Annotated in this window: 53 protein-coding genes, 1 tRNA gene and 1 CRISPR repeat array (2 of these 55 cut by a window edge); of the genes, 37 read left to right on the top strand and 17 right to left on the bottom strand. The window is 66.2% G+C overall.

All coding sequences use genetic code 11. The features are described 5' to 3' along the window. From IAI54_RS20250 to IAI54_RS20220, 7 genes are all read left to right on the top strand, one after another. Nucleotides 1-1141: the 3' portion of an APC family permease gene (locus IAI54_RS20250; protein ID WP_187968906.1), read on the top strand. It extends 296 nt beyond the left edge of the window; the window shows 1141 of its 1437 coding nt (coding positions 297-1437); its start codon lies beyond the left edge, outside the window; its stop codon occupies nucleotides 1139-1141. Nucleotides 1142-1523: 382 nt separating this feature from the next. Beyond that, the gene (locus IAI54_RS29370; RefSeq protein WP_476726955.1) at nucleotides 1524-1748 is read left to right on the top strand and encodes an SDR family oxidoreductase; all 225 of its coding nucleotides are present in this window, start codon (nucleotides 1524-1526) and stop codon (nucleotides 1746-1748) included. Between the two features lie 161 nt (nucleotides 1749-1909). Then, entirely contained in the window at nucleotides 1910-2854 is a 945-nt protein-coding gene (locus tag IAI54_RS20240; protein WP_187968904.1) for an ABC transporter substrate-binding protein, read from the top strand. A 159-nt stretch (nucleotides 2855-3013) separates the two neighbouring features. Beyond that, nucleotides 3014-4489, top strand: coding sequence for an amidase (locus IAI54_RS20235; RefSeq protein WP_187968903.1), 1476 nt, complete (start codon nucleotides 3014-3016; stop codon nucleotides 4487-4489). 1 nt (nucleotide 4490) lies between these two features. Then, complete coding sequence (locus IAI54_RS20230) at nucleotides 4491-5264, top strand: ABC transporter ATP-binding protein (RefSeq protein ID WP_187968902.1); 774 nt, start codon at nucleotides 4491-4493, stop codon at nucleotides 5262-5264. Further along, nucleotides 5261-6016 (top strand): ABC transporter permease, encoded by a 756-nt coding sequence (locus IAI54_RS20225; RefSeq protein WP_187968901.1) that lies wholly within the window; start codon nucleotides 5261-5263, stop codon nucleotides 6014-6016. The genes IAI54_RS20230 and IAI54_RS20225 overlap by 4 nt, the downstream gene beginning before the upstream one ends. After that, a complete protein-coding gene (locus tag IAI54_RS20220; RefSeq protein WP_187968900.1) occupies nucleotides 6013-6783 on the top strand; it encodes an ABC transporter permease in 771 nt (256 codons plus the stop codon). Before IAI54_RS20225 ends, IAI54_RS20220 begins: the two co-directional genes overlap by 4 nt. Before the next feature lie 167 nt (nucleotides 6784-6950). Here the strand turns inward: IAI54_RS20220 and IAI54_RS20215 are convergent, their stop codons facing one another. Next, complete coding sequence (locus tag IAI54_RS20215) at nucleotides 6951-7733, bottom strand: alpha/beta hydrolase (RefSeq protein ID WP_235679426.1); 783 nt, start codon at nucleotides 7731-7733, stop codon at nucleotides 6951-6953. A 183-nt stretch (nucleotides 7734-7916) separates the two neighbouring features. Between IAI54_RS20215 and IAI54_RS20210 the strand changes: the two genes are divergently transcribed. The 12 genes from IAI54_RS20210 to IAI54_RS20155 all read left to right on the top strand — a co-directional run bounded on the left by IAI54_RS20210 (nucleotide 7917) and on the right by IAI54_RS20155 (nucleotide 20484). Next, nucleotides 7917-8546 (top strand): TetR/AcrR family transcriptional regulator, encoded by a 630-nt coding sequence (locus tag IAI54_RS20210; RefSeq protein WP_187968898.1) that lies wholly within the window; start codon nucleotides 7917-7919, stop codon nucleotides 8544-8546. Between the two features lie 141 nt (nucleotides 8547-8687). Further along, entirely contained in the window at nucleotides 8688-10316 is a 1629-nt protein-coding gene (locus IAI54_RS20205; protein ID WP_187968897.1) for a flavin-containing monooxygenase, read from the top strand. Further along, nucleotides 10309-11172: a 3-hydroxyacyl-CoA dehydrogenase family protein gene (locus tag IAI54_RS20200; RefSeq protein WP_187968896.1), complete on the top strand. Its 864-nt coding sequence runs from the start codon at nucleotides 10309-10311 to the stop codon at nucleotides 11170-11172. Before IAI54_RS20205 ends, IAI54_RS20200 begins: the two co-directional genes overlap by 8 nt. An 18-nt stretch (nucleotides 11173-11190) precedes the next feature. Next, nucleotides 11191-12366, top strand: coding sequence for an acyl-CoA dehydrogenase family protein (locus tag IAI54_RS20195; protein WP_210321155.1), 1176 nt, complete (start codon nucleotides 11191-11193; stop codon nucleotides 12364-12366). A gap of 29 nt (nucleotides 12367-12395) precedes the next feature. Further along, nucleotides 12396-13904, top strand: a complete 1509-nt coding sequence (locus tag IAI54_RS20190; protein ID WP_210321154.1) for a class I adenylate-forming enzyme family protein — start codon at nucleotides 12396-12398, stop codon at nucleotides 13902-13904. Then, the gene (locus IAI54_RS20185) at nucleotides 13901-14668 is read left to right on the top strand and encodes a nuclear transport factor 2 family protein (RefSeq protein WP_187968894.1); all 768 of its coding nucleotides are present in this window, start codon (nucleotides 13901-13903) and stop codon (nucleotides 14666-14668) included. The genes IAI54_RS20190 and IAI54_RS20185 overlap by 4 nt, the downstream gene beginning before the upstream one ends. Continuing rightward, nucleotides 14665-15438: a crotonase/enoyl-CoA hydratase family protein gene (locus tag IAI54_RS20180; RefSeq protein WP_187968893.1), complete on the top strand. Its 774-nt coding sequence runs from the start codon at nucleotides 14665-14667 to the stop codon at nucleotides 15436-15438. Before IAI54_RS20185 ends, IAI54_RS20180 begins: the two co-directional genes overlap by 4 nt. A gap of 43 nt (nucleotides 15439-15481) precedes the next feature. Continuing rightward, on the top strand, nucleotides 15482-16609 hold the full coding sequence (locus tag IAI54_RS20175) for a C4-dicarboxylate TRAP transporter substrate-binding protein (RefSeq protein WP_187968892.1): 1128 nt from the start codon (nucleotides 15482-15484) through the stop codon (nucleotides 16607-16609). An 8-nt stretch (nucleotides 16610-16617) separates the two neighbouring features. After that, nucleotides 16618-17178, top strand: a complete 561-nt coding sequence (locus IAI54_RS20170; protein WP_187968891.1) for a TRAP transporter small permease — start codon at nucleotides 16618-16620, stop codon at nucleotides 17176-17178. Further along, nucleotides 17171-18475 carry a TRAP transporter large permease gene (locus IAI54_RS20165; RefSeq protein WP_187968890.1) on the top strand — a complete coding sequence of 435 codons (1305 nt, stop codon included), beginning with the start codon at nucleotides 17171-17173 and terminating at the stop codon, nucleotides 18473-18475. Before IAI54_RS20170 ends, IAI54_RS20165 begins: the two co-directional genes overlap by 8 nt. Before the next feature lie 25 nt (nucleotides 18476-18500). Next, a complete protein-coding gene (locus IAI54_RS20160) occupies nucleotides 18501-19682 on the top strand; it encodes an acetyl-CoA C-acyltransferase (protein ID WP_187968889.1) in 1182 nt (393 codons plus the stop codon). Between the two features lie 70 nt (nucleotides 19683-19752). After that, nucleotides 19753-20484: an SDR family NAD(P)-dependent oxidoreductase gene (locus IAI54_RS20155; RefSeq protein ID WP_187968888.1), complete on the top strand. Its 732-nt coding sequence runs from the start codon at nucleotides 19753-19755 to the stop codon at nucleotides 20482-20484. 382 nt (nucleotides 20485-20866) lie between these two features. After that, a CRISPR array of direct repeats spans nucleotides 20867-24129; the repeat unit is 29 nt; unit sequence CGGATCATCCCCGCGTGTGCGGGGGACGC. Nucleotides 24130-24228: 99 nt separating this feature from the next. Here IAI54_RS20155 and cas2e read toward each other — a convergent pair. The 9 genes from cas2e to IAI54_RS20110 all read right to left on the bottom strand — a co-directional run bounded on the left by cas2e (nucleotide 24229) and on the right by IAI54_RS20110 (nucleotide 34008). Beyond that, a complete protein-coding gene (gene cas2e, locus IAI54_RS20150; RefSeq protein ID WP_187968887.1) occupies nucleotides 24229-24510 on the bottom strand; it encodes a type I-E CRISPR-associated endoribonuclease Cas2e in 282 nt (93 codons plus the stop codon). After that, entirely contained in the window at nucleotides 24507-25469 is a 963-nt protein-coding gene (cas1e, locus tag IAI54_RS20145) for a type I-E CRISPR-associated endonuclease Cas1e (RefSeq protein WP_187968886.1), read from the bottom strand. Before cas1e ends, cas2e begins: the two co-directional genes overlap by 4 nt. 3 nt (nucleotides 25470-25472) lie before the next feature. Beyond that, nucleotides 25473-26225 (bottom strand): type I-E CRISPR-associated protein Cas6/Cse3/CasE, encoded by a 753-nt coding sequence (cas6e, locus tag IAI54_RS20140; RefSeq protein ID WP_187968885.1) that lies wholly within the window; start codon nucleotides 26223-26225, stop codon nucleotides 25473-25475. Continuing rightward, entirely contained in the window at nucleotides 26222-26956 is a 735-nt protein-coding gene (cas5e, locus tag IAI54_RS20135; RefSeq protein ID WP_187968884.1) for a type I-E CRISPR-associated protein Cas5/CasD, read from the bottom strand. The genes cas6e and cas5e overlap by 4 nt, the downstream gene beginning before the upstream one ends. Continuing rightward, nucleotides 26956-28017: a type I-E CRISPR-associated protein Cas7/Cse4/CasC gene (cas7e, locus tag IAI54_RS20130; protein ID WP_187968883.1), complete on the bottom strand. Its 1062-nt coding sequence runs from the start codon at nucleotides 28015-28017 to the stop codon at nucleotides 26956-26958. Before cas7e ends, cas5e begins: the two co-directional genes overlap by 1 nt. Further along, nucleotides 28014-28616: a type I-E CRISPR-associated protein Cse2/CasB gene (gene casB, locus IAI54_RS20125; protein ID WP_187968882.1), complete on the bottom strand. Its 603-nt coding sequence runs from the start codon at nucleotides 28614-28616 to the stop codon at nucleotides 28014-28016. Before casB ends, cas7e begins: the two co-directional genes overlap by 4 nt. Nucleotides 28617-28619: 3 nt before the next feature. After that, nucleotides 28620-30293, bottom strand: coding sequence for a type I-E CRISPR-associated protein Cse1/CasA (gene casA / locus IAI54_RS20120; protein WP_187968881.1), 1674 nt, complete (start codon nucleotides 30291-30293; stop codon nucleotides 28620-28622). A gap of 146 nt (nucleotides 30294-30439) precedes the next feature. Beyond that, a complete protein-coding gene (cas3, locus tag IAI54_RS20115) occupies nucleotides 30440-33100 on the bottom strand; it encodes a CRISPR-associated helicase Cas3' (protein ID WP_187968880.1) in 2661 nt (886 codons plus the stop codon). A gap of 134 nt (nucleotides 33101-33234) precedes the next feature. Then, nucleotides 33235-34008: an IclR family transcriptional regulator gene (locus IAI54_RS20110; RefSeq protein WP_187968879.1), complete on the bottom strand. Its 774-nt coding sequence runs from the start codon at nucleotides 34006-34008 to the stop codon at nucleotides 33235-33237. A gap of 166 nt (nucleotides 34009-34174) precedes the next feature. Here IAI54_RS20110 and IAI54_RS20105 point away from each other — a divergent pair, with 166 nt between their 5' ends. From IAI54_RS20105 to IAI54_RS20065, 9 genes are all read left to right on the top strand, one after another. Beyond that, a complete protein-coding gene (locus IAI54_RS20105) occupies nucleotides 34175-35191 on the top strand; it encodes a pyridoxal-phosphate dependent enzyme (RefSeq protein WP_187968878.1) in 1017 nt (338 codons plus the stop codon). A gap of 59 nt (nucleotides 35192-35250) precedes the next feature. After that, nucleotides 35251-36855, top strand: coding sequence for an ABC transporter substrate-binding protein (locus IAI54_RS20100; protein WP_187968877.1), 1605 nt, complete (start codon nucleotides 35251-35253; stop codon nucleotides 36853-36855). Nucleotides 36856-36866: 11 nt separating this feature from the next. Then, a complete protein-coding gene (locus IAI54_RS20095; protein ID WP_187968876.1) occupies nucleotides 36867-37787 on the top strand; it encodes an ABC transporter permease in 921 nt (306 codons plus the stop codon). Beyond that, nucleotides 37780-38628: an ABC transporter permease gene (locus tag IAI54_RS20090; protein ID WP_187968875.1), complete on the top strand. Its 849-nt coding sequence runs from the start codon at nucleotides 37780-37782 to the stop codon at nucleotides 38626-38628. The genes IAI54_RS20095 and IAI54_RS20090 overlap by 8 nt, the downstream gene beginning before the upstream one ends. A 10-nt stretch (nucleotides 38629-38638) precedes the next feature. Further along, nucleotides 38639-39757, top strand: a complete 1119-nt coding sequence (locus tag IAI54_RS20085) for an amidohydrolase family protein (protein ID WP_187968874.1) — start codon at nucleotides 38639-38641, stop codon at nucleotides 39755-39757. Next, nucleotides 39754-40749, top strand: coding sequence for an ABC transporter ATP-binding protein (locus tag IAI54_RS20080; protein WP_187968873.1), 996 nt, complete (start codon nucleotides 39754-39756; stop codon nucleotides 40747-40749). The genes IAI54_RS20085 and IAI54_RS20080 overlap by 4 nt, the downstream gene beginning before the upstream one ends. Beyond that, on the top strand, nucleotides 40746-41711 hold the full coding sequence (locus IAI54_RS20075) for an ABC transporter ATP-binding protein (RefSeq protein WP_187968872.1): 966 nt from the start codon (nucleotides 40746-40748) through the stop codon (nucleotides 41709-41711). Before IAI54_RS20080 ends, IAI54_RS20075 begins: the two co-directional genes overlap by 4 nt. Nucleotides 41712-41763: 52 nt before the next feature. Then, nucleotides 41764-42258, top strand: a complete 495-nt coding sequence (locus tag IAI54_RS20070) for a RidA family protein (RefSeq protein WP_187968871.1) — start codon at nucleotides 41764-41766, stop codon at nucleotides 42256-42258. A gap of 231 nt (nucleotides 42259-42489) precedes the next feature. Then, nucleotides 42490-42945, top strand: a complete 456-nt coding sequence (locus IAI54_RS20065) for a hypothetical protein (RefSeq protein ID WP_210321153.1) — start codon at nucleotides 42490-42492, stop codon at nucleotides 42943-42945. 1102 nt (nucleotides 42946-44047) lie between these two features. Here the strand turns inward: IAI54_RS20065 and IAI54_RS20060 are convergent. Both IAI54_RS20060 and IAI54_RS20055 read right to left on the bottom strand, forming a co-directional pair. Beyond that, nucleotides 44048-44818, bottom strand: a complete 771-nt coding sequence (locus IAI54_RS20060) for a recombinase family protein (protein WP_187968869.1) — start codon at nucleotides 44816-44818, stop codon at nucleotides 44048-44050. A 790-nt stretch (nucleotides 44819-45608) separates the two neighbouring features. Further along, nucleotides 45609-45839 (bottom strand): hypothetical protein, encoded by a 231-nt coding sequence (locus IAI54_RS20055; RefSeq protein WP_187968868.1) that lies wholly within the window; start codon nucleotides 45837-45839, stop codon nucleotides 45609-45611. Nucleotides 45840-46011: 172 nt separating this feature from the next. Between IAI54_RS20055 and IAI54_RS20050 the strand changes: the two genes are divergently transcribed. Then, nucleotides 46012-46461 (top strand): phage regulatory CII family protein, encoded by a 450-nt coding sequence (locus IAI54_RS20050; protein WP_187968867.1) that lies wholly within the window; start codon nucleotides 46012-46014, stop codon nucleotides 46459-46461. Between the two features lie 24 nt (nucleotides 46462-46485). Here the strand turns inward: IAI54_RS20050 and IAI54_RS20045 are convergent, their stop codons facing one another. The 4 genes from IAI54_RS20045 to IAI54_RS20030 form a co-directional block, all read right to left on the bottom strand. Further along, nucleotides 46486-46656, bottom strand: a complete 171-nt coding sequence (locus IAI54_RS20045) for a hypothetical protein (RefSeq protein ID WP_187968866.1) — start codon at nucleotides 46654-46656, stop codon at nucleotides 46486-46488. 2 nt (nucleotides 46657-46658) lie between these two features. Continuing rightward, nucleotides 46659-47063 (bottom strand): XRE family transcriptional regulator, encoded by a 405-nt coding sequence (locus tag IAI54_RS20040; RefSeq protein WP_187968865.1) that lies wholly within the window; start codon nucleotides 47061-47063, stop codon nucleotides 46659-46661. 178 nt (nucleotides 47064-47241) lie between these two features. After that, nucleotides 47242-48861 (bottom strand): site-specific integrase, encoded by a 1620-nt coding sequence (locus IAI54_RS20035; RefSeq protein WP_187968864.1) that lies wholly within the window; start codon nucleotides 48859-48861, stop codon nucleotides 47242-47244. 102 nt (nucleotides 48862-48963) lie between these two features. Then, nucleotides 48964-49053 (bottom strand) — tRNA-Ser (locus tag IAI54_RS20030). Between the two features lie 370 nt (nucleotides 49054-49423). Between IAI54_RS20030 and rplU the strand changes: the two genes are divergently transcribed. From rplU to IAI54_RS20015, 3 genes are all read left to right on the top strand, one after another. Further along, a complete protein-coding gene (gene rplU, locus IAI54_RS20025; protein ID WP_187968863.1) occupies nucleotides 49424-49993 on the top strand; it encodes a 50S ribosomal protein L21 in 570 nt (189 codons plus the stop codon). Between the two features lie 78 nt (nucleotides 49994-50071). Next, nucleotides 50072-50341 (top strand): 50S ribosomal protein L27, encoded by a 270-nt coding sequence (gene rpmA, locus IAI54_RS20020; RefSeq protein WP_187968862.1) that lies wholly within the window; start codon nucleotides 50072-50074, stop codon nucleotides 50339-50341. A 121-nt stretch (nucleotides 50342-50462) separates the two neighbouring features. Then, the gene (locus IAI54_RS20015; protein ID WP_187968861.1) at nucleotides 50463-51053 is read left to right on the top strand and encodes a GNAT family N-acetyltransferase; all 591 of its coding nucleotides are present in this window, start codon (nucleotides 50463-50465) and stop codon (nucleotides 51051-51053) included. 14 nt (nucleotides 51054-51067) lie between these two features. Here IAI54_RS20015 and IAI54_RS20010 read toward each other — a convergent pair whose 3' ends face one another. Continuing rightward, on the bottom strand, nucleotides 51068-51937 hold the full coding sequence (locus tag IAI54_RS20010) for an endonuclease/exonuclease/phosphatase family protein (protein WP_187968860.1): 870 nt from the start codon (nucleotides 51935-51937) through the stop codon (nucleotides 51068-51070). Nucleotides 51938-52064: 127 nt separating this feature from the next. On the opposite strand from IAI54_RS20010, the gene obgE reads away from it, so the two are divergent. The 5 genes from obgE to IAI54_RS19985 all read left to right on the top strand — a co-directional run. Next, nucleotides 52065-53099 carry a GTPase ObgE gene (gene obgE / locus IAI54_RS20005; protein ID WP_187968859.1) on the top strand — a complete coding sequence of 345 codons (1035 nt, stop codon included), beginning with the start codon at nucleotides 52065-52067 and terminating at the stop codon, nucleotides 53097-53099. A gap of 4 nt (nucleotides 53100-53103) precedes the next feature. Then, nucleotides 53104-54267: a glutamate 5-kinase gene (gene proB, locus IAI54_RS20000; protein WP_187968858.1), complete on the top strand. Its 1164-nt coding sequence runs from the start codon at nucleotides 53104-53106 to the stop codon at nucleotides 54265-54267. Continuing rightward, nucleotides 54261-55544 carry a glutamate-5-semialdehyde dehydrogenase gene (locus IAI54_RS19995; protein ID WP_187968857.1) on the top strand — a complete coding sequence of 428 codons (1284 nt, stop codon included), beginning with the start codon at nucleotides 54261-54263 and terminating at the stop codon, nucleotides 55542-55544. Before proB ends, IAI54_RS19995 begins: the two co-directional genes overlap by 7 nt. Before the next feature lie 51 nt (nucleotides 55545-55595). Then, a complete protein-coding gene (locus IAI54_RS19990; RefSeq protein WP_187973257.1) occupies nucleotides 55596-56186 on the top strand; it encodes a nicotinate-nucleotide adenylyltransferase in 591 nt (196 codons plus the stop codon). A 144-nt stretch (nucleotides 56187-56330) separates the two neighbouring features. Beyond that, nucleotides 56331-56696, top strand: partial view of an MFS transporter gene (locus IAI54_RS19985; RefSeq protein WP_187973256.1) — the 5' end (the start) only. It continues 942 nt past the right edge of the window; the window shows 366 of its 1308 coding nt (coding positions 1-366); the start codon lies at nucleotides 56331-56333; its stop codon lies beyond the right edge, outside the window.

Raw genomic sequence — 56696 nt, 5'->3', positions numbered from 1 at the left:
CGCGCTGGTTGCCTACAACGCCATGCAGTTCGGTCTGATCGGCCTGCTCGGCGGCATCGCTTCCGGTGTCTTCTCCGAGTTCGGCCTCGTCCTCCCCTGGTGGGGATGGAGCCTGATCGCCATCGCCCTCTTCGGCATCCTCGGCTATCGTCAGGTCGACCTGTCTGCGAAGGTGATGGTCGTTCTCGTCGCGCTCGAATACCTCATCGTCCTGATCGTGGATCTCGCGATCATCGGCAAAGGCGGCGGCCCGAACGGCCTCGCGATCGACATCTTCGACATGAACGCGGTGTTCTCGGGCTCGCTCACCATCGCGATCCTGCTCTGCCTCGGCTCCTTCATCGGTTTCGAGGCGACGACGATCTACGCCGAGGAAGCCCGCGAGCCGGAAAAGACCATTCCGCGCGCCACCTATCTCTCCGTGCTCATGATCGGCGTCTTCTTCGTCTTCAGCACGTGGCTGATGATCGCGGCCGTCGGGGCCGGCAATCTCGTCCCGACGATCCAGGCGCTTCCCGATCCGTCCGCCTTCTTCTTCAACCTCGCGGGCGAATATGTCGGCGGGCCGGTCCCGGCGATCGCGGGCATCCTGCTCGTGACGAGCCTCTTCGCGGCGCTCTCGGCCTTCCACAACTACATCGCCCGCTACACCTATGTCGCGGGGCGCGAAGGTTTGCTGCCGGCCGTGTTCGGACGCACGCATGCCAGTCACCAGAGCCCTCACACGGGCTCCGTTCTCCAGACCGTGGGCGCGTTGATCGTCGTTGCGGTCTTCGCCGGCCTCGGCCTCGACCCGGTGCTCAATCTGTTCACCTGGATCAGCCAGATCGGCACGCTCGGCATCCTGGGAATGATGACCGTCACCTCGATCGCGGTCATCGTCTATTTCGGCAGGAAGCAATCCGGAGGATCGGCGCTGTCGACCAGGATACTGCCCGCGCTTTCGGCCGCGGTCATGAGTGTTCTGTTCGTCTACATCTTCATGAACTTCGGCGATCTGACCGGCACGACCGGCGGGGCGCTCGGCATCATCCTGCCCTGCCTCATTCCGGCCGCCGCCATCGTCGGCTACCTCCTGGCGATCCGTCTGGAGAAGGCCGATCCGGCTCGCTTCTCGGCCATGGGCGAGAATCCCGCCTGAGCGGATTCGCCCGGGCTGCAGTCTCCTTGCCCGCAGCCCGGGCGGTCTGGCCGGGCTGCCGAGAAATCGGTTTTCGGCGAGGGCGATCCCGGCCGATCGGCCCGCGGACGATCGCACCGCCGCCCTTCGTCGGAGAGACCGAACGTCCCGACGATGGTCGAGCCGGAGCCTGGGGGAACGGCGGGCTCGGGGCGTCGAACCCGTGGCTCTGCCAGATCTCGCGGCCGGATGCCTCGATGCGCAGGACATCCTGACCGCCCCGCAGATACGCCGTCTGCGACCCTCCTGCGTCGACCTCCTCCCAATGCTTTTCTTCGCCCGGCGGCGCGTCTCTGGATCGAGCCCCCCGCGAGACGCGCCGTCGATCCCGGAGCGGACACCGATGAGCGAGCGGGAGATGCGGGCGTCCGCGCGGGTAGACGGCACGACGGCGGCGGAGGCGTTCGCCGCGCGCGGCGGCCGCATCGCACTGCGGCGGGCGGCGGATCCGCCAGAGATCGCCGCCTGCTGCCACTTCCTCGCCTCCGACGACGCCTCCTACGTCACCGGCGCGGTGCGCGCGGCAGACGGCGGCGGGCGCGGTCCGATGCATGAGCGCGCGGTCTGACGGCCGCCAACGACGGGCTGAACCGCGGCGCAATCCACCCTTGACCGCGCCGGTGGCTCCGGTCCGCGCCGATATCTGCGGTCCGGCACGGGGTTCCCGCTCTTGACAGAGCGCAAATAAGAGACCCTTATATCAGCCTGCCTTACACTGGAGGATGAGTGATGCAGCGCATGTTACGGCTCGTTCTGGCGGCCATCGGCTTCGCAGGCGGACTTGTAGTCACCGCCGCGGCGGCCGATCCGATCCGGGTGAATTTCGTTCCGATCAGCGATGGCCTGCCCCTCTTCGTGGCCGAGGACCAGGGCTTCTTCGACAAGCGGGGGCTCGACGTGGAACTCACCGCCGCACCCAATCCTTCCGTGATGATCGGTGCGATCGCATCCGGTTCGGCCGAGGTCGGGCATACCGTCCTCATCCCCGTCCTGTCGGCCTGGCAGGCCGGAATCGAACTCTCGGTGATCGCCGGTGCGTCCGCCTTCCCGTCCGTCCAGCCGCCGGCCGTGGGCGTGCTCGCGCGCAACGGGACGGACATCAAGGCGCCGAAGGATCTCGAAGGCAAGACGGTCGGAGTGGTCGGACTGCAGTCCTATCACCAGGCGATGGTCCAGCGCTGGATGAGCGAGAACCAGAGCGACTATTCCAAGGTCCGCTTCGTCGAGGTGCCGTTCCCGCAGATGCAGGACCTGCTGGCCAGCGGCAACGTCGATGCGGTGGTCTCGGTCGATCCGTTCTATTCGAAGATGATCCGGGAAGGCGCAGGCTACGACTTCGGCGATTTCGTCGCGACCATGCCCGACGGCGCGCCCATCGTCATCTTCGTGGCATCGCGCGATTGGGCCGAGGCGAACCCCGACGCAGTCAAGGGGTTCCGCGACGCTCTCGCCGAAGCGGCCGAGTTCATCAAGGCGAACGATGCCGAGGCGCGCAAGAGCTTCGCGAAGTGGACCAAGCTGCCGGAAAAGGTGGTGGCGACGTCCCGGTGGGGCACCTTCCAGTCCGACGTGCCCGCTACCGGGATACAGTACTGGATCGACACGATGAAGGATCAGGGCATGCTGTCCTCCGACGTCAAGGGCGAGGACCTGGTCCCCTCCTATCTCCGCTGAAGCCTGGCGCGATCTTGCCCGATCGGCACCGGACGTTTCAGCGGCCTGGTTCCCCGCATGTCACGTCCCGTAACCGGAGCCGCTTTCGGGGACATGGTTCAGGATTGATCGCGGCGGTGCGGTGCCCGGGGCCGCCCGCCTTCTTTCGAAGGGTCGAGAGTGGCAGACGAACTTTTCAGCTCGGCGGCGACGCTGGCGCGCCGCATTCGCGACCGGAAGGTCGGCTCGGAAGAGCTTCTGGATGGATATCTCGGCCGCGTGGCCGCGCATAACCCGTCCATCAACGCGGTCGTGGTTCTCGACGTCGAGGCGGCCCGGCAGGCTGCGAGGGCGGCCGACGCAGCGGTTGCCGCCGGTGCTCCGCTCGGCCCGCTCCATGGCGTGCCGATGACGATCAAGGAATCGTTCAATCTCGCCGGGACGCCGACCACATACGGGCTTCCCGCCTTCCGCGACAACGTGGCCGGCGGCGATGCCGTCGCGGTCTCGCGGCTGAAGGCGGCGGGCGCCGTCGTCTTCGGCAAGACCAACGTGCCGCCGGGCCTCGCCGACGCCCAGAGCGCCAACGAGATCTATGGCCGCACCCGCAATCCCTGGAATCTCGACCGGACGCCGGGCGGCTCGTCGGGCGGTTCCGCCGCCGCGCTGGCGGCCGGCCTGTCGGGTCTCGAGCTCGGCAGCGACATCGCGTCCTCGCTGCGCAATCCGGCGCATTTCTGCGGCGTCTTCGCCCACAAGCCCACCTATGGGCTCTGCTCTTCCGTCGGCCACTCGCTGAGAACCCGCCATGCCGCCGGGGACATCTCGGTGATCGGTCCGCTCGCGCGCAGTGCCGAGGATCTCGAGATCGCTTTCCGTGCCGTGGCCGATTTCAGGCACGAGGCCTTCCCCGGCCAGTTCCGCCGTCCGCGCGAGAGAGACCTGCATTCCTTCCGCGGTCTCAGGATCGGCGTCGTGCTGAACGACGTCTACGCGGAAGTGGACCGCGCGATCGAAGACCAGCTCGCCCGGCTCGCCGACTTCCTGCGCGGCGAAGGCGCCGACGTGCGCGTCGGCTGGCGCCCGCAACTCGACAGCCATCGGGTCCACGTCGTCTACGAGCTCCTCATGCGCGCGGCGATCTCCCAGGACATGCCGGACGCCGACATCGCCGCGTTCGAGGCGGAGAAGGCCGACCCCGCTGCGCCGAAGAGCCAGCTGCGGTCGATGTTTCTGGAAGGCGTCACGATGAGCCATCGGGAATGGCTGCGGCTGAACGAGGAGCGCCATTCCATCGCGGCGGTCTGGCGCGACTTCTTCGAGGAATGCGACATCCTGCTCTGCCCCGTGCTGGCCACCACGGCATTTCCCCACGACGACCGGCCTCCGGCCTGGCGGACGCTGACCGTGAACGGCCGCGACGTTCCGTTCGGACGCCAGCTCTTCTGGGCCGGTTACACCGGTGCCTACTTCCTCCCCTCCACGGTCGCCCCGATCGGGTTCTCGGAGGAGGGGCTGCCGGTGGGCGTCCAGATCGTGGGCGGGCAACTCGACGACGTCCGGTGCATCCGCTTCGCGAGGCTTCTCGAGGAACGGTATCAGGCCTTCGTTCCGCCGCCCGCCTATTCCGAACCGGTCGGCGGGAACCCTGCCTGACATGGAACCGCTGATCGGATTTCGCGACGCGGGCGTGTCGTTCGGACGGAAGCAGGTGCTGAAGGGGCTGAACCTCGACATCGCCGAGGGCGAGTTCGTGTGCGTGGTCGGCGCATCGGGCTGCGGCAAGACCACCATGCTGCGACTGATCGCCGGGCTTCATGCTCCCAGCGAGGGCGTCGTCTCCTACCGGGGTCAGCCGATCGACCGGCCGCGGCCGGAGATCGCGATCGTCTTCCAGGACTACGGCAAGGCTCTTCTGCCCTGGCGTACGGTGTCGGGCAACGTCGAACTGGCACTCGAGGCCGCCGGCACGCCGCGTTCGGAGAGGGCAGCGATCGTCGCTGACCTGCTCGCGCTGATGGGACTGGAGGGAGACGGCGGCAAGTTTCCCTCCGAACTCTCCGGCGGCATGCAGCAGCGCGTGCAGATCGCGCGCAGCCTCGCGCAAAGGCCGCAGGTCCTCCTCATGGACGAGCCCTTCGGCGCGCTCGACGCGATGACCCGGCAGGGCCTCCAGGACGAGTTGCAGCGGCTGATGATGAAGCACAGGATGACCGTCTTCTTCGTCACGCACGATCTCGAGGAGGCGATCTATCTGGGCGACCGCGTGATCGGCCTGAGACGCAATCCCGGCCAGATCGGCAAGGTCTTCGACGTTCGCATCGGCCGTCCGCGCGACCAGGTCGCCACTCCCGAAGACCCGGAATTCCTGCGCATCCGGCGCGAACTCTATGACTTCATCAAGGAGACCGAGAGCGAGAAGGCGTCATGAACTGGCGGGGCGCGATCCTCCCGCTGTCCCTGATCGCCGGCGCCCAACTCGCCGCCGCCACCTACGGCATCACCAGCGACGCTCTCGCGAGCCCGGCGGAAATCCTGGGCGCGCTGCTGGCCGCACTGGCCGACGGATCGATGATCCGGGCGACTCTGGAGACGCTCGCCGCCGCTCTGGGCGGCCTGTTCGTGGGCGGCGCCGCGGGCATCCTGGCCGGCATCCTTCTTGGCCTTTCCGGCACGCTGAACAGGCTGATGTCCGTCTCGATCGAACTCGTCCGGCCGGTGCCGTCGGTCGCCATCATCCCGCTGTTCATGCTGGTCTTCGGGCTGGGCTTCCGGCTCGAGATCGCAGTCGTCGCCTTCAGCGTGGTCTGGACCGTGCTCGTGCTGACGCGCGGCGCCGTCGCCGGCATCGAACCGCGCCTTCTCGAAGTGGCGCGCGTGCTCGGCCTGTCGCGCGCCCAGGCGATCTGGAAGATCGTCCTGCCTTCGGCCCTGCCGCGCATCTTCGTCGCGCTTCGTCTCGCGGCCACGGTCTCGCTGATCGTCGCCGTCACCGTCGAGGTCGCGGTCAACCCGCTCGGCCTCGGCTATGGGATGCAGATCGCGCAGCAGGCGCTGCGACCGGCGTGGATGTTCGCCTATCTCGTCTGGCTGATCGTGGTGGGCTGGACGTTCAACCACCTGCTGGTGCGGCTCGAGACGGTCGTGCTGCGCCGCCTGAACTTCTCGGGACCGAGGCGATGACGCGGCGCGACCTGATCTGGGGACTTGCGAGCCTTTGCTTTGCGGGGTTCCTCGTCTTCGTCTGGCATCTGATCAGCGTCAACCGGCTCGTGGCGCCGGTGTTCCTGCCCGCGCCGCTCGACGCCTTCGGCGCGCTCGCCAGGGGATTCGCCGACGGGCGGCTGTCGTCCGCGACGGCCGAAACGCTCCAGCGCATCGTCCTGGGCTGGCTGCTGGCGTCGGGGCTCGGCATCGTCGTCGGCGCCTGGATCGGCATTTCGGCCTTCGCGCGCACCTACGTGATGCCGACCCTCGAACTGCTCCGGCCGCTGCCCGCCTCGGCCGCCATCCCGGTCGCGATCACGTTCTTCGGCCTCTCGGACGCCATGGTCCTCGCGTCGGTGGGTTTCGGCGCGGTGTGGCCGATGCTGCTGGCCACCGCCTACGGCGTCTCGACCGTGGACGTGCGGCTGGTGGAGGTCAGCCGGATGCTGCGCCTGAGCCGCCTCGACTACCTGCGCATCGTCGCTCTTCCGAACGCGCTGCCGGACATTCTCTCGGGCATGCGGGTGGGCCTGGTGGTCGCCCTGATCATCACGATCGTTGGGGAGATGCTGACGAGCCGGACCGGCCTCGGCCAGTGGGTGATCCTGGCAGCCCGCAGCTTCCGTTCCGCCGACATGTTCGCCGGCATCATCGTCCTCGGCCTGATCGGTCTGGTCTCTGCGTTGCTGCTGTCGCAGCTCGAGCGCCGCGTCCTGCGCTGGCGCCCGCAGGCGCAGACCTGAACGGGAGCAGCTGTGGCCGCGGGGACGTTGCCGCGCTCCGCACGCTTCAGGTCTCCGGATTCGCGCATGTCTTTCACCTGAACCGGTAACCCCCTTCGGGACACGTGCTTTGGCGAGCCGGCGCGGATCGGTGCCGTCAACCGTCCCCCACTATCCCTCGCGGTTGCTCATCGCAATTCCGCGAATATCCGCCCTTCCCATTCGTCGCGCAGACTGCTGGGGATGTCGAGGGACAGGAAGCCGTGCACGAGGCCAGGCGCCGTCACGAATTCTGCATCGACTCCCGTTTCCCGAAGCTGCGCTGCGAATGCTTCGGCTTCGTCGTGCAGGGGATCGCACTCCGCGGCAAGAACGAAAGCCGATGGATGACGATGACTGTGGCGGCCCGTCGCCCAACCGGTGTCCGACGGTGGTCGGTGAGCGGACCAGAACCATTTCATCGCAGCACTGGTCAAGACGGGGCCGTCGGCGTTGCGCGTGTGGCTCTCGGTCCCGCAGCGGGGATCGAGCGCCGGATAGATCAGGACGAGCCTTGCAGGTTCGATCCCGAGACGCGTCAAGCCGGCGACCGCATGGCAGACAAGGTAGCCGCCCGCGCTGTCGCCGCAGAAACTGATCGAACAGCCCCGCGCAATACCATCGACGGATCCGCCGAGGACGCTGCGGGCGACAAGCACGACGTCATCCTCGGCTGCAGGATAGGGCGCTTCCGGCGACAGCCGGTAGTCGACGGAGACGACGGCCTTTCCGGTCGCCTTTGCCATGCGGCGGCACAGGCCGTCATGGGTGTCGAGCGAACCCCAGACGAACCCGCCGCCGTGACAGAACAGGATCGCCGCATCGGAGGGTCGTGCGTCCGGCCGGTAGATTCGCACCGTCACGCGGTCCGCGCCGCTCCCGAGCCGCAGGTCTTCGACGGATGCGAGGTGGGGCGAGGGGCCGACGACCATTGCCCGGTTGGCCGCATCCCGGATCCGGTCGAGAGGAACATGCGGCGGCGGAACGCGGACCGTCATCCGGGGGTCTGCGACAAGGTGTTCGACGGCAGGGTGAAGGTTCATGTTGTTTTCTTACGGTAGGAATGGCTACTTGTCAGTAGCAACCTGTGCGGCAGGGACGAAGGAGGCCGGAAAGTGACACGATCCACCATGCAGAAGCAGAAGATTCGTGAGGCAGTCGCGGACCTCAAGAGGCATCGCATCCTGGAGGCGGCGACGGACCTGTTCTACGAGCGCGGCTTCACGAACACGACGCTGGACCAGGTCGCCGAGCAACTCGGGGTTACCAAGCCCTTCATCTACTCGAATTTCGGGTCGAAGAGTGCGCTTCTGGGCGAGATCTGTTCGCAGGGCGTCCAGCGCGCGATCGATGCCATCGATCAGGCGGTCGCACTCGACCTCGGTCCGGCCGAAACCATGGCGCGCTTCGTGCCGACCTACGTGACTGCCATCCTGAAGTCGCAGAAGAGCATCGCCATCAACATCCGCGAGGAAAAGAACCTCGACCCCGGCGATGCGGCGACGCTCGCTGGGATGCGCCAGCGCTTCATGGCGAAGGTCGAGGGATTGCTCGCGAAGGGCGTCGAGGCCGGAGACGTCTCCGTCCCGGATACGCGGGTCGCCGCCTTCGCGCTGGTCGGCGCGGTAAGCTGGACGACGTTCTGGTTCAATCCGCACGGTCCGCTGTCGATCGACGAGATTTCCGAGCGAATGACCCAGACGCTGCTCAATCTGTCCCGTACCAGGGCCGCATCGGCTTCCTGAAGCCCCTTTTCCGCATCACGCCGGGCAGGCGTCCTCCGAGGCCCGACGCAGGCTTCCGCGCAAAAAAGATACCGATGCACCTTGAAATATACCGACGAGTAGATTTAGGATGGTGTCAGTAGCCGCTCGGGGAGGAGCCGTATGCGTGAGGTGGAGGTCATCGTCGTCGGTGCCGGTCTGGCCGGCCTGCGGGCACTCTACGGCTTCCGCGAGGCCGGTTTCGAGACGCTGGTGCTCGAAGCATCGGACGAGATCGGCGGCGTCTGGAACCACAACCGCTACCCCGGTGCGCGCTGCGACGTGGAGAGCTACGACTACTCCTACAGTTTCTCCCCGGAGCTCGAGCAGGAATGGCGCTGGTCGGAGCGCTATCCGACGCAGCCCGAAATCCTTCGCTACATCCATCATGTGGCAGACCGGTTTTCGTTGAGGTCGCGGGTCGAACTCGGTGCGCGCGTCGAGTCGGCCGTTTATGACGAGGCGGCCATCGCCTGGACTGTTCGCGTACAGGATGGCCGCGCCTTCCTCTGTCGGCATCTCGTCCTGTGCCTTGGCCAGCTCTCGGCGCCGAAGCTCCCCTCCTATCCCGGACAGGAGAACTTCGCCGGCGAGACGATCGTGAGCGCCAGCTGGCCCAGGGATCGCAGGCACCACTTCTCGGGACAGCGGGTCGGCATCCTCGGAACGGGTTCATCCGGCATGCAGATGACGCCGGTCGTCGCCCGCACGGCCGCCCACGTCACCGTCTTCCAACGGACCGCCAACTACTCCGTGCCTGCGGCGAACGCGCCGCTCACGGACGAGGAGGATCGGCAGGTCAAGGCGAACTACGCCGAGCGCCGTCAGCTGATGCGCAATTCGCCGACCGGACTGGGTTTCCTGCCGGGCAAGACGAAGACCCTCGAGGCGCCCGCCGAAGAGCGGGAAGCCGTGTTCGAAGCGGCCTATCACCGGCTGGGTTTCGGCTTCGCGCTCACCTATCCGGACATCCTCCTGGACGAGAAGGCGAACGACGTCGCGACCGACTTCCTGAAGAGGAAGATCGCCGAGCGCGTCGCCGAACCCGCGCTGCGCGACAAGCTGGTTCCCAGCACGCACCGGTTCGCGACCCGACGCCCTTCGGTCGACAGCGGCTACTTCGAAGCGTTCAGCCGCCCGAACGTGGAACTGGCCGACATCAAGACCGAGCCCATCACCGGCATCACGGCTGACGGCATCAGCACCACGGCAAAGCATCATCGTCTCGACGTGCTGATCTACGCGACAGGCTTCGACGCCTTGACGGGATCCATCCTCAAGCCCGACATCCGCGGCCGGAACGGGCAGTCGCTGCGCGACAAGTGGCGCGAAGGGCCGCTGACACATCTCGGCGTCGGCACGGCCGGCTTTCCCAACATGTTCATCGTCGCGGGCCCCGGCAGCCCGTCGGTCCTGTCGAACGTGATGGTTTCCATCGAGGAGCAGGTCGACTGGTTCGTCCAGCTTCTGGAGAATCTGCGCGACGAGGGCGTCGACGAGATCGAGGTGACGGAAGACGCTGAACGGGACTGGACCGCGCATGTCCAGGAGCGCGCGCGCGAAACGCTCTACATGACCGCCGACAGCTTCTACAATGGCGGCGAGATTGCCGGAAAACCGCGCGTCTTCATGCCGTATTCGGGCGGCGTGCGGCACTACCGGCGCCTGTTGCAGGGCTCGGCGAACGACGGCTATCCGGGTTTTGCCCTGCGCAAACTCGGCCTCGCGATGAAGGCCCGGGCCCATGGCTGACGCCGGATCGATCGCCGTCGTCGGAGCTGGCACCATGGGCATGGGCATCGCCTACGTCTTCGCGATGGCCGGTTTTGCAACGCATCTCGTCGAGCCCGATGCAGGCCGGGCCCGCAGCGCCGCCGAAGCAATGAGGAAGGCCGGCAACGAGGCGGTGCGCCGTGGCAAGGCCGATGCAGCGACCGCCGAGGAGTTGCTTGCCTCCGTTCGGTTCGTCTCGGCGGTGTCCGACCTGCCGCAGGACCTCGACCTGGTCATCGAAAGCGTGCCCGAACGGCTCGACGTGAAGCGCGCGGTGCTGGGCGAGATCGACAGGCGCGCCCCGCGCCTGATTGCCAGCAACACGAGTTCGCTGAGCATCGACGCGCTGAGCGCCAGCGTCGGCGATCCGTCGCGCTTCCTCGGAATGCACTTCTTCAATCCGGTCTGGTCGCTGATGCTGGTCGAGATCGTCCGGGGCCGCGCGACGTCGGACGCGGCCATCGAGCAGGCGAAGGCCTTTTCCGAGGCGATCGGCAAGAAGACGGCGGTGGTCGCCGATCATCCCGGCTTCGCGACGAGCCGGCTCGATCTCGTCCTCGCCCTGGAGGCGATCCGGATGGTCGAGGACGGCGTCTCCACGCCCGAAGACATCGACCGCGCCGTCACCACCGCCTACCGCCATCCGATGGGGCCGCTGCGGCTGTCCGATGTGGTCGGACTGGACGTCCGGCTCGACATCGCGCGGCATCTCGAAAGTGCTCTCGGCCCGCATTTCGCACCGCCGAAGCTTCTCCAGGACATGGTGGCCCGGGGTCATCTCGGCCGCAAGTCGGGCAAGGGCTTCTACGACTGGCCCGATGGGTCGGCACTCTAACGCAGGAATATGCGAACCATGGGTTCTGTCTTCGCCTCCACGCTGGTCGATACCGCAGAGCATCACGCCATGCTGCGCGACAATGTCGGCAAGCTCGTCTCCGGTTTCGGCCGCAAGTACTTCCAGGACGTCGTCCGGCGCAACGCCAAGCCCGACGAACTCTGGAAGGCGCTCGGGCAGGCCGGCTTCCTCGGCGTCCACGTGTCCGAGGAGTTCGGCGGCGGCGGCGGCGGTATGGCCGACTACAACGTCATCGTGGAGGAGACCGCCGCACAGGGTTGCCCGATCCTCAGCCTCGTGATCGGCTCGATCTGCGCCCCGATCATCCAGGGACACGGAAGCGAAGAGCAGAAGAAGGACTGGCTGCCCGGCCTGGCCTCCGGAGAGCGCAGGCTCGCCTTCGCGATCACCGAGCCGAATGCCGGTTCCAACACCCACAAGGTCTCCACCATCGCCCGCAAGGACGGCAATGGCTGGCGTCTGAACGGCCAGAAGTACTGGACATCGGCGGTCGATGAGGTCGATGCGATCATGGTCGTGGCGCGGGCGCCTGACCTGGACGACCGGGGACGAGGCAGGCTCTCCCTTTTTCTCGTGCCGGTCGACGCGCCCGGCATCCGCAAGACGCCCATCGAAACCGCGCTGCACGTGCCGGAGACCCAGTTCATGCTGTGGTTCGACGACGTCACGCTTCCCGCCGACGCCATCGTCGGTGAGGAAGGGAACGGGCTGAAGCACCTGTTCGCCGGCCTCAACCCGGAGCGGATCTGCGCCGCCGCGATCAACAACGGCATCGCCCGCTACGCGATCGAGAAGGGCGCGGAGTATGCCGGCGACCGCTCCGTCTGGGGCGTTCCGATCGGTTCGCACCAGGGTGTCTCGCATCCGCTCGCCGAGGCCTACGTCGGCGTTCAGCAGGCGCGCCTGATGACCGCGCGCGCCGCCCAGCTCTACGACGGCGGTTCGATGGAAGCCGGGGAGGCGTCCAACATGGCCAAGTTCGCCGCCGCCGATTCCTCCCTGAAGGCGCTCGATCAGGCGATCCAGGTCCATGGCGGCAACGGCCTGGCCATCGAATACGGGCTCGCCGACCTCTGGTTCATCGCTCGCCTGCACAAGACGGCGCCGGTGAGCCGCGAAATGGTGCTCAACTTCTTCGCCCAGCATTCGCTGGGGCTGCCGAAAAGCTACTAGCGCCGGACCGGGATCGGGAGGACGTGGCCGTGGATACATTCGCAAGCACTCTTCGCCGACACGCTCGCGACCGCGCCGACGCGCCTGCCCTGACCTTTGCAGGCCGCACCCAGACCTTTGCCGACCTCGACGCCGCAAGCTCGCGCGTCGCTAATCTCCTCATCGCGAACGGCATCGGCGCGGGCGACCGCGTGGCGGTCCTCGCCAAGAACTGCGCCGAGTATTTCGAGGTGCTGATCGGCGCCTCGAAGATGGGCGCCACCGTCGTCGGCCTCAACTGGCGGCTTTCGCCGCGCGAAATGAACGAGATCCTGCGCGACTGCGAGCCGTCGCTGCTCTTCCACGACGAGCGCGGAGCACAACTGCTGCCGGACGGCGCGCCCTGCCGCAGCATCGCATTCGGGGAGGCGTTCGCCGCCGCCCGCGAGGCCGCACCGGCGACCGACCCGATGCACGACAGTCGTCCCGATGCGACCGCGCTGATCCTCTACACCTCCGGAACGACGGGACTGCCGAAGGGGGTGATGCTCAGCAACGAGGCGATGTCCTACACGGCCAGGCTCGCTGCGGCTTGGGGCATGGACCCGACGAGCGTCAACCTCGTCGCCATGCCGCTGTTCCACATCGGCGGATGCGGCTACGGGACCTCGACCTTCATGGCCGGCGGGCACACGGTGCTGGTGCCGGAGGTCAACGTCGAGGACATTCTGCGGCTCGTCCCGCGCCATCGCGTGACCCATACCTTCCTGGTGCCGTCCGTCGTCCAGATGATGCTGAACGCGCCGGCGATCCGGGATGCGGATCTCTCCAGCCTGCAGCTCCTGATGTACGGTGCGTCGCCCATGGGCGACGTCCTGCTGCGGCGCGCCATCGAGATGCTCGGCTGCAACTTCATGCATGCCTACGGCATGACCGAGAGCGCGGGAACCGTCGTGATCCTGCCGCCCGAGATGCACGATCCCGACGGCCCGCGGCCCGAACTCCTCAAGTCCTGCGGAAGGCCTCTGCCCTGGGTCGAGCTGCGGATCATCGACCCGACCAGCCTGGACGACACCGCCGTCGGGACGGTCGGAGAGATCTGGCTCCGGTCCCCCATGACAATGACGGGCTACTGGCGCAATTCCGCGGCGACGAGGGACGTCATCGTGGAAGACGGCTGGCTCCGTACCGGGGATGCCGCCTTTGCCGACGACGAAGGATACGTGTTCCTGTTCGACCGCTTCAAGGACATGATCATCTCCGGCGGCGAGAACATCTACCCGGCCGAGATCGAGAACGTCCTGAACGGCCACGACGCGGTCGCGCAGGTCGCGGTCATCGGCGTGCCGCACGAGAAATGGGGCGAGACGCCTGCGGCCTTCGTGGTGCTGAAGCCCGGCTCGTCGGCGACCGTGGAAGAGCTTCTCGCCTATACGCGCCGCAACCTCGCGACCTACAAGTGCCCGAGCGTCGTCAGGCTCGTCGAGACCCTTCCGCGCAATGCCACCGGCAAGCTCCTCAAGCCGGAGCTGCGGCGACTCTACGGAGCAACCCCGTGACGGCCGCGCTCGCTCTCGTCCGCCGCTGGGTCAACGACTATTTCAATCGCCACGACGCGGCGGCGGCGCGCGCCTTCTGCGCGCCCGGCTACGTGCTCGAGATCGGCGACGTGACGCTGGCGGGCCGGGACGACACGTGGCTGCCAGCCGTCGACCGGCAGATGCGCGACTATCCTGGCCTGACGATGACCGTGCACGAGACGTTGGCGGGTGAAGGCTGGGCTGCGGTCTGGTTCAGCGAACACGGCGCCCGCGACGGTGCTGAGGCCGTCTGGTCCGGAGTGGCGATCTACCGCGAGGACGACGGCATCTTGGCCGGCTGTGTCGCGCAGGAGGATTACATGACGCGTCGGCGCCAGCTGAAGATCGGGCGCGGCGATCCTGTCGACCGGCCCTGCGTCGCGCCCTGGGACATCGCTGTACAGGCGCCGGATCGTCGGGCCGAGGCTGCGGTCCTCGCGTGGCTCGAAGGAGGCTGGCCCAAGGGCGCATCGATCCTGTGCGACGACGAGCACCTGACGCGCGATCATCTGCATTTCGACGTCGAACGGACCGAGGTGAAGCGGCTCCATTCCGCAGGCGACAGGGTGGCGTTCTGGGTCCGCCAGCATGGAACCTACCGCTCGGGCATCGAAGGGCTGCCCGCGGCGGTCGATTTCCTTGACGTCAACGGCCTGCTGCGTGTCGCGGACGGGCAGGTCGTCTCGGGCCGCATCGTCCGCGACAGGATGGGTCTCTGGGCCCGGTTGAGGAGGGCGAGATGAGCGTCCTGCGCACCATCGAGGGCGGCATTCTCGTGGTCACGATCAATCGACCCGAACGCCGCAATGCGATCGATCGTGCGACCTCGGAAGCCATCGCCGCGGCCATGGACGCGCTCGATGACGACCCGTCGCTTCGAGTGGGCATCCTGACCGGCGCCGGTGCACATTTCTGCGCCGGCATGGACCTGAAGGCGTTCCTCGCCGGGGAGCGCGTCGAACTGCCGGGACGCGGTCTGGGCGGCATCATCAAGACACCGCCTCGCAAGCCCCTGATCGCAGCTGTCGAGGGCTACGCACTGGCAGGCGGCTTCGAGATGGCGCTTGCCTGCGACCTGATCGTCGCCTCGACGACGGCGAGCTTCGGACTGCCCGAGGCTCTCCGCGGACTGATCGCCGGATCCGGCGGGCTGATCCGGCTGCCTGAACGAATGCCTCGGCAGATCGCGATGGAATGCGCCCTGACGGGACGCATGATCCCGGCTGCCGAAGCCGAACGGTGGGGCCTGATCAATCGTCTGGTCGCACCGAGCGAAGCCTTGGCCGCAGCCAGGTCGCTCGCCGCCGAGATCATCCGCTGCGCACCGGCTGCGCTGGAGGCGACGAAGCACATCGTCGCGACCGCGGGGCGCTGGCCCCAGGAGCAGCTCTGGGCGCGCCAGGACGCGCTTCTCGAAGAGGTCATCACATCACCGGACGCGCGCGAAGGAGCCGCCGCGTTCGCCGAAAAACGCGATCCGGTCTGGACGACCGGAGCGGAAAAGGACCGCTAGGCCGCGGTCGGGTCGCCGGAGACGGCAAACTAGGGAGGAAAGCATGACACTGAAGAAAGCACTACTTGCCTGCACCGCCGCCGCGACGGTCGCGCTGACGGCATTGCCGGCATCCGCCGAAACGGTCCGTATCGTCATCGGTGTCGGCGAGGGATCGGCCGTCCACTACGGCGTCGAGGCCTTCACGAAGGATCTGGCCACGCGCACCAACGGCGAACTCGGCGTGCGGGTGTTCCCCTCGTCGCTGCTCGATCTGCGCCAGACCTTCGGCGGGATTCGCGACCGCGTGGTCGACGGCGGATACATGGTCCTCAACCTCTTTCCCGGCGAACTGCCGGAGGCGCAGCTTCCGATCGAACTCGCCATGCTCGGCCGCAACTCCTATGCCATGGCCGGCGCGATGAGCGAGTACATCCTGACATGCGAGCCCTGCGTGCAGGAGCGTTTCGCGGCCAACATGGTGCCGCTCGGCAATGCCTCGACCGGAACCTACGGCATCCTCGGCACCTCGCCGATGACGACGCCGGAGGAGCTGCAGGGCAAGAAGCTGCGGGCGGCGGGCGGCGCGTGGTCGCGCTGGGCGGCGGCCATGGGTGCCGTCGGCGTCAGCCTGTCGGGCAACGAGATCTTCGAAGCCGTCAGCCAGGGGACGATCGACGGGGCCATGAACGCGCCGTCGGAGCTGACCTCCATCCGGCTGATCGACGTCGCCAAGAACGTGACGACGGACATGCCGGGCGGCACGGTCCACGGTCTCGACCTGATGAGCGTCAACCGCGACTTCTGGCGCGGACTGACCGACGCGCAGCGCCGCGCCTACATGGACGCCGCCGCGCTCGCCAACGCGGCGACCACGTGGAAATTCGCCGCCGACGTGGCGTCGAACCTGAAGAAGGCCGAGGAGGCCGGCATCGCCGTCTCGAAAGCCTCGCCCGAGGCCAAGGCGAAGTCGGACGCCGCGATCGAGGCGGATCTCGCCAACATCCTTCAGATCACGACCGAGACGCACAAGATCAAGGACGCAGAGGCCAAGATCGCGCGCTTCCGCGAGCTCGTCACGAAGTGGGAAGGTCTGCTGCCGCTCGACCGTGAGTGGAGCCCCGAGGAGATCGCCGAGGTCTACCGCACGGAGATTTTCTCCAAGCTCGACGAAAAGACCTACGGTCTCTGAGGTCGCCCATGTCGACGCCCAACACCCTGGTCTCGGTCCTCGTGAAGGGCGTCGACTGGCTGCTCGTCGCGATCGGCGCGGCCGGCCTCCTCGCGATGATGCTGCACATCGGTATCGACATCCTGTCGAGCCTCCTGTTCAATGCGCCGCTCGCCATCACCTCGGCGATCGTGACGAACTACTACATGATCGCCGTCGCTTTCGTGCCGATCATGATCGCCGAGTACCGTGGCGCCCATATCGGGGTGGCGCTCGTCACCGATGCGCTGCCGGCGGTCGCGCGGCGCCGGATCGACTTCCTGGTCCAGGTCGCGATGGTAGCGGTCTATGCGCTGCTGACCCTGCAGGCGTGGGGCGAGGCGACGGACAAATATGCCGCCGGCGCCTTCGTGGTCGAGCAGACGACGCGAATCCTCATCTGGCCCGCCTACTTCATCGTGCCGCTCGCGCTGGGTGCGATGGCGCTCTTCCTGGCGCTCAAGGTGATCCTGCGCGCTCTCGGACATGAACCGCCGGCGGCGGGGCAGTACGGATCCGAACTCGTTCAGGACGAGGGGAAACATGTCTGACATCATGATCGGTGTTCTGGGCATCCTGGGCCTGCTGGTTCTGATCGCCTCGAACATGCACATCGGCATCGCGCTGATCCTCGTTTCCTATGTCGGGCTCTGGGCGCTCGTCGGCGAAGCCGCAGCCTGGGGAATGCTGCAGGTGGTGCCCTTCTCCTTCATCTCCAACTGGACGCTGAGTTCGGTGCCCATGTTCGTGCTGATGGGGTTCGTCTGCTATCACGCAAACCTCACCGGCGGTCTCTTCGACGCCGCCCGCATCTGGCTGGCCCGACTGCCCGGCGGCCTCGCCATCGCATCCGTCTTCGGATGCTCGGGTTTCGCGGCGGTGACGGGTTCCTCGGTGGCCTGCGCTGCGGCGATGGGCAAGGTCGCCGTACCGGAGATGTTGCGCCACGGCTACGATCCGAGCCTGGCGACCGGGACCGTCGCGGCAGCCGGAACCGTCGGCGCGCTCATTCCGCCCTCCATCCTGCTCATCGTGTTCGGCGTGGTCGCGCAGGTCTCGATCACCGATCTCTTCCTCGGCGGCATCGGCGCCGGTCTCGCCACGTCGGTGGCCTACGTCCTCGTCATCCTGCTGCGGGTGAAGCTCAATCCCGCGCTCGCGCCACGCGTGACCGCGTCGGCCCCGCTGTCCGAGAAGATGGCCGCCCTGCGGCAGACCCTGCCGATCATCCTCCTCGTGGTCGGCGTGCTCGGGGGTCTCTTCGGCGGCCTCTTCACGGCCACCCAGGCCGGCGCGGTCGGCGCAATTCTCTCCATCGTCGTTGCCGCGATGAAGCGCACGCTGTCCTTCGGCGTCCTGCGCAAATCTGTGGTCGAGACGCTGGTGACCTGCGGCAGCCTGTTCATCATCACCATCGGGGCATCGATGCTCACCCGCTTCCTGACGCTGTCGGGAATCGGCTGGTCGATCTCGGATGCCGTGCTGGCCTTCGACGCGGGACCGGTCGTGCTCCTGCTCGCGATCGCGGCGGTCTACCTGCTGCTCGGCATGTTTCTGGAACCGATCGGCGCAATGCTCATCACGCTGCCGATCTTCCTGCCGCTGATCCTCCAGGCCGACGTCGATCCGATCTGGTTCGGCGTCTTCGTGGCCAAGCTCCTCGAGATCGGCATGATCACGCCACCGATCGGTCTCAACGTGTTCGTCCTGAGCTCGACCGTCGGCCGGGCAGCGCCGACGGCGATCGTCTTCCGTGGCGTGTTCTGGTTCTTCGTCGCCGACATCCTGCTGCTTGCGCTGCTGATCGCCATGCCCGGCATCATCTTGTTCATCCCGAACCACTTCTGACACGTCCAGGACCAGGAATCGTCCCATGAGAGAAGCCGTCATCGTCTCGACCGCCCGCACCGGCATCGGCCGCGCCTTCCGCGGAGCGCTCAACGACACCAAGTCTCCCACGATGATGGGCCATGCCATCCGCCATGCCGTCGACCGGGCGCGCGTCGAGGGCGGAGAGATCGACGACGCCGTCATCGGCACCGTGCTTGCCGCGGGCACCGCGGGCATGAACGTCGCGCGCAACGCGGTCCTTGCCGCCGGCCTGCCGGACACCGTCGCCGCGCAAACCATCGACCGCCAGTGCGCATCCGGCCTGATGGCGATCGCCACCGCTGCCAAGCAGATCATCGTGGACGGGCAGTCGATCGTGATCGCCGGCGGCCAGGACAACATCTCCTCCGTCCAGGGGCCGTATTTCGACTGGGCGATGAAGGAGAAGGACCCGACAGTCATGCAGCACGCGCATCATGCCTACATGCCGATGCTGAAGACGGCGGAGATCGTCGCAGAACGCTACGCGATCTCGCGGCAGGCGCAGGACGAATACGCGCTGGCGTCGCAGCAGCGAACCGCCGCGGCCCAGCAGGCCGGGCGCTTCGACGCCGAGATCGTGCCCTTGGACGCGGCGATGAAAGTCAAGGACAAGGAAACCGGAGAGGTATCCGTCCAGCCCGTTCGTCTCGACCGGGACGAGGGCAACCGTCCGTCGACGACGCTGGAATCCCTCCAGGCGCTCGCCCCCGTCCTCGACGGCGGGGTCGTCACGGCGGGCAATGCCAGCCAGCTCTCCGACGGTGCCAGCGCCTGCGTTCTGATGGAGCGGCGGGAGGCCGAACGGCGCGGCCTGTCGGCAATGGGCACGTACCGCGGCATGGCGGTCGCGGGCCTCGCGCCGGAAGAGATGGGCATCGGCCCGGTCCTGGCAGTGCCGAAGCTGCTGAAGCAGCATGGGCTCAAGGTCTCGGACATCGGACTGTGGGAACTCAACGAGGCCTTCGCCTGCCAGGCCATCTACTGCCGCGACACGCTCGGCATCGACCCCGACATCTACAACGTCGATGGCGGCGGCATCTCGATCGGACACCCCTACGGGATGACCGGGAGCCGCATCGTCGGTCATGCCCTCATCGAAGGCCGGCGCCGCGGGGTCCGCTATGTCGTCGCGACCATGTGCGTGGGTGGCGGCATGGGTGCCGCGGCCCTGTTCGAACTCTAGCGGGCTCCGCCGACGCCCGACGAGAGAGGCGACGGCGGGACGGACCGCGGGCTCTGGGGAGGATACGGATATGAGCGGGTTCGACGGGCGGCATTTCGTCGTCACGGGCGGCGCAGGCGCGATCGGCAAGGCCTGCGCGCGCGATCTCCTGTCGCGCGGCGCGCAGGTCACGCTGGTCGACGTGGACGGCGAGCGTCTCCTGGCGGCCGAGCGGGACCTCGGCGGATCGAAGGACGTCACGCTCGTGACCTCGCGCATCGCCTCCGCCGCAGAGGCCGACGCGGCGCTCGGCGCGAGCGGGCGTCCCGTCCACGGGCTGATCAACATGGCGGGCCTTCTCGAACACGACGCGCTCGATCCGGCCGATCCGTCCGTCTGGGAGCGCAGCCTGGCTGCGAATCTGACCAATGCCTACCTGCTCGCGGTGGCCTACCAGAACCATCGCGATCCCGGCGTCGTCGGCCGGATCGTCATGTGCAGTTCCCTGGCCTTCCGGCGCGGCACGCCCGGACACGTCCCCTATTCCTCTCACAAGGCCGGCATCGTCGGTATGGTGCGCGCCCTCGCCCGCGAATATGCGCCGCACACGCTGGTGAACGCCGTGGCGCCGGGGCTGATCCACACGCCGATGTCGGATGCGATCGTTCGAACGCGCGGCGAGCAGTACCTCGCCACCATTCCCCTCAAGCGGTTCGGCACGCCGGAGGAGGTTTCGGCCGTCGTGACCTTCCTCTGCAGCGACGGGGCCGCCTACGTCACCGGCCAGACGATCAACGTCGACGCCGGCCTCTGGAACTCCTGAGAACGCTTCACCCCGGCGACGGGAGACGGCCCGCAGTTCAGCGGCGAAGGCCGCGGCAGTCCATGCCGGACAGGCCGCCCGGAGTCTGTCCGGGAGAAAGCCAGCGAGTTTCCGTCAGGCCGGAGAGGGCCGGGTCACGTGGCGGAGAGGGGGGGAAACGCCTACAAAAAAATTACTCGAATGATATCAATAATTTAACTGCTAGTCTCCTCGCCTCTTTGTAGCAGACCGTGTTTCGAAACTTGTGGCGTCGATGTCCTTTGCACAACCCATTTGAAGCCCTTCAGATCAATGCCGCGCCTCGATAGCAGCGAGCTAGGCATCGGAATCGTCATTGTCGGCGGTGAGCAGGGCACCTCGCGCGGACACGGTGGTTCGGTAGTGGATCATACCCGCGATTGCGGGGGACGCGGCTATTCGGACGGGGGTGAACTCGCCGGCGACGGGTCATCCCCGCGTGTGCAGGGGACGCTCGTCGAGCGTGCGGCCGCCGGGCCTGACCAGCGGATCATCCCCGCGTGTGCGGGGGACGCCTGGCCCATCGCGACGAAGCGAATGCGCAGGCCGGATCATCCCCGCGTGTGCGGGGGCCGCGGCTTGAGATTGCGGAACACCAGGTGCCGCTCCGGATCATCCCCGCGTGTGCGGGGGACGCGTCAGCTGCAGCAGCAGCTCCTCCCGCCGGTTCGGATCATCCCCGCGTGTGCGGGGGACGCGCTGTCGCCGACGATGCTGGGCGAGTTCAAGGCGGATCATCCCCGCGTGTGCGGGGGACGCAATGCCCCCGGCAGCAGGCTCTTGGTCGCGCGCGGATCATCCCCGCGTGTGCGGGGGACGCGTTGTGCTGCGCCAGGAAGGCCGCCACGACACCGGATCATCCCCGCGTGTGCGGGGACGCCAATAGTGCCGGTGCAGTCGGTGGAACAACCTCGGATCATCCCCGCGTGTGCGGGGGACGCGCCGCGGCGGTGACCGCGCGGGCCGAGTTCGACGGATCATCCCCGCGTGTGCGGGGGACGCGGTCGGTTTCGCGATGCGCTGCGGCGTTTCAGCGGATCATCCCCGCGTGTGCGGGGGACGCGAAACCGCCCTCTTCGTCGCCTGCGCCATCGGCGGATCATCCCCGCGTGTGCGGGGGACGCCTACGACAGCCAATCAACGTTCCGTCGGACAACGGATCATCCCCGCGTGTGCGGGGGACGCGGTCGGTTTCGCGATGCGCTGCGGCGTTTCAGCGGATCATCCCCGCGTGTGCGGGGGACGCGAAACCGCCCTCTTCGTCGCCTGCGCCATCGGCGGATCATCCCCGCGTGTGCGGGGGACGCCTACGACAGCCAATCAACGTTCCGTCGGACAACGGATCATCCCCGCGTGTGCGGGGGACGCCTGTCGCGCAGCGCGCCCTCATCCTCCGGCGCCGGATCATCCCCGCGTGTGCGGGGGACGCTTTTCGGCGAGTTCGGCGAACACGTCGGGAACCGGATCATCCCCGCGTGTGCGGGGGACGCTCGTTGATACCCGCCTGCGACAGGTCGCTGCCCGGATCATCCCCGCGTGTGCGGGGGACGCGCATCGGTGCGCCACCATGTCCAGAAGATCTGCGGATCATCCCCGCGTGTGCGGGGGACGCCTCGACGCCGGCGCCAAGGACGACGGGCTGACCGGATCATCCCCGCGTGTGCGGGGGACGCCCGCCCCCGCCAGAGCCGCCCACGGAGTTGACCGGATCATCCCCGCGTGTGCGGGGGACGCAACACGTCCGACGTCGTCAGCCGCGGCGAGACCGGATCATCCCCGCGTGTGCGGGGGACGCGCGAGGCCAGCCGATGCCGACGGCGCCGAAGCCGGATCATCCCCGCGTGTGCGGGGGACGCACACAAACACGCAGCCTCAGGGCGGCGACACGCGGATCATCCCCGCGTGTGCGGGGGACGCGAAATTGATCTAGATCATTCGCCGTCAAACGACGGATCATCCCCGCGTGTGCGGGGGACGCGTCGTTGCCGTGCTCGAATCCAGTTCCATGCCGGGATCATCCCGGCGTGTGCGGGGGACGCCCTGTGCCTCCGCTGGCGCCTGCCCTAGAAGGCGGATCATCCCCGCGTGTGCGGGGGACGCTGGGCCGCCCGGAGCAGCTCCAGCACGTAGACCGGATCATCCCCGCGTGTGCGGGGGACGCCCCGGTCGGCCCGCCTGAGACATGGCGGGCTGCGGATCATCCCCGCGTGTGCGGGGGACGCTCTCGAGCAGGCGTTCGGCTGGCTTCTGGAGGCGGATCATCCCCGCGTGTGCGGGGGACGCTAGCGACGCAGCTCCTCGTCGACTTCGGCGAGCGGATCATCCCCGCGTGTGCGGGGGACGCGTGGTCTCCTGCTTGCCGGAGCCCCCGAGCACCGGATCATCCCCGCGTGTGCGGGGGACGCTCGAACGGGTCCTGATTCGTCACGACGAACGGCGGATCATCCCCGCGTGTGCGGGGGACGCGAGCGGCGCACGTATCCGCGAACGGCGTAGAGCGGATCATCCCCGCGTGTGCGGGGGACGCGACCCCACGCGGACCAGGTGATCGGGTTGCCGTCGGATCATCCCCGCGTGTGCGGGGGACGCCAGAAGGCCTGCGGGACGAAGAGGTGGGGCTTCGGATCATCCCCGCGTGTGCGGGGGACGCGCGCCATCCTCGCCTATCCCATAGCCTACGCTCGGATCATCCCCGCGTGTGCGGGGGACGCGTTCTGTCAGGACATGGTTCCGCTGCACGACACGGATCATCCCCGCGTGTGCGGGGGACGCTAGATGACGCCAGAGCCGAGAATCGGAATGCCCGGATCATCCCCGCGTGTGCGGGGGACGCGGCCGCGAGGCCGATCAGGTCCGGCCCGACATGGCGGATCATCCCCGCGTGTGCGGGGGACGCCGACACCTCCAACTTACGAAAGATTGCGCCATGGATCATCCCCGCGTGTGCGGGGGACGCGGCACGGACACGAACGCATGGATTACCGAAGCCGGATCATCCCCGCGTGTGCGGGGGACGCGCATGGATACGGCATGCCCAGACGCCCGAACGCGGATCATCCCCGCGTGTGCGGGGGACGCCCCTCCTCGCCCCGCAGGGCCTGTTCGAGTGCCGGATCATCCCCGCGTGTGCGGGGGACGCCAGCATGGAGCCTATCAGACATGGCTGGATCACGGATCATCCCCGCGTGTGCGGGGGACGCACCGCCCCCCAATTTAGAGACGGATCGGTCGCCGGATCATCCCCGCGTGTGCGGGGGACGCTGTAGACGGGCGCGCGCATCAGGCTGCCTCGGCGGATCATCCCCGCGTGTGCGGGGGACGCCAGACCGATCGCGATGATGGCGACCATGATGACGGATCATCCCCGCGTGTGCGGGGGACGCAGGATCGCCGCCACTGTCGCCGGATACGGCTGCGGATCATCCCCGCGTGTGCGGGGGACGCGGACGGTGACGCGTTTCCAAGTCTCGCGACTGCGGATCATCCCCGCGTGTGCGGGGGACGCTTGCTAACGTGATCGATGATTAGACCAAACAGCGGATCATCCCCGCGTGTGCGGGGGACGCGCTGTTCCCCCGTCTCTAGCTTCGAGATGACGCGGATCATCCCCGCGTGTGCGGGGGACGCTCTTGCTGGAAGCAGCTGTTATATATGAAGATTTTTCGCGAGTGGAATACCACCGGAAAAATCACCGTTTTTTCACGATGTCGAAGAACGCGAGAATGGTCAGGCGAGCGGCGAAAACGCCACCAGCTTCAGCCCGTCGAAATCGACCGGCATGCGGCGGTTCTGCCCGAACGTCTCGAAGTCAAAGCCGGCGTCGTTGGCGGCTGCCCATGCGATAACGGCATCGCCTTCACCGATGAGGTCGGCCACCTGCCCCCGGATCATCTCGCGGGTCCGGGCAGAGTAGACCCCGGCATAGACGCCTGGACGAACCTCCAGCAACCAAACGGCCAAGCGCCCACGAAGACGCGGTGGGGCGTTATTGGTCACGACCACAATCATCCGCGCTGGCCTTCTTCACCGGATGGGGCGGGATCCTGAAAAGCGGGCTGGACAGCATCCTCGGGTGCCTCCGGCCGGGGCAGGCCACCGGCCGTCAAGACGTCCTCGATCGCCGGGATGAGGCGCGCGAGGATGTTCGACTTGCGGAAGCCGTCGCGGCACGCATGGCGCACCGCCATGTCGACAGGCCGGTCGAGCTTTCCCTTCGCATGCTGGCCCGCAACGCGGAACGCCTCGGGCACAACGGTTTCGAACTTGAAGAGATCGGCTATGTCGTAGACGAAGGACAGCGGCTTTCCCGTGTGTAGGAACCCGACGGCCGGGGCGTAGCCCGCCGCCAGCACCGCTGCTTCGGTGATGCCGTAGAGACATGAGGTGGCTGCCGAAATGCATCGGTTGGGCACATCGGAGACGTCGAAGTTACCGGGGTCGTAGTCTCGGCGTCGCCATTCGACGCCGAACTGTCGCGCCAGGCCTTGGTAGATCGTCCGCACTCTCGCGCCTTCGATCCCGCGTAGCTGGTCGACGGAGCGCCGTTCCGGGGCGGACTCGCCAAAGCGCATCTGGAACATGCGCCGCCCGATACGCAGGCGCGCATCGGGCTCGAGAGCCAGTCGGCACTGCCACAGCAGCTTGTCGGCCCTGGCGCCGCCCGGCTGGCCAGTGGAATAGAGGCGGACGCCCGCCTCGCCTACCCAGATCAACAGTGTTCCGGCGCGCGCCGCCAGCGCGACAGCGGAATGGCTGGCGCGGGTGCCGGGCTCCAGCATGATTGCCGCCAGCCCTCCGACGGGAATGACGGTGCGCACCCCGGCAGCGTCCACCAACACGAATGCACCGTCGATGACGTCGAGTTGTCCTTTCTCAACGAAGACGATCGAGGCCCGATCCTTGAGAGGGATCGGACGGGGCGGCACAGCGCCCGGCAGACCGCGACAGTCGGCTCCGCCAGAAGACATGGCTTAGCCGGTCCGCTTCAACAGCATCAGGCCGCAGCCAAAAGCCTTGGCACGGCCGAAACCGGTTGCGGTTCGGTGCAGGAAAGCCGCCGGATCGGTGATCTCGACGACGCCCGTCAAACGACTGATCCCAAGCTGAGGTCCCTTCCGCGCGGCAAGTCGCCTGCTGGAAAGGGGAACCGTCCGATAATCGGCCATCTCGGTGGCGATGGCGCGAAATCCGTTGCGGCCAGCCTGGTTGTTCCACCAGCCGCGCATCGCATCCGCGCCGGCTTCCCGCCGCAGGATCGCTCTGCCCGCGGCGGATTCCTCGCGTTCGCGCGCGATCATGGCATCCATCACCACATCCACCCGCCGGCGACCCTCCCGGCCTTTCCCGGGCTCGACCATGCGATCGACGGTCGCGTTGACGAGGAGATCGAAGGACAGCCGATCGCCTACCGCGAAGGCGGGCTGCCAAGGCTTGCTTTCGACGTGGAAGAAGGCGCACTCGGCGCGCGGCTCCGGTCCAAGGACATACCAGACGGGTTCGTCATCCTTGTCCGGCGCCCGTCGCCAGAGGAAGGCCGCCTTGTCCTGGCCCTCCCGCTCTGGCTTGCCTGCGCGCTGGATTTCGTCGGACATCAGCGTCCAAAGCAGCCGGTGCGTCGTGTCGAGCTGACGCCCGTCGTTGTCGGCCAGCAGCGTGCCCAGCAGCGGCGCGACATCAGCCGATTCCCGCTTCAGGGTCGCGCGGGTGAACCACAGCCCCGTCATGGCGCAGGGTCCTCCGCTGTCGTTTCGGCGGCGAGGCGCCATTCGGTCCGGTCGGCGAAGGTCCAGCGGATCGAGCGATCGCGCGGCTGGTCGCGGCGGCGATGCTCCGTGAAGGGGCGGTTCGCGCCGGACACGTCAGTGCGGGTTTCCAGGCTGAAGAGCGACGGACGCTCCGCAACGAGCGTGGGCATCGACGCGGCGTGTGCCGCGAACGCGTCGCGCACATCGGCTGCATCGACAATGGACGGGTTCAGCGGATGCGAAGGAGCGCAGGCGCGCCGCCCGACGGACAGGAAGAAGGCGGGTTGCCGGAAGGCTGCGGCGAGGCCGTCCAGCGTCAGTGATCCGGGGTCAGCACCCAGTCTGTAGGCTCCCTGCCACAGCGCATCCGTGCGGTAGTCGCGGCGGGTAATCGAGGTGACGACATGCTCCTTTTTCCGCAGCGCCTCCGCGCGGGTCGCGGCGCCCTTGGCCGCCTGATGCAGCGAGGCGTAGGTGTGGAAATCCGTCAGAATGGCGCCCGGTGCGATCAGCGCGGAGGCCGTCACCAGCGCGTCCGAGAGTTCCGCCTGGCTGGCCGCGTCGTCACGGCGAATGCCGAGTGCCGCCGCGGCAAGGCCGAGGAGCGCCGAACGCGTCGGCATGTCGCCGGTCTTACGCGTCGTGTTGCCCGGCGCGTCGGCGAAGCTCGCGAAAGGAGCTCGAAGCGCGATGACGAGCCATTGGGTCATCACATTCCCTCCGCCGCGAAGGTCGCTACCTGTCCGATGGTCGCCCCGGACGGGCTACCCACGTGGAGACGGATCTCGCCGTCCGCCTGGATGCCATAGCTGTCCGCGAAGCCCTGGCGCTCCTTTTCCAGCACGCGGACTGCCTCGCCAATCAGGTCCGGTCCCTTGACCGGAACCGTGAACGCGCCCGCCAGGTTGATCGGCTGGGCATCGCCCCGTTCCGCCAGGATGTATTTCGCTCGCGCGTGGTTGGCGAATGAATTGATCTTGCCGGAGGGAACGGCCATCGACGCCGCGCGCACGAGCGCTTCCAGGCCGCGCGCCGCAAGCTGGTGGTCGCCCTTCAGGTTCTCGACCAGCAGAGGCCGGTTGACGCAGACGTAGAGATAGTAGAGCCCGGCACCGAAGCCCGCCTCGCCGACGAAGCCGGCGCCCGCGTCTTCGGACTTCTCCTTAAGGTCGTCGACGGCAGTGTAGAAATCATCCTCGATCAGGACCCGGTTTACGGTGAAAGCATGCGCCACCTGCACCGCGGCGTCGCGGTTGAGATCGGCATTGTCGGCCAGCATGCGGCCGAACATCGCGATGTCGACGGCGCCGTCAGCGGACCGCATGACCAGCTTGGCGAGGTCCTTGTCCTTCGGCAGTTGCTCGCCGGCCAGCACGCGCTCGGCCAGATCGAAGGCAGCAGCCCTCTCGTCGGGGGAGACGAAGGCGAGCTGCGCGGTGCGGGCGAGTTCGGGCTTCTTCTTGTCGTCGAGCTTGCCGAAAACGGGAACGATCTGCTTGGCGATCTCGCTGGCCCTCGCGTCGTCGAGACCCTTCTCCTTCAGATGCCGGATGATCTGCTCGCCCATGCGCTGAGTCCGCTGGCCGGTGTGACCTTCCAGCGCGTCGCGAAAGGCACCGTGGGTGCGGATCGCGCGCTTGAGCGCCTGGCTGGAGATGCGCTGGCGAAGCTCGCCGCCGATGCGCGCCGTCTTGGGACGCCCGAGATCGTCGCGGTTGGGGTTCGAGATCGGATATTCGGTCAGGAGATGAAGTTGCAGGAAGCGGCTCATCGCGAAGTCTCCTCGGTCTCGGTGGCGACGGGTTGCGGAGCGGCGGCCAGATGCGGCCGGCCGAAATAGTCGAAAGTCCATTTGATGCGCGTCGCGTCGCCCCAGTTCATCAGGTCGTCGGCGAAGGCGCCAGCATTGAACTCCAGTTGGGCGGCGACCTTCATGGCGCGGCGCAGCGACGTCATGGCGTCCGCGTCGAGGCCACGGTCGAGCGCCGCCATGAGCGCCTGGAAGCGCAACGTCGAGAATGCCCGCTCCTCCGCCTTCGGCGCGCCGCCCAGCGCCTGCATGAAACGACGCGGTCCGGAATTGCCGTCCCTGCGCTCGGCCAGCAGACCGGCGATCAGCGCAAGGCGGCGATAGCGCCAGTCCGCGAAGCCGGAGAAATCGAACCCTTCGGTTTTCATGCGCAACAGGAGCATGTGAAACGCCGGTTCGAGCATCACGGCATCCGGCGATCCGGCGCGGCGCAGCGCCGCGCGCGCGCCGGCGTCGCCGGGTCGGCTCGTGTCGGGGTCGGGGTAGAGAAGGCGCCAGGCGGCGACGAGAGGCCTGCTCGCCGAAAATGTCTGATCTTCCCTGCGAACGGGCATCGCCATGGGTCAGGCTCCTTCCAGTGGCGCGGTGGCGGCGACGGCGCCGCCTTTTGTGCGGACAGGCTGGGCAATGCCGAGAGCCACCGCGAGTTTCGCACGCTCGGTAAGGCCGCCGAAGAGCTGGCCATAGGCCCTGGTGATCCGGTCTGCGTCCTTCACGTCGGCGCCGGGAAGCAGGTCGGTCGCGTGTTCGTCGAAGATGGCGAGCGCCGCGCGCCGGATCGTTCTCAGCCAGTCGAGCGCCAAACCGTTGGCCCGTTCGGCGTCGATGCCGTCGTCGGCGATGGACTGCAGGGCTTCATGGAAGGCCTGTTCGGTGCGCTCGTAGAATGCGTCCGTCGCCTCCGCGAAGGGGCCAGCATCGGTGGACTTCGCCTGGCCGCCGAACAGCGCCTCGTTCAGGGCGGAGCGCAGCAGGCGCATAGCGGCGTCGGCAGCGTCTGCGAACCTTCGGGCGGTCTCGGCGATCTCTCTCCCCCGGTCTTCGCCGCCGTTCGCAGGCAGGTGAAGGGGCTGAACCGACTCGAAAAAGCGCTCGGCTTCCATGTTGTTCATCGCCCAGCCCGCGGCGAGAAGGCGAATGCCGAACCCGAACCTGCGGATGTCCCGACCGCGTGACTGAAGTGCTTTCACCACCTTCGCGGGATCAGCCCGGTCGGCGCGTTCGTCGCGCCCGACCGTGACGGCTACCCAGTCGCGATACCCGAAGCGGCCAGGCTTGGGCTTCACCGTGTAGGGCGTCTCGTCCTTGTTTTGCCGGTAGGGCGTCGTCGGGTGCGTCCACACCGAATAGTTCGTGCCCCATGGCTTCTGGACGAATCCCGTGACGAGCGGACCATGCCGGCCGGTGAGCGAACAGAGGCCTTCGCCGTCGGCCACGAGGCGGATGCGGCGCGGCATGCCAAAGAAGGCCTGCGCGGGATGAGCGGCTGGGTCCTTTTCGGCAACGTCGCGAGGCGGCTTCCCATCGGAGGTGATCGTGGGGTTCAGCCAGGGCAGGGCCCGCCCGATCGCGTCATCTTCCAGCCAGCCGTCCGCGCCCCCGAAGAGCGGAACCAGATTGAGAAGGAGGAGCCGCTTCAGCGGGGCCGGGCCACCGTTCCGCGTCGGCAGCACCAGCGTGGTCATCGGGCCACCCCCGCGCATCGAAGTTCGATTTCCCCTACCTCCAGGTGGGGCGAACTGTTGCATTGCGTAGAGCGTGATCGCCGCCGCGGGCAGCCCCAGCGCCGGGAACCGGTCACGATGCGTCATCAAGTCGGCGTTTTTCTCCCGACCGTTTGCGCCGGGCGTGTCGATGAAGAGCGATTCGACCGCGTTCGGCTCGCCTCCGAATGGCTCCAGATCCTGGCAGAAGCGCGGCCCCTCGCCCTCGGCGTCGCCGAACAGGTTGAAGAAAGGTGCCAGCCAGTTGATTCCATCTCCGACGGCCGCGGCGCCGCGATCGTCCCAGATCGCACGCCAATCCTTTTCATCGGTCGGGCGATGGATGAGCGCGAGAATGCCGATGGCGAATTCGGCGCTGGCCACGTTCAGGTCGCCGCGCGGCCAGTCGAACCCGACGGGGTGGTCGCCGCTCTCATCGAGAAGTTCGGCGAACGAAGCCCAGCGCCGCAAGCCGGAAACTCCGACCACCGGGAAGACCGGATCGGTAAGCATGTTGAGGTTGGGACTGGTCACGCAATCCTCCCGCGAATCGACGCACGATACACGAGATCGGATCACTGGACTTTGAGTTTGGAAAGCTTTTCTTCGGTTGCAGTAGAAAATAAGCCGGATCTGTGAATAACGGGCACACACGTCAACCAATGCCCAGTGTGGCCCGACTATCGGGTGCGGTGAAGCCCTGATACATGATCGTAGAGGAGCCGTCCTTCGTCCATCGACAAAAGACGACCAGAGGCATCGACTTCATACAATGGTATCGCGCGCTCCCATTCGGGCCAGTGTGATCGCGCTGTTTCCACGATCGTCTCGTCTGCGGCCTGTGGAAGTGTTCCGCCCTTGCCGCCCCGGAACCAGCTGTCGCGGACGGCGATCTCGCTCAACGCCCAGTTCAAGCCAGCATCGGCGCCGAGCCGCTGGCAGAGCGGGACGAGCGCGTCACCATCACGGCGGCCGAGCCTGACGGTCAGCGACTTTTCGCCCAAGCGGGTGCCGATGTCCTCATCGGCGGACGGTGCGGTCAGGACGCTGTAACCGTCGGACGGCTTGATGACGTTCTGCGACGCAAGGCTACGCTCCCCATGCTTCTCTCCCAACGAGCTTCGGTGCGGCTGACGGAGGGGCTCAGGCAGGTCCGAATCTCCCTGATCGTAGGCGGCCTCGATCAACCGTCGCAGATCCCCGGGCGTGTCGAGCCGTGCCTTGCCGAGCAGATCGCGGGACGTGCGCCACATCACGCCCGGCATCTTGTAGACGAACGAAGCCGGACCGAGCGTCGCCTCCAGCCATGTCGACCCGGTCGCCGCCACGGGCTCTGGTGTCAGCAGGTGAAGGACGGGGCCGAGCAGTGGCCGGTGCACCCGGTCGTGCCGCCACAGCCGGCCGGCGCGCTGGACGATCAGATCGGCTGGCGCAAGGTCAGAGATCATCAGGTCGAAATCGACGTCGAGCGACTGCTCGATCACCTGCGTCGCGACAAGGATCCTGCCGGCACGCTCCCGCTCGCCGCTCGCGCGACCGAACCATGCCTGCACACGGCTCTCGATTCCGAGCCGGTCGTCGACGGTGAACCGGGCGTGGAACAGGTGGCAGCGGGAGGCGTCATGTCCGGCGGCGAGCAGCGCCTCGAAGGTCTCGATCGCTGGATCGACGGCATTGCAGACGATGGCGACCGCCGCTCCGCGCGCCGCCGCATCGAGCGCGAGGCGAATGCCATCGGCGCGGGTCTCGATGCGCGCGATTTCAACGCTGCGCGAGAGCCCCGGATCGCCATCGACGGCGATCTCCTCCAACCCACCGGTCTCGCTCCAGCGGGTCAGCAGTGGATAGGCCGTCGATCGAATCTGCTCGTCGATTGCGCGCATGAATCGAGGATGCATCCCACGCCCAAATGCGAACGCCTTCACGAGTTCAGCTCTGGCCGCACGCCCCAAGGTCGCCGACAACACGATCATCGATCCGCCGAGCCGGGCATGCATTCCCGCCAGCGTCTTCAGCTCCTCACCCATGTAGGCGTCGCAGGCGTGCGCCTCGTCGATGACGAGGATCCGGCCTGCGAGCGCATACTGGCGCATGGTCAGGTGCTTCTTCGGCAGGATCGACAGGAAGGCCTGATCGATCGTGCCGGCTCCCGCGGAGGCGAAGAAGGCCGTCTTGCGGCTGTCGGCGATCCAGGCGTTGAACCAGGACCGAACGCCGGATTGCTCCTCGTCCTCTTGCCCCGCCGCCGCCAGTCGGTCCAGCCTTGCGGCGATGTCAGCCTTGCCATGCGCCAGCACGAGGGACGCCTCGCCGTCGAACAGGCCGCCGAGCGCGGCTTCCAACCGTCCATGCATCGCATTGGCGGTCGCCATGGTCGGCAGCGCGACGAAGAGGCCTTCGCCAAGCCCGGCCGCCATCATGCGGCCGGCGAGCAACAATGCTGCTTCCGTCTTGCCCGATCCCGTGCCGTCCTCGATCACGACGATCTGTGGCTCGCCGGGGACAGTGATCGCGCCGGCTAGTTTCTGCATCGGGCGCGGGCTGCCCGCATGGCCGGAAAGGCGTCTCAACGACGGCAAGGTGGCCGGTCTTGCGGGTCGAAGTCCTTTGCTCTCAAGCGCGGCATCGGCGCGACGAAGCGCCATCGGCCAGTAGTCGACCAACGGGATCGCCGGATCCAGGAACTCGAAGAAGGTCTCATCCGAGCCGACCCAGTCTGCCAGTGTGATCAGTCCGTTCAGGGCGAACGAGAAGCTCTCGGGCCTGTGGATCTCGGGCAGATTCCGGAGATCGTCGAAAAGCGCGACTATTTCCGCTGCCAGCGCCGTCGCTTGTAAGACACATTCTGGGCCGATCTCGGGGTGTCTTTTTGCATCAGCGGCGTCGGCACCGACGAGATCTCCGCCGGGAGCGACACCATGATGGCCCGCGATAGCCGAAATGAGCATGGTTGGCATACCTTGGACGCCGAAGATGGGCGAGATAGCGGCCTTTACATCGTGGGCGTTGAGCAGCAGGGCCGTCGCTTGCCAGTGTCGAAGGGAGCCTGGGAGCGCACTGGGGCTCGCGCCGAGAGCTTCGCTCGGCCAAAGTGCCGGGAAGATGAACTGAAAGCTTTTCGATATCTTGCCGAGATCGTGCAGTGCTGCCGCTAGCGCGCACAACTTCGCATGTTTGTTCGGTGCTAGACCCGATAGTCTCGCTTCCCGTGCAAGGCGGGCCGGGTTAGATTCCAAGTAGCCTATCGCGCATGCCGCTACGTCGAATAGATGATGCGCAACCGGCTTATACGGCCAGTCCGCCCCCGACCGAGACGTTTTTGCCCAAAATGCTCGATGCATATTCGCTGGCCCTGATAATGAGATACCCGCGGCAAGGACCTAATCCTACAATAGGTTTATCGCCGGCAGGCACATTATGCACCGTCGATGTCCAAGGAGAGATGTGTAAAGGTTGTGGCCTCGAACACCGCTGATCACCGCGACGACAGCCGCCTGCCACTCTCCAGCAGCCGCTCTCGAAGGTCCGAGGTCTTGTCTTCCGATAGATCGACTGGCAGCACCAAGCAGATTGTGGCCTCGACCCTGCCGTCGGCGCCGTAAATCGGGGCCGCGAGGCATTGGGTCACCGCGTCTACAAGGCCCTTCGTCAGGCAGAAGCCGTCGCGCCGGGCCTTGTCTATCGCGTCAATGAACGCGTCGATGTCGATGCGTCGACCATCGGGTAGGATCAAGTCCTCGTCAGCGATCAATTCCTCGATCTCGGTGCGGCTGCTTCCGGCTAGCAGCAGCCTGCCCGATGCCGTCCAGGGGATGGGGATCTGGAGACCGACCGCCGAACTGATCCGGAACGGCCTGTTGCCGGGGCGCATGTGCATGATGGTGTAGCGGCCGTTCTGCAGCATGCAGAACTCGCTGGTCTCGCCGGTCTCCTTGGCTAGGCGATCGACCTCCATCCGCGCACGCTTGGCCAGCGAGTTCTCGCGGATGTAGTTCAAGCCGTAGAGATACATCCGCTTGCCGAAGAAGATGCGGCCGTCATCCGGTGAAGTCTCAAGAAGGCCCGCTTCGGTCAGATCGTTGACGAGGGTGTAGGTCGACGAGCGTGGCGCGTTCAGTGCCTTCGCAAGCGCGCCGATACGGATGCCCTCGCCGTGTCCATGGAGGAATTCGAGGATCTGGAGGATCCGGTCGACGCTGCGCTCGCGGCGCTGGGTCGTATCCGTCGTGGCCGGCGAAACTGCGTTCATGGAAAGCTATCTCTTGCGCATTCTGGAGAGGCTGATATTCTGTCTCTAGCACAAGACAAGTGTCTTGTATATTGGACATTTCGGAATACGAAGATCGGCGCGGCGCATCCACCGATCGCGCTGACGCTTTCGAGGCTTGGCTTCGGAAGACAGGAAGGTCGTTGCCATGAGCGAAGCGGCAGTCATGAGCCACCGGCATATCCGCGAGCGTATCGCGACCCTGCCGCGGCTCGACATCGCGCTGAAAAAAACGCCTCTGGAGGAGGCGCGCAACCTGTCGCGGACACTCGGCGGCCCGCGCATCTTCGTCAAGCGCGACGACCTGACCGGGGTGGCGCTCGGCGGCAACAAGCTGCGCAACCTGGAATTCCGTCTCGCCCATGCCATGAAGGACGACCCGGACACCGTCATCGTCGGGCTCGATCTGCAATCCAACTCCGCTCGCCAGACCGTCGGCGCCTGCAACAAGCTCGGCTTGAAGACGATCCTCGTCCTCGAGGGCCGGCGACCCAACAACGTGCAGGGCAATCTGCTCGTCGACTACCTGCTCGGCGCGGATGTGCACTTCGCCGCCGACCAGCGGGAGCAGCGCGCAATGCTCGACAGCCTGGCCGAGGAGGTGCGCGCGAACGGCGGGCGTCCGCACATTCTCAACGACAACCCGATGTTCGACGTCGCCTCGGCCGTCGCCTACCTGGAGGTGGCGCTGGAAGTGATCGAACAGCTCGCGGCGCGCGAACTCGAGCCGGATTGTTTCTACATGTCGTCCAGCGGCAAGGGTTCGGCTGGCATCATGCTGGCGAAGAAGCTTCTCGGCGCCGATTTCACCATGCAGGCGATCTGCGCCACCGCCGAGTTCGACCTGCCCTCTCGCACCGCCAGAATCGCCAACGAGACGATCGCGGCCCTCAAGCTAGATATCGCAGTCACCGAGGATGAGGTGGTCAACACCGATGCTTTCGTGGGCAAGGGCTACGGAATTCCAAGCGAGGCCGGCGACGAGGCCGTGCGGCTCTTCGCGCGCACCGAAGGCATCATTCTCGATCCGATCTACACCGGCAAGGCGGCCGCCGGCATGATCGCGCATATCCGCGAGTGCCGCTTCAAGCCCGACGACGTGGTGGTCTTCGTGCACACCGGCGGCACGCCGGCAATCTTCACATGGAACGAAATTTGGGTCTGACGCGGCGGAGTATTCGCTGCGCCTGAAAGTAGTCGACACAAGAAAATGGGAGAAACGACATGAAACGCAGGCATTTCCTCACGGGCGCGGCAGGCGCCGCCCTCCTATCGACGCTGCCGGTCGGCTCGATCCGCGCCTTCGCGCAGAGCGCGTCCGGCGTGATCACCTACGGCCAGAGCACGGCCGTGCTGACGCTCGATCCCGCGCACGGCGCCTTTACCGGCTATCCGGGCGGCTACGAGGCGGCGCTGCTGCTGTTCGATCGCCTTCTCGACTTTGACGCCGACATGAAGATCGTGCCCCAACTCGCCGAGGCCTTCACGATGAGCGCCGACCTTCAGTCCTGCGAAATCAAGCTTCGCAGTGGTGTCACCTTCCATGACGGCACGCCCTGCGACGCGGCCGCGATCAAGTTCAACATCGAGCGGATGATGAACAAGGAGATCAACACCACCAACCGGCCGCTCTGGAACCCGATCTCCGGGGCCGAGGTGGTCGACGAGACCACCGTGGTTATCCGCGCCTCGGCGCCGTTCGCACAGCTTCCGAATACGCTCGCGCATGGCTCCGGCGCCATCGTCTCGCCGGCGGCTATCGAGAAGTTCGGCGAAGATGGGTTCGCCAAGAATCCGGTCGGCGCCGGCCCCTATATGGTCGAGGCTTTCAATTCCGGGCAGGAACTGACGCTGAAGGCGTTCGATGGATATTGGGGCGGGAAGCCCGGCGCATCCGGGGTCGTCTTCAAGTTCATCGCCGAGCCCGCGACGCGCATCAACGCCATCACCACCGGCGCCGTCGACGTCATCGACTCGGTTCCGGTGCAGCTCGTCAGCCAGCTCGAGGGCAACGCCGACGTCGAGGTGGTTCGCAAGCCGGGCCTGCGGCCGATCGGCCTTGCGATGAATCTCACGCGGCCGGCGCTCGCGGACGTCAAGGTTAGGAAGGCGCTGAACCTCGCCGTGCCGGTCGCCACCATCGCGGAGAAGGTGTTCTTCGGCTTTGCCAAGGCGCCGGACTCTCCGCTGGCCTTCGATGCGATCGGCCACAAGTCGGTCGGCGAGACCGCGTTCGATCAGGAGCAGGCCAAGGCGCTGCTGGCCGAGGCAGGCTATACTGCCGGTTCCGATGGCATGCTCGCCAAGGACGGCGCCCAGCTCACCCTCTCGCTGTTCGCACCGGAGGGTCTGTTCCCAGGCGACGTCTCGGTCGCGGAGATCGTGGCGGCTTCGCTCAAGCAGGTCGGCGTCGACGTCCAGATCAACAAGATCGAGAAGGGCGCCTACTGGGATCACCTCCGCCAGGACAAGGCGAACCTCGCCTGGGACCTCGCGATGTTCGGCTTCAATCCGTCGAACGCGTCGGGCACCTACCACCTGGCCTCGCTGTTCAAGTCCAATGCGGATGACGACGCCAAGCCGGATGTCTGGAACATAGGGCGCTATCGCAACGCCGAGGTTGATCAGTTGCTCTCCGTCGCCGACAGCGCTCCGGAGGAGGCGGCGCGCATGGAAGCGCTCGGCAAGGCGCAGGAGCTCGTCTGGGCTGACGCACCCTATCTGTGGCTGCAGATCAACGAGAACGTTTCCGCGGTTCGCAAGTCCGTGGCCGGCGTGAGCGTGATGCCGATCGTCTTCACTAACCTGCGCAACGCGGCCAAGGCCTGAAGCGCATTGTGATGATCGGGTTCCTAGCCAAGCGCTTCGCGACCATTCCGCTGGTGGTGCTCGGCGTCGTCACGATCCTGTTTGTCATCTTCAAGTCGGTTCCCGGCGACGAGGCTGCCTTCGTCGCCGGGGCCACGGCTACCCAGGCCGAGATCGAGGCCGTGCGTGTGCAGCTTGGCCTCGATCGGCCGCTTCTCGAGCAATACGCAAAACACGTCTCCGGGCTGGTGGTCGGCGACTTCGGCTACTCGACCACGTTCCGGGGCAATCCGCTGCCGCACATTCTATACCGGCTGCCGGCGACCCTGGCGCTGGCCAGCGCGGCGATCCTGCTCACGATTGCCATCGGCATTCCCGCCGGCGTCGTGGCTGCAGCCTACCGCAACAGGCTGCCCGACTACCTGATCTCGCTCTCGGTGGTCGGGCTGCTGGCGATTCCCAACTTCTGGCTGGGCATGATCCTGATCGCCTGGCTGTCCGTCGGCATGGGCTTGCTGCCGAGCTTCGGTGCCAGCGGCCCGGCTTCGCTCGTCATTCCGACGCTCGCGCTCGCGGCGCGGCTGATTGCCCTTCTGGCGCGAATGACTCGCGGCGTCGTCATCGAGGAACTGCGCAAGGACTATGTGCGCACCGCGCGCGCCAAGGGTCTATCCAAGGGGCTGGCGTTGCGTCGCCACGTGCTGCGCAATGTCATGATCCCCACCGTCACCGTGATCGGCCTTCAGGCCGGATATCTGCTCGGCGGATCGGTGGTCATCGAGCGGCTGTTCGCCTGGCCGGGCATCGGCGACCTGCTGCTGACGGCGGTGTCCGTGCGCGACTATACGCTGGTCCAGGCGATCGTCCTGATCTTCGTCGTGTCGTTCCTCGTCATCAACATCGCGGTCGAGGTGATCTACCGCTTCGTCAACCCGAGGCTGCGTTATGCCTGAGGCCGTTGTCCGCCGCAGGCGCCGTGGGGCGCGCCGCATCAATCTCTTCCTCTGGCTGGGCGCCACGCTGCTTGCCGCCTTCGCGGCGCTCGCCATCCTCGGCGAACGGATCGCGCCCTATGATCCGACGGCCCAGGATCTGTTCGCAATGCTGGAGGCGCCGTCTGAGGCGCATCTGCTTGGCACCGACAATGTCGGCCGCGACATCCTCTCGCGCCTTATCGTCGGAACCCGGTTCACCCTCTCGATCGCGCTCGCCTCGGTCTTCTTCGCCGGGATCGGCGGCATCGCGCTCGGCTCGGTCGCTGGCTATTTCGGCGGGCTGACCGATCGCATCGTCACCGGCATCATCGACCTGCTTCTTACGGTGCCCAACATCGTGCTGGCGATCGCGATCGCCTCCGTCGCCGGCGCGTCGGCGACCGGGCTCACCATCGCCATCACCGCAAGCTTCATCCCGCCCCTGGCAAGGCTAGTGCGTGGCCGCGTGATCGAGCTGCGCGAGGAGGATTTCGTGGCCGCGGCCATCACCGTCGGCATGGGCCATACGCGCATCCTGCTGCGGCACATCCTCCCGAACGCCGCCACGGTCATCATCATCGAACTCAGCCTCAATGCCGGCCAGGCCGTGCTGATCGGCTCGGCGCTCGGCTTTCTCGGCCTTGGCGTCCAGCCGCCGGCGCCGGAATGGGGCACCATGCTGGGCGCGAGTCGCGAATACCTGACCATCGCGCCGCATCTCGTGATCGCGCCCGGCGTCGCGATCTCGCTGCTCGTGCTCGCCTTCAACGCCTTCGGCGACGGGCTGCGCGACGTCTTCGACCCTGCCTCGAGAAACTGACGGACTAACCATGGACTACGGCATCATCGACTGTCACGCCCACATCTTTCCGCCCGCAGCGACGGCCGCCGGCTTTGCCGACGTGGCGTCGCATCTCCTGCACCAGCAGCGATCCATGCACGTGCATGGCAACCAGCCCTATCGCCGGATGAGCGACCGCTCTCTCGTGACGGAGCGGCCCTTGTGGGATCCGGCCGACCCTTCTCCGGCCGGCCGCCGGGACGTCAACTTCCGGGTCGGGACGCATGGCCGCTACGAGTGGACCGTCGATGGCGAGGACCAGTATGTCCAGTTCCTCGCGCCATGGATGAGCAATCTCGAGATGTCCGCCGAGACCCTGCTCGCCTACATGGACTATGCCGGCGTGGCGACCGCGGTGCTCCAGAACGAGCATATCTACGGCAATCTCGCGGAGGACTTCGCGACCGCCACGAAGGAGCATCCGGGCCGTTTCATTGGCTTGGCCCAGGTCGAGGAGGCCTTCGCCTACACCGACGTCGAACTCGAGCGCCTCAACGACGAGATCGGGCGATTGGGCATGGCGGGCTTCTACTTCACGACGACGGGCATGTTCCGCAGCGGTTACAGGCCGATACACTCCGATCCGGCCTACGATCCCTACTGGTCGCTCGTGGAGCGGAGCGGCTTGCCGGTATTCTGGGTCCAGTCGGGCAACTCGCCGGTGGGGACCTACGAAGACGAGATGCGGCACCTGGCTCGCATCGTCGATCGCTTTCCCGGCATTCGGCACGTCCTGGTCCATGGCGTGCCGACGGCTCTCTATTGCGACGACAACGACCGGCTGACGCTGCCTCCGGTCCTGGATACGCTTCTCACCGAGGCGCCGGTCTCGGCCGAGATCCTCTATCCGATCGCCTGGGGTGGGCGGCAGGAGTATCCCTATCCGCGGGCGCATGGCCACATTCGCCAGTTGCTCGACCGGTTCGGGGCAGGGCGCTTCCTGTGGGGCTCGGACGCGCCCAACGTCGACCGCTACTGCACCTACGCGGAGTCGCTGACCTATTTCACGCGATACAGCGACTACCTGTCGGACGCCGATCGCCGGGCGATCCTGCGCGACAACGCGGTGGCGCTGTTCCCGGCTCTCCGCCAGCCGACCGACCCATGACAGCGCCGCTTCTCTCCGTCCAGGGACTGACCGTGGAGCTCTGCACCGCCGAGCGCAGCTTTGAGGCGGTCAGCGACATCTCCTTCGACGTCTCGCGCAACGAGGTGCTGGCGCTGGTCGGCGAATCCGGTTCCGGCAAGAGCATGACGGCGCTGGCCATCATGCGGCTTCTGCCGGAGCCGGTCGCCGAGATCGTCTCGGGAAAGATCCTGTTCGGTGACGTCGATCTTGCAGGCGCCAGCGAGGCGCGCCTCATGGACATCAGGGGCAACCGGATCGGTCTGATCTTCCAGGAGCCGATGACCTCGCTCAATCCTTCGATCCGTGTGGGGCCGCAGGTCGCGGAGGTGTTGCGCCTTCACAAGGGGCTCAGTGCGGCGGCTGCACGCAAGCGCGTCGAAGAACTGTTCGAACTGGTGCGGATTCCCGACCCAAGGCGGCGGTATGACGACTATCCGCACCAGATGTCGGGCGGAATGCGCCAGCGCGTGGTGATCGCCCTGGCGCTCGCCTGCGATCCCGACGTGCTGATCGCGGACGAGCCGACCACGGCGCTCGACGTGACGACGCAGGCGCAGATCCTTGAGACGTTCAGCGACCTCCAGGCTTCCGTCGGCGCCGCAACGATTCTGATCACGCACGACCTCGCGGTGGTGGCCGAGACCGCCGATCGTGTCGCGGTCATGTATGCCGGCCGGATCGTCGAGGAGGCGACCACCGGGCAACTCTTCGTTTCCCCGCGCCACCCATACACGAACGGCTTGCTTGGCTCGATTCCGCGGATCGAGGGCGCGGAAGGCGCCACGACATCTCAGCCGCTAACCGAGATTCCAGGTGTCGTTCCCGCGCTTTGGGCGTTGCCTCCGGGGTGTGCGTTCGCGCCACGCTGCCCTCGCGCCCGTGATCGTTGCTCGCGCGACCGGCCGCCTCTCGCCGAGATGACGCCGGGCCACCGTGCAGCCTGCTGGTATCCGGTGGAGGTGGAGCAATGACCGCGCTGCTCGACGTCAGGAACATATCCAAGCGCTTCACCGTCCCTCGCGGCATGAGCGGCCGTCCGGCGACGGTGTTTGCGGTAGACGACGTCTCGCTTTCGATCGCGCCCGGCGAGACGCTCGGCCTCGTGGGCGAGAGCGGCTGCGGCAAGTCGACGGTTGGCAAGATGATCGTGCGGCTTCTCGAACCCGACGAGGGCCAGGTCCTGCTCGACGGTGTCGACATCACCCACGTCTCGCACCGTGCCATGCGGCCGATGCGACGCAAGGTGCAGATGATCTTCCAGGATCCGAACGGCTCGCTCGACCCGCGCCAGCGCGCGGGCGACATCGTCGAGGAGCCGCTGATCGTCCACGGACTCGGTAGCGCTTCGGAACGCAGGGCCAGAGTGGCCGACCTGTTTGCTCGCGTCGGTCTTCGGCCCGACCAGATGTCCAACGTGCCGTCGAAGTTCTCGGGCGGCCAGCGACAGCGGCTCGCGATCGCCCGGGCGCTGGCGTTGAACCCCTCGCTGATCGTCGCCGACGAGCCGGTCTCCGCGCTCGATGTGTCGATCCAGGCGCAGGTCGTCAACCTGATGGCCGACATCCGGAGGGAGTTCGGGCTCGCCTACCTGTTTGTCGCCCATGATCTCGGCATCGTCCAGCACATCAGCGACCGGGTCGCGGTTATGTATCTGGGCCGGATCGTCGAAATCGGCCAAACGGCCGCGGTCTATAATCGCCCGAGCCATCCTTACACCCGCACGTTGATGGACGCGGTGCCGCGGCCGGATCCCGCGCGCCGGCACGCCCGCACAAAGGTGCCGCGCGGCGAGGTGCCGAGCCCGCTCGATCCTCCGTCCGGCTGCACTTTCCATCCGCGCTGCCCGATCGCGACCGACATCTGTCGGGCCGAGCGTCCCGCTCTGCGCCCCGTCACCTCCGGCGCCGAGGCTGCCTGCCACTATGCCGACTGACCGGCCCCGAGGCGGGATCTGTTGGCACCGAACATCTTGACTGGAGCGTTGCATGACTATCGCTGATCGCCAGGACCCCGCCGAGGCTTCGCCCGAGGACCGGCTCGCCCGGCTCGGCATCGTGCTCCCGCCGCCCCCGCCGCCGATCGCGAATTTCCTGACGCACGTCCGCGAGGGCAACCTCATCTTCCTGTCCGGCCAGGGGCCGCGGGAGGCGAATGGCTACCTACACACCGGCAAGGTGGGCGCAGGCGTCACCGTCGACGAAGCCTATGCCCACGCATGGTTGACCGGCATCAATTTGCTGTCCGTCCTGCACGACGTGCTCGGCGACCTCGGACGGATCAAGCGGATCGTGAAGCTGCTCGGCATGGTCAACGCCGTGCCGGAATTCGGCGACCACCCGGCCGTCATCAACGGCTGCTCCGATCTTTTCGTGAAGGTGCTGGGCGATTGTGGCGAGCACGCGCGCTCCGCCGTCGGCGTCGGTTCCCTGCCGGGAAACATCACGGTCGAGATCGAGGCGGTAGTCGCGGTCTGCGACTAGATCGGGCGACGCCGTGCGACCCTCTTGGAAATGCAGTCCCGTTTCAAGGAACGGATCGTGCGCGAGCGCCGGAGTTCGATCTCGGACGCTACACCCTTTGGGCTGTGATCAACCGGATGGATGTTAAAGTGGTTGGACTACCGTTCGCTGTGGTCAGATAGCCGTATCTACCAACCCGCCTTCAACCGAGTGTGCATAATGCCGACAAGGGTCCGAGATAAAGCCTATTACATGAAACGCCTCCAGAGGGAGCATCCGGTGATCTTCGCCGATCTGAAGGCCGGCAACTATCGATCCGACCGTGAGGCGTTGATCGCAGCAGGCCTGCGAAAGGCGTCGAGCAGGCTTCAGGACATGAAGAACGCGTGGGCCAAAGCCACCGACAAGGAGCGCATGGACTTTATCAACTGGATCAAGAGGTCGGGGCGCGTATCAGTAGCGTCATCAGCACCAGCGACGTCCACCCCGATCGTCGATGCGGACCACCGGCTGTCGCCTGCTTCATCTGCTAGGATCACGAACATCATTAAGAAGCGCGGCATCACGCCCGGAGACATGATGCGGGAAATGGGCCTTCCAAGTCTCGACCAGTCTGTCGCACGAGCACTCAGAAACGGTTACAAGCTGCGTGCGGATGTCGTCAACGAACTGACGAAGTGGATCCAGGCGAACAGAAGCCACTGGTAGCCATAGCTATCGGCGAGCATGTGATTGGATCAAGATTCGGCCGTAGTTCGAGGGTTCTCGCGCGCATTCCGCAGCGAAAGCCTCTTCTGCTCGCGGCGGTCTATGCTGATGGCCTCGCGCACGGCTCTTTGCCACCGGCGTGCGGGACCGTAGCCTGACCTTGTCGAGGAGACCGCGGCGGGCTATCTTTGAACCTGTAGCAGGACCGAGGCATTCGCGCCCCGACTCCTTTCCTTAGATGACCACGTTGACCCGGAGGTAGACTTGCCAGCCTCTCCGGGTCTTCGTGTCTCTGACGGGATGCTCGATGCCATCAGCCGCATCTCGACAACTCTCACCGACCATATCCGCGTCGGCAGGCGTCCGAAGCGCCATGTGCGGCCGGAGGTGACCGAGGCGGGCATTCTCGCGTTGAGCACGGGGCAGAGGCTTGTCGTCCAACGCGCGTTGCCACTGCCTCCATCCCGGCGTGCGTCAGGTCATGGGGACGACGTGGTAGATCTGCGCGCGTCCACTCGGAGCCCGAAGACGGATCAGCAGGCCGGATCGATATCCGCAACGGTTTCGCTTTTCGCCGACCAGTAAAGCTCGACGACTGCGACAGGTGCCAAGCCGACGCTTGGCTGGCGTCACTCTGATCGCGGCCGGTGCAGCGGCGTGGGCGCCTTGGCGCCATCGGGCGTGCGGGATCAACGGATAATTGGCGACCGGACGGGTATCGGTGATTTCTCCAGCAATCCGGTGGCCGGTGCATCACCACAAGTCGAGCGTTCGGATCGAGGGCCTACTCCCCATACCAGCTCAGGAGCTTGCTGACCACGCGCCTTGGATCCTGCGGCCGGATAGGTATTGACGCGTGGAAGACGCCAACCGCCACGACCCCTGCCGCCGGTCCAGACGTGCGGGTATCCTGCATCGTCGGCGGCCGGCGCTCGACCGTCCGCACGCATGGAAATGGCATTTTTGCCGCTCAATCGACAACCTGACGTAAACCTGATTCCCGCCATCAGGGTCGAACAGATACCGTGGCTCAGCTGAGTGGATGCCCCACGTTCCGAGCATGGCCAACTCGCAGCCCGTGACAACCGAAAGGTTGACTTTGTCAAAAGCGACCGAAGTTCGGGTTCCGGCGGTAGGTCTCGTTCTCGTCCAGAATTCGCGGCTTGTCCTTTCGAGCCTCCAGATGACGTTTGGCACTGGCGAGCGGACGACGAATAGCGCTGAGCGTCCACGGCCTGCCCCTGCCGGTGAGGATCGAGCGGTCGTTCAGGAGATCTACAACGTCAGCAGCGGTGAGCGTGCTCCAGTTGTCGACCTCCTCCAGGGCGTCGGCGATCTCCACGGCCTTGTCCTCGGCGCGCTCCTTGTTCCGTGCAGCACCGACCTTCTGCACCTCGGAGATGTTGGGGTTGCCCAGCTTTACGCCCTGACGCTTCTTTTCGGCCAGTGCCTCCCTGGTGCGCTTAGAGATCATATCCCGTTCGTGCTGGGCACGAGCAGCCCTGCTTAGGATCATCGACAAATCCTCCAATCGTCCTTCGGTCGCGGAGAATACGTCGATGCCCTCCTCGATCATGATCCTCGTGGTCGTGCTCGTGTTCCTGGAAAGCCGGTCGAACTCTGATACGATGATGGGTATTCCGCGTGCCCTTGCGATCGCGATTGCCTGCTGGAGTCCGGGTCGTTTCTCGAGGTTCCTCTCTCCCGCGCCGGAGGCCGTATCGGAAAAATGACCGATGATCTTGTAGCCGAGGACATCAGCGCAGGCTTTGATCGCGTGCCTTTGGCCATCAAGGCCGATCCCGCGGTCGCCCTGAGCCTTGGTGGACACACGCGTGTAGGAGACGGCGGGCTGCGGCTGTTGTCGGTTCATCTGCTGGCTCTCGGTAAGGGTGAGGCCAAGAGATAGGAAGCATGAGGTGTATGTGCAAGAGTGTATGATGGGTTCATCAGTTGCTTAGCATGCGCAACACTATAGGGACCGATGGCAAGGGTCTGTTTTGATGACGGATTTGGAAGCCCGTCACATCCACGAGCATCTCATGTCACGAGTTGTGCCTCAATCGCGTATGGGCGGTTTGGTCCCCGGACAGTGTCGGCCCCAGGCTGCATCCCCCTCAGCAATCACGCCATGGTCTAGGACTTCGCTCGGGCAGGGGACACCTTGGTTCCTAGCCCCGGCACCAGGCAGGGCGGCGTGGCGAGTTCGGGACTGGCATTGTCAGACATGCCGGTAACCGGTGGCCCTGGTCTGCTCGTTCCAACCAATCGGGGGGAGCGTCATCATGCACACCAGCCCCTCGGAACGCCATCGGCATCGATGAGGATGTTGCCGCAGGCTGGGCCGGCGAACTGCGAGACGAGCGCCTTGGATCCGAATTCCGCAACCGTTTCGGATATCGACGCGAGGTCGTGCTCGGCGCCTCCCGTGGAAGGATGATTGCTCAGTGGAGCGTGCCTGTATCTGCAAGGGGAAATGCCGTCGCGGCGATCGCTTTGCACCTGTGTGATCGCGCGCTCTGCTGATGGATGGCCGCGCTCGAGATCGAGCCGTTGCCATGTCCGTCTCGCGCATGGTGCGTGGGCATTTGGGGAAGGGGAGAATGGGGCTGTCCAAACCCGGACAGCCCCTGGCGACGTCCCAGACGAACACACCGTAGCGTTCAGCCGTCGGACGAATGTTCGATCGCATATACGATGGCGAAGCCACCGCCGACGATCGCCGCGCACCAGAAGAACAGCTCGGCGCTTCCTTCCACTCCGGCGAACATGGCGAAGAAGGCGGCGATGCCCACCAGCATGGCAAGTGTCATCGGGATGATGAAGAGGGCGGCGAGGCCGGCTTCATGGAAGGCGATCCCCACGGGGACAAGGGCGATGAGGGCATAGATCATGGCAAACCTCCTGTTGGTGTGTCTCCGCTGAAGATCTATGTTTCGAGGTGCCTCACGTCGCTCAAATCGGACCCTTCGTTTTGATCCGCGACCGTCCCATGCGCCCTTGACGTCCGAGATGAGGAAAGCATGATCCGGGTGGTGGGTATGCCGGTTCGGCTTGGGGATCTTGATGACGACGACTATCAGTCTGGATCGCGGCCGCTCTTTCGCGCAAATCGTCTACCAGGTCCTCGTGGTGGAGAAGGTCGTGTCGCTCGAGCAGGCGGCCGGTGCGCTGGGAATGGGGTATGACGCGCTCTATGCCCGCATCATCGGCCGAACCCTGTTCACCGCCGACGAAATTGCCGCGCTCATTGCCTGCGTGCCTGATCCGCGGCTGATCGGATACCTGCTCCGCCACAGCAACTTCGTCGCGGTCGAGCGCGTCGATGGCCGGCTCGACGATGCCGAGCAGGGCATCATCCGGGCGACGCACCGCATCCTCATCGAGGCGGCGTGCGTTCTGGAGACCGTCGATGCTGCTCTCCAGGATAAGCGCATCGAACATCGCGAAGCCATCGAGAGCCAGGTGGAGATCGACATTGCTGAACGCGCTTCTTCCGCGGGACGAGCCCTCTGACGCGCCGCCCTGTCGAGTTCCGCCCTACGTCCTGAACACCTGCCGCAGCGCCTGCGTCCGGGCCAAGGTCGGGGCCGGGTCGGGATCATGGGAAGCCAGCCGGATGACCTCGATCCAGTAGCGCTCGTTCTCGGTGATGGGCCTGTTAATGCGCTCAACCAGACCGTCGAGCGAGGTGATGGTCAGATCAGGCATGATCACTTCCCGAAGATGGCACGCAGGGCTGCGCGGGCGCGCTGCGTGAACCGAGGGTCGGAGCCGTTCGAAGCGTCGCGCAATTCCTTGAGCCACACGACCTCGTTCTCGGTTACGATGGTGCCGACGATCTCGTTGATCGCGCTGACGGTCATGCTGCCGCCGAGCTGCTCGAGGGCGAGCATGAAGAGGAACCTCATGTCGCATTCCAGCGCCTTGGCGAGGGCAGGGACCCGGTCGATGGGGACCTTGGTCGTGCCGGTCTTCAGCATCGAAAGGATGTTGGGCGTCCTGAATCCCGCCTGGACGGCGATCTCCTTCTGGGATTTCCTCGGGCTGAGCTCGAGGATGCGGCGGTCGAGAAACTCGGCGAGGCGAGAATCCTGGTAAGGCTTTCCGAACTTCATCTTGCATTGCTCCTGCGACTGATGAATATCAGTATAGCAAAAGAATAACGGATGTTGTTGGAATAGAAATAAACCTTATAACCTCCGTGCCGACGTCAGTAAAACTCAAATGGCAAGTCCGCGACGGCTGACCTCCACGTTGAGCGCCGAATTTGTATTTCCCAGGATCAGTCTGTATTTAAAGGCATACCTCGGGAAAAGATATACGGTTAAGTGCATTCGCCATAGCGTTGATCATTGTTGTATTTGCATCATCGATATAAATACCGCCCACTGATTGATCTTTGTGGCCAGTGATCAAATCCGAAACGTCTCGGTTAACACCATATCTTGCTAAGGCTGTCTTAAGGGTGTGCCGGAACGAGTGGAAAACCTTGCGGGGGTCTTCAATGCCGACTTCAGATCGATAACTGCGCAAGAACCAACGATTGATCTTGTCCTCGGGCTCCCAGTCCGGGAAGAGCCTCGTCTGACCGCCATTTCTCAGTCGCTCGACGTAGCGCAAGAAACCTCGGTCGATCAGGTGCTTGTGGATGGGGACCAGCCGCTTTGAATGCTGGTTCTTGGAGGCTAGTGCGAGCATGATGACGGGAACGTCTTGCTCCTCGTATATGTCACACAGCCGAATACGCGCGATCTCCGAAGACGATCTTGCGCCGGTGAACAACGCCAGGAGCAGCGCCCACTGCTTGGTCCCATACGTGTCTGCGCGAAATAATTCTGAACCGAAGATTCGCTTTAGGTCATCCTGATTGAACGGCACTCTTGAAGGCTCTTTGAAGCCGTTTCCTTCATCGACCCGGACGCCGTGGGCCGGATTGGCATCGATATGTCCGTTGTTGGACGCCCAGCGTAGAATAGTGCTCATATGAGACAGCCACTTCATGTTGATGGTGGCAGGATCCAACATCGGATAAGGCTTGGTGCGCTTCGCGTTCGCCTTAATAGCTTGCGGCAGCGTAAGTCCGGGAAAACGCAAGGCATATCGGCTCGGAGTCTGGAGCAACGCCTGCTTGTAAGCGAGCATGTCGGCTCGCGTTATCGAGCGAACTGGAACGGCACCTCCGATGAATTCTTCGAACATGCGAACCGCTACCTTATGCTCCTCGATCGTTCGCCTGGCGAGCGACCTGTTTCCAGCCGTTCGTTCTTTGTGGAAGGCGATCAGAACGTCAGCTAGGGAAATGCCAGTGGTGTGTTTTTCGGACTTGCTGACGGGCTCAGGGTCGATCTCTGCTTCGACCGACTTGAGAGGTTCGCTTTTTGGTGACGGAAGCGCTATCTCAAACTTGTCGCGCGCATGTATAGCCTCGGTGACGTCAAGCTCGACCTTCGCCAGCAGCTTTATCAGTTCTGGGCGAGACATGTCCGTCTTGACGCCGGCCGTGACCATCTTGTTCAGTAATTCATCGACCCAGACCTCGGCATTCTCGCCGGTAACATGGCCAGATGCTATTAATCTCAGCTGGGTGGCCATAATCGAGGTGGAGCCGTGATTGAGGCCGATCACCATATCCTGCCCGAGTTCCATTCGCGCCCGATCATCTTCGTCGAGTTGCTCTTGAAAGTAGGACTTGGCGATGCTGCTCAGCTTGGGTTTGCGGGCCTCAGCCTTCTCACGAGCTTCCTCAAGCTGTGCGAGGAAACCTGCGATCACTCCGTGGGCGCGGCGTTCGGCGAGTATCTTGTCAGGGCCGAGCTTCTCGCTGAGTTCCCGTTTCCCGACGACTGCTCGGAGTTCGATCGGAACGATGACGCGAACGACATACCTACCGCGAACGAAATGAACGTATTTCACCGCCGCCTTGACCTGCTTTGTAGCACCATTTGTCGCAGGGTTTGTAGCAGAAGCCCTTGAGATGCAAGGGATTCCTTAAAGGGCAACGGCTTGGAAGCTGTATGGCGGAGAGGGGGGGATTCGAACCCCCGATACCCTTGCGAGTATGCCGCATTTCGAGTGCGGTGCATTCGACCACTCTGCCACCTCTCCGCGGGCCCGTGGGCGCCATTCGGGCGCGGCGCACAGATAGCGAAGGGACGGCTCGGATACAAGGCCTATTTCGTACCGGAAGAGAGGCTGCCTTGACTTTGCGTCGCCTCTCCATTAACGGGACACGACTTCCGGCGTGGGTCATTCCGCGCCGGTCGTCGTTTGGGCGCCCCGGATCGGCGGCACCCGGATCGGGCGTCCGTCTCCTCCCGTCGTTCGAGGGGCGCGGCAGTCCCTCCGGGATCCGTGGTCGCGGCGTCCGGACCGGAAGCCGTTCGGACGCCGCTGGCGGAACGAACACCCTCAACGACTGATAAAAAGACGGCCGGGCGCCCTGCGTTCAGGCCGGACCGAACACGAAAGGTTCACAATGTTCGCAGTCATCAAGACCGGCGGGAAGCAGTACCGCGTCGCCGCCGACGACACCATCACCATCGAGCGCATCGCCGGCGACGTCGGCGAGATCGTCACCATCGGCCATGTGCTGGCCTTCGGCGAAGGCGAGAACGTCACCATCGGCGCGCCCTTCGTGGACGGCGCCTCGGTCGCCGCCGAAGTGGTGGAACAGGGCCGTGCGCCCACCGTCATCGCCTTCAAGAAGCGCCGCCGCCAGAATTCGCGCCGCAAGCGCGGCCATCGCCAGCTGCTCACCACCGTGCGGATCTCCGAGATCCTGACGAACGGTGCCGCTCCGTCGAAGGCAGCCGCGGCCAAGCCCGCCCCGCTGTTCACCGCGCCGGAGGGTGCGGCCGACGACCTGACGAAGATCAAGGGCATCGGCCCGGTCGCCGCGCGCCAGCTCAAGGAGCAGGGCATCACCACCTTCGCGCAGATCGCCGCGCTGTCGGACGAGGACGTGGCGAAGATCGACGCGAACATGCCCTTCAGCGCCGACCAGATCGCGGACTGGCGCGGGCAGGCCAAGGAACTGGCGAACTAAGCGGCGCCCGGTTGAAACCGGGCGCGTTTGCGCCCATAAGTCATTCGAAGCGCCCAGGCGGCGCAAAGGAGTAGAAAAATGGCACACAAGAAAGCCGGCGGTTCCTCGCGCAACGGTCGCGATTCGGAGTCCAAGCGCCTTGGCGTGAAGAAGTTCGGCGGCGAGGCCGTTCTCGCCGGCAACATCATCATCCGTCAGCGCGGCACCAAGTGGCATCCCGGCACCAATGTCGGCATCGGCAAGGATCACACGCTGTTCGCCCTCGAGGCCGGCGCCGTCGCCTTCCAGAAGAAAGCCAATGGACGAACCTACGTGTCGGTAAACCCGATGCAGGAAGCCGCGGAGTAGCCGATATCCGCACCACCAACATCGGCGCCCCATCTCGGGAACCGGTGTCTGGACAGTCCAGAATGGGATCAGGGGAGATGGGCCGCCATCTCCCCTTTTTCATTCACCCGAGGACTGACCCATGGTTGCCGAGAAGGAAGACGTCGAAGACGAAAGTCTGCGCATAGACTGCCCGGTCGTCGTGACCGAGAGGCTGGTGCTGCGCCCGCCCCACGCCGACGACGTCGCGGAACTGGCCGAACTCGCCAACGACCGCGGCGTGGCCGAGATGCTCGGCCGCATGCCGCATCCCTATGGCGAGGCCGAGGCGCGCGCCTTCATCGCCGGGGCACGCCAGCGCCGCAGCGGCGGCTGCGTCTACGCCATCACCAACTCCGACAACGGCGCCTTCATCGGCTGCATCGGGCTCGACGCCCGGGTGCACGGGCTGGAGCTCGGCTACTGGATCGGCCGGCCCTACTGGGGCCGCGGCTACGCCACCGAGTCGGCGCATGCCGCCGTCGACCTCGCCTTCCGGGCGACGCGCATCGAGGCGCTGCACGTGTCGTGCCGGGTGACCAACGCTGCCTCGCGGCGCGTCATCCACAAGTGCGGCTTCCAGTATTCCGGCCAGGGCATGCTGGATTCCCTGGTGGCCGGGCAGGTGCCGGTGGAGCGCTACCGGCTCGACCGGCGCACCTGGGTCAGCCTGCGCAGCTGGGGCCAGATCTGACGATGGCCGCGCGGCTAGTCCAGTTCCAGCCAGACGGGACGGTGGTCGGAGCCGACCGCCGTCGCGTCGACGGTGCAGGACGTCACGCGCGGGGCGAGCGAGGCGTGGACGAAATGGTAGTCGAGGCAGCGCTGGCGCGTCCGGTCGTCCGGGCGGCGCGGATCGATCCAGGTGATGCGCCCGGCCGGGTCTCCCGCCACGAGCGTCGCGGCGTCGACGAGGAGATCGGCGCGCCGCGCCAGGCCGAACTCGACGTCGGGAATGCCGGTGATCTGCCGGTACTCCTCCCGGCCGGGCTCCAGGTTGAAGTCGCCCATCAGGACGAAGCCTTCCGGATGCGGCGGCTCGGGAAAGCGCAGCTCCGACGTGCCTGTCAGCGCGCCGCCCTCGCGGGCGTAGCCGAGCGCCTTTTCCACCAGGAACCGCATCTGCGCCATGCGCTCCACCGGGCTGGTGTGGTCGAGATGCACGGAATAGGCGCGCAGCGGGCCGAAAGGCGTGGCCACCATGGCCTCGAGCGCGCCGCGCTGCAGGTTGAGCCGGTCGTAGGTGCGCATGCGCGGCAGCAGATGGTTGCGCCACGACAGGATCGGCGTCTTCGACAGGATCATGTTGCCGAACTCGAAATGCCGGCTCACGGCCCTGCCGTTCTCGACCGCCGAGCCCATGTCGACGCCGAACGGCGCGCCGAAGACCGCGAAGTAGTCGGGCAGCAGCCCGGCCAGTTCGGCCACCATGTCGCGGCCGGCGTTCTGCGGATTGTTGCGCGAGACCTCCTGCAGGGCGATCAGGTCGGCCCCGCGCACCGCATCGGCGATGCGGGCGAGATCGTAGTTTCCGTCGAGCCCGATGCCGTACTGGATGTTGTAGGTGACGCATTTCATCGTTTAATGCCTCCGCACCGGCGAATTCCGCGGTTCACGCCCCTCGCGCCCCGGCGAGGCATGCTCTAAAGCAGTCGTCGCCCGCGCCCGCAACCGGCGTGTGACAGCAAGGACGAAAGTTTCCGTCATGAAGTTCCTCGATCAGGCCAAGGTCTACATCCGCTCCGGCGACGGCGGCGCCGGTTCGGTGTCGTTCCGCCGCGAGAAGTTCATCGAGTTCGGCGGCCCCGACGGCGGCGACGGCGGCCGCGGCGGCGACGTCTGGATCGAGGCCGTCAACGGGCTGAACACGCTGATCGACTATCGCTACCAGCAGCATTTCAGGGCGCAGACCGGCACGCACGGGATGGGCCGCAACCGCGCCGGCGGCAAGGGCAACGACGTGGTGCTGAAGGTGCCCGCCGGCACCCAGATCTACGAGGAGGACAACGAGACGCTGATCGCCGACATGACCGAGGTCGGCCAGCGCTTCCTCATCGCCAAGGGCGGCAATGGCGGTTTCGGCAACGCCCATTTCAAGACGTCCTCCAACCAGGCGCCGCGGCGGGCCAATCCCGGCCTCGAAGGCCAGGAGATGACGATCTGGCTGCGGCTGAAGCTGATCGCCGACGCCGGTCTCGTCGGCCTGCCCAATGCCGGCAAGTCGACCTTCCTCGCGGCAGTGACGGCCGCCAAGCCGAAGATCGCCGACTACCCCTTCACGACGCTGCATCCGGGCCTCGGCGTCGCGCGCGTCGATGCGCGCGAATTCGTCATCGCCGACATTCCGGGCCTCATCGAGGGCGCGCACGAAGGTGCCGGCATCGGCGACCGCTTCCTCGGCCATGTCGAGCGCACGCGCGTCATCCTGCACCTGGTCTCGGCGCGCGAGGAGCATCCCGGCAAGGCCTACAAGACGATCCGCAAGGAACTCGGGGCCTATGGCCACGGACTGGCTGAGAAGCCGGAGATCGTGGCGCTGAGCCAGGTCGACACGGTCGACCCCGACGAGCGCAAGAAGAAGGCGGCGGCGCTGAAGCGGGCGGCGGGCGTGGCGCCGCTGATGCTGTCGTCGGCGACCCGCGAAGGCGTGGAAGAGGCGCTTCGCCGCCTGATCGGGGTGGTGGAGGAAGCCCGCGCCGTGGAAGCTCCGGTCGAGGCCGATGACCGGTGGCAGGAGTAGGCGCATGACCCGCTCCCTCTCCTCGCATCGCCGCATCGTGGTGAAGATCGGATCGGCCCTGCTGGTCGACCGGCAGAGCGGCCTGAAGCGCGACTGGCTGTCCGCGCTCTGCGCGGACGTCGCCGGGCTGGCGGAGAACGGCGTCGAAATGTGCGTCGTCTCGTCGGGCGCCATCGCGCTCGGCCGCACCATCCTAGGGCTGGGGCGCCGCGCGCTGAAGCTCGAGGAGAGCCAGGCGGCCGCCGCCGTCGGCCAGATCGCGCTCGCCGGCGCCTGGTCGGAGGAACTCGGCCGCCACGGCCTCAGGTCCGGCCAGGTGCTGGTGACGCTGGGCGACACCGAGGAGCGCCGGCGCTATCTCAACGCGCGCGCCACCATGTCGACGCTTCTCAAGATGAAGGCGGTGCCGGTCATCAACGAGAACGACACGGTGGCGACGAGCGAGATCCGCTACGGCGACAACGACCGGCTGGCCGCCCGCGTCGCCACCATGATGGGCGCCGACCTGCTGGTGCTGCTCTCCGACATCGACGGGCTGTACACGGCGCCGCCCGCGCTCGATCCCAAGGCCGTCTTCATCCCGGTCGTCGACCGCATCACGCCGCAGATCGAGGCCATGGCCGGGGCGGCCGCGTCCGAGCTGTCGCGCGGCGGCATGCGCACCAAGCTCGACGCCGGCAAGATCGCGACGACGGCGGGCACCGCGATGATCATCACGTCGGGCACGCGGCTCAACCCGCTCTCGGCCATCGACCGGGGCGAGCGCGCGACCTATTTCCGGCCGAGCGACCATCCGGTGCGCGGCTACAAGACGTGGATCGCCGGCAATCTCGAGCCGGCGGGGCGGCTGACGGTCGATGCCGGTGCGGTCGGTGCGCTGATGCAGGGCAAGTCGCTGCTGCCGGCCGGCGTGCGGCGCGTGGACGGCAACTTTTCCCGCGGCGACACCGTGGCCGTCCTCTCGCCCGAGGGCCGCGAGGTGGCGCGCGGCCTCGTCGCCTACGATGCGGCGGATGCCGTCCGGATCACGGGCCTGCGCAGCGCCGAGATCGCCGCGGTGCTCGGCCACGAGGCGCGGGCAGCGATGGTTCACCGCGACGACATGGTGGTGACGGGAACCGTCGAGAAGACGATGGACGTCCAGGAGCAGGAACGAGAGCGATGCTGACCAAGCCCGACACCCGCACCGACATTTCCGAGCTGATGGCCGAAATGGGCCGCAGGGCGCGGGCTGCGGCGCGGCCATTGGCGCTGGCCGGCACCGCGACCAAGAACGCGGCGCTCGCGGCGATGGCCGAGGCCATCCTGCGCCGGTCTCAGGCGATCCTCGAGGCCAATGCCATCGACATGGCGGCGGGCGTGGCGAACGGCCTGGCGGGCTCCTTCCTCGACCGGCTGAAGCTGACGCCGGCCCGGATCGAGGGGATGGCCGCCGGCATCCGCGACATCGCCGCGTTGAAGGACCCGGTCGGCGAAACGATCGCGGAATGGGACCGCCCGAACGGCCTGCACATCGAGCGCGTGCGCACGCCGCTCGGCATCATCGGCGTGATCTTCGAGAGCCGGCCCAACGTGACGGCCGATGCCGGCGCGCTCTGCATCAAGGCCGGCAACGCGGTGATCCTGCGCGGCGGCTCCGATTCGGTGAACTCGTCGCGGGCGATCCATGGCTGCCTGGTCGAGGGGCTGGAGGCGGCCGGCCTGCCCACCGACGCCATCCAGCTCGTGCCGGTGACCGACCGGGCGGCGGTCGGCGAGATGCTGAAGGGCCTCTCGGGCAATCTCGACGTCATCATCCCCCGCGGCGGGCGCAGCCTCGTCGAGCGCGTGCAGACCGAGGCGCGCGTGCCGGTCTTCGCGCATCTGGAAGGCATCTGCCACCTCTATGTCGACCGCTCCGCCGATCTCGGCATGGCGGTGACGATCGCCGTCAACGCCAAGATGCGGCGGACCGGCATCTGCGGCGCGGCGGAGACGCTGCTGGTCGACCGCGCCTGCGCCGACACGCATCTCGTGCCGATCCTCGAGGCGCTCGCCGCCGCCGGCTGCGAGATCCGCGCCGATGCCGAGGTGCTCGCCCGCTATCCGCAGGCGAAGGCGGCGACCGATGCCGACTGGTCGACGGAATATCTCGACGCCATCATCTCGGTGAAGCTGGTCGACGGCGTCTCGGGGGCTATCGACCACATCGAGACCTGGTCGTCCCACCACACCGAAGCGATCGTGGCCGAGGATGCCGCCGCGGTCGAGCGCTTCTTCGACGAGATCGATTCGGCAATCCTGCTGCACAATGCCTCGACCCAGTTCGCCGACGGCGGCGAGTTCGGCATGGGCGCGGAGATCGGCATCGCGACCGGCCGGATGCACGCCCGCGGCCCGGTCGGCGTGGAGCAGCTGACGTCGTTCAAGTACCGGGTGCGCGGGACCGGGCAGGTGCGGCCGTGAGCGAAATCTCCGGCCTTGGCTGACACGGGGATCCCGCCGCGCTGCCTGCGCATGCCGCATGTCGAGAAGGGCATGGCGGTCGGCCTGTTCGGCGGCTCGTTCAATCCGCCGCATGCCGGCCATGCGCTGGTGGCCGAGATCGCGCTCAGGCGCCTGCGCCTCGACCAGCTCTGGTGGATTGTCACGCCCGGCAATCCGCTGAAGCGCGCGTCGGACCTCGCGCCGCTGGCCGAGCGGATCGCCGGCTCGGAAGGGCTGATCCACGATCCGCGCGTGAAAGTCACGGCCTTCGAAGCCGCGCACCACATCCGCTATACGGCCGACACGCTGGCGCTGGTCAAGCGGCGCAACCCGGGCGTCGACTTCGTCTGGATCATGGGTGCGGACAGCCTCGCCTCCTTCCACCGCTGGCAGCGCTGGCGCGCCATCGCCGAGACCTTCCCGATCGCGGTCGTCGACCGGCCGGGCTCGACGCTCGCCTTCCTGTCCTCGGTCATGGCCAAGACCTTCGCCCGCGCCCGGGTCGACGAGGAGGGCGCGCCGCGGCTGGCGCGGATGCGCGCCCCGGCCTGGACCTTCGTTCACGGACCGCGGTCCTCGCTGTCCTCCACGGCGCTGAGGCTCGCCCGGAACGACGGCTGAAGGGCAGGCGGGAGCTTGCGGGGGCGCGCTGCAGCCCTCTTTCGCGGAGGTTTCGCGAAGCCGCCGAAGCATCGTCCTCATCCGGACAGTTTCTGCCGCTTTTGTCGCTTTCGCGACGTCGCGGATGGATCAATGTCGGCGATCATGACAGCCGCCCCTTCCGACCATGCCGCCGACAGCGCCGACGCCACCGCGGTGATCTCGGCGCCGTTCATCGCCATCACCAGCGTCATCCTGTCGTCGGCGCTCGTGGCGGTCGGCAACGGACTGATGTTCGCCTTCATTCCGGTGCGGCTGGGGGCGGAAGGTCTTCCGCCCACCTGGGCCGGCCTCATCCTCACCGGCCTGTCGGCCGGCGGCATGGCGGGGTGTTTCCTCACCGGTCGCATCGTGACCCGCGTCGGCCATGCCCGCGCCTTCATGACGTTCTCCGCGCTGATCATCCTGTCCAACGTTGTGGTCGGCCTGATGGTCGACCCCTGGCTCTGGATCGCGGCGCGGGCGCTTTAC

Source organism: Aquibium microcysteis, assembly GCF_014495845.1.
Taxonomy (GTDB): Bacteria; Pseudomonadota; Alphaproteobacteria; order Rhizobiales; family Rhizobiaceae; genus Aquibium; species Aquibium microcysteis.
The sequence above is the reverse complement of the archived record's forward strand: the minus strand, read 5'-3'. Positions and strand labels throughout refer to the sequence as shown.

Coding starts and splice junctions, on each gene's coding strand:
- IAI54_RS29370 (WP_476726955.1), top strand. CDS start 1,524: ATGAGCGAGCGGGAGATGCGGGCGTCCGCGCGGGTAGACGGCACGACG.
- IAI54_RS20240 (WP_187968904.1), top strand. CDS start 1,910: ATGCAGCGCATGTTACGGCTCGTTCTGGCGGCCATCGGCTTCGCAGGC.
- IAI54_RS20230 (WP_187968902.1), top strand. CDS start 4,491: ATGGAACCGCTGATCGGATTTCGCGACGCGGGCGTGTCGTTCGGACGG.
- IAI54_RS20225 (WP_187968901.1), top strand. CDS start 5,261: ATGAACTGGCGGGGCGCGATCCTCCCGCTGTCCCTGATCGCCGGCGCC.
- IAI54_RS20220 (WP_187968900.1), top strand. CDS start 6,013: ATGACGCGGCGCGACCTGATCTGGGGACTTGCGAGCCTTTGCTTTGCG.
- IAI54_RS20215 (WP_235679426.1), bottom strand. CDS start 7,733: ATGGTCGTCGGCCCCTCGCCCCACCTCGCATCCGTCGAAGACCTGCGG.
- IAI54_RS20205 (WP_187968897.1), top strand. CDS start 8,688: ATGCGTGAGGTGGAGGTCATCGTCGTCGGTGCCGGTCTGGCCGGCCTG.
- IAI54_RS20200 (WP_187968896.1), top strand. CDS start 10,309: ATGGCTGACGCCGGATCGATCGCCGTCGTCGGAGCTGGCACCATGGGC.
- IAI54_RS20195 (WP_210321155.1), top strand. CDS start 11,191: ATGGGTTCTGTCTTCGCCTCCACGCTGGTCGATACCGCAGAGCATCAC.
- IAI54_RS20180 (WP_187968893.1), top strand. CDS start 14,665: ATGAGCGTCCTGCGCACCATCGAGGGCGGCATTCTCGTGGTCACGATC.
- IAI54_RS20175 (WP_187968892.1), top strand. CDS start 15,482: ATGACACTGAAGAAAGCACTACTTGCCTGCACCGCCGCCGCGACGGTC.
- IAI54_RS20170 (WP_187968891.1), top strand. CDS start 16,618: ATGTCGACGCCCAACACCCTGGTCTCGGTCCTCGTGAAGGGCGTCGAC.
- IAI54_RS20165 (WP_187968890.1), top strand. CDS start 17,171: ATGTCTGACATCATGATCGGTGTTCTGGGCATCCTGGGCCTGCTGGTT.
- IAI54_RS20160 (WP_187968889.1), top strand. CDS start 18,501: ATGAGAGAAGCCGTCATCGTCTCGACCGCCCGCACCGGCATCGGCCGC.
- IAI54_RS20155 (WP_187968888.1), top strand. CDS start 19,753: ATGAGCGGGTTCGACGGGCGGCATTTCGTCGTCACGGGCGGCGCAGGC.
- cas2e (WP_187968887.1), bottom strand. CDS start 24,510: ATGATTGTGGTCGTGACCAATAACGCCCCACCGCGTCTTCGTGGGCGC.
- cas1e (WP_187968886.1), bottom strand. CDS start 25,469: ATGTCTTCTGGCGGAGCCGACTGTCGCGGTCTGCCGGGCGCTGTGCCG.
- cas6e (WP_187968885.1), bottom strand. CDS start 26,225: ATGACGGGGCTGTGGTTCACCCGCGCGACCCTGAAGCGGGAATCGGCT.
- cas5e (WP_187968884.1), bottom strand. CDS start 26,956: ATGACCCAATGGCTCGTCATCGCGCTTCGAGCTCCTTTCGCGAGCTTC.
- cas7e (WP_187968883.1), bottom strand. CDS start 28,017: ATGAGCCGCTTCCTGCAACTTCATCTCCTGACCGAATATCCGATCTCG.
- casB (WP_187968882.1), bottom strand. CDS start 28,616: ATGGCGATGCCCGTTCGCAGGGAAGATCAGACATTTTCGGCGAGCAGG.
- cas3 (WP_187968880.1), bottom strand. CDS start 33,100: ATGCATCGAGCATTTTGGGCAAAAACGTCTCGGTCGGGGGCGGACTGG.
- IAI54_RS20110 (WP_187968879.1), bottom strand. CDS start 34,008: ATGAACGCAGTTTCGCCGGCCACGACGGATACGACCCAGCGCCGCGAG.
- IAI54_RS20105 (WP_187968878.1), top strand. CDS start 34,175: ATGAGCGAAGCGGCAGTCATGAGCCACCGGCATATCCGCGAGCGTATC.
- IAI54_RS20100 (WP_187968877.1), top strand. CDS start 35,251: ATGAAACGCAGGCATTTCCTCACGGGCGCGGCAGGCGCCGCCCTCCTA.
- IAI54_RS20095 (WP_187968876.1), top strand. CDS start 36,867: ATGATCGGGTTCCTAGCCAAGCGCTTCGCGACCATTCCGCTGGTGGTG.
- IAI54_RS20090 (WP_187968875.1), top strand. CDS start 37,780: ATGCCTGAGGCCGTTGTCCGCCGCAGGCGCCGTGGGGCGCGCCGCATC.
- IAI54_RS20085 (WP_187968874.1), top strand. CDS start 38,639: ATGGACTACGGCATCATCGACTGTCACGCCCACATCTTTCCGCCCGCA.
- IAI54_RS20080 (WP_187968873.1), top strand. CDS start 39,754: ATGACAGCGCCGCTTCTCTCCGTCCAGGGACTGACCGTGGAGCTCTGC.
- IAI54_RS20075 (WP_187968872.1), top strand. CDS start 40,746: ATGACCGCGCTGCTCGACGTCAGGAACATATCCAAGCGCTTCACCGTC.
- IAI54_RS20070 (WP_187968871.1), top strand. CDS start 41,764: ATGACTATCGCTGATCGCCAGGACCCCGCCGAGGCTTCGCCCGAGGAC.
- IAI54_RS20065 (WP_210321153.1), top strand. CDS start 42,490: ATGAAACGCCTCCAGAGGGAGCATCCGGTGATCTTCGCCGATCTGAAG.
- IAI54_RS20060 (WP_187968869.1), bottom strand. CDS start 44,818: ATGAACCGACAACAGCCGCAGCCCGCCGTCTCCTACACGCGTGTGTCC.
- IAI54_RS20055 (WP_187968868.1), bottom strand. CDS start 45,839: ATGATCTATGCCCTCATCGCCCTTGTCCCCGTGGGGATCGCCTTCCAT.
- IAI54_RS20050 (WP_187968867.1), top strand. CDS start 46,012: ATGACGACGACTATCAGTCTGGATCGCGGCCGCTCTTTCGCGCAAATC.
- IAI54_RS20045 (WP_187968866.1), bottom strand. CDS start 46,656: ATGCCTGATCTGACCATCACCTCGCTCGACGGTCTGGTTGAGCGCATT.
- IAI54_RS20040 (WP_187968865.1), bottom strand. CDS start 47,063: ATGAAGTTCGGAAAGCCTTACCAGGATTCTCGCCTCGCCGAGTTTCTC.
- rplU (WP_187968863.1), top strand. CDS start 49,424: ATGTTCGCAGTCATCAAGACCGGCGGGAAGCAGTACCGCGTCGCCGCC.
- rpmA (WP_187968862.1), top strand. CDS start 50,072: ATGGCACACAAGAAAGCCGGCGGTTCCTCGCGCAACGGTCGCGATTCG.
- IAI54_RS20015 (WP_187968861.1), top strand. CDS start 50,463: ATGGTTGCCGAGAAGGAAGACGTCGAAGACGAAAGTCTGCGCATAGAC.
- IAI54_RS20010 (WP_187968860.1), bottom strand. CDS start 51,937: ATGAAATGCGTCACCTACAACATCCAGTACGGCATCGGGCTCGACGGA.
- obgE (WP_187968859.1), top strand. CDS start 52,065: ATGAAGTTCCTCGATCAGGCCAAGGTCTACATCCGCTCCGGCGACGGC.
- proB (WP_187968858.1), top strand. CDS start 53,104: ATGACCCGCTCCCTCTCCTCGCATCGCCGCATCGTGGTGAAGATCGGA.
- IAI54_RS19995 (WP_187968857.1), top strand. CDS start 54,261: ATGCTGACCAAGCCCGACACCCGCACCGACATTTCCGAGCTGATGGCC.
- IAI54_RS19990 (WP_187973257.1), top strand. CDS start 55,596: ATGCCGCATGTCGAGAAGGGCATGGCGGTCGGCCTGTTCGGCGGCTCG.